The organism is Flavobacterium sufflavum (genome assembly GCF_004016525.1).
GTDB classification, from domain to species: Bacteria; Bacteroidota; Bacteroidia; order Flavobacteriales; family Flavobacteriaceae; genus Flavobacterium; species Flavobacterium sufflavum.
Map to the genome: position 1 here is coordinate 115,344 of NZ_SACJ01000007.1, position 57,671 is coordinate 173,014.

35 protein-coding genes (2 of these 35 cut by a window edge) are annotated in these 57,671 nt (G+C 33.9%); 24 read left to right on the top strand and 11 right to left on the bottom strand.

Going from position 1 to position 57,671, the window contains the following annotated elements:
• On the top strand, positions 1 to 1,669 hold the 3' portion of the coding sequence (gene ccsA, locus EOD40_RS12185; RefSeq protein WP_128195906.1) for a cytochrome c biogenesis protein CcsA. 1,532 nt of this gene lie to the left of the window's left edge; only the last 1,669 of its 3,201 coding nucleotides appear in the window; the start codon falls outside the window, past its left edge; it ends in the stop codon at positions 1,667 to 1,669.
• Positions 1,670 to 1,720: 51 nt separating this feature from the next.
• Here the strand turns inward: ccsA and EOD40_RS12190 are convergent, their stop codons facing one another.
• Positions 1,721 to 2,818, bottom strand: coding sequence for a helix-turn-helix domain-containing protein (locus EOD40_RS12190; protein WP_164905478.1), 1,098 nt, complete (start codon positions 2,816 to 2,818; stop codon positions 1,721 to 1,723).
• 446 nt (positions 2,819 to 3,264) lie between these two features.
• Between EOD40_RS12190 and EOD40_RS12195 the strand changes: the two genes are divergently transcribed.
• From EOD40_RS12195 to EOD40_RS12205, 3 genes are read left to right on the top strand one after another with little or no spacing between them, the layout of a single operon-like run.
• Positions 3,265 to 3,735: a T9SS type A sorting domain-containing protein gene (locus EOD40_RS12195; RefSeq protein ID WP_128195910.1), complete on the top strand. Its 471-nt coding sequence runs from the start codon at positions 3,265 to 3,267 to the stop codon at positions 3,733 to 3,735.
• Positions 3,732 to 4,361 (top strand): hypothetical protein, encoded by a 630-nt coding sequence (locus EOD40_RS12200; RefSeq protein ID WP_128195912.1) that lies wholly within the window; start codon positions 3,732 to 3,734, stop codon positions 4,359 to 4,361. Before EOD40_RS12195 ends, EOD40_RS12200 begins: the two co-directional genes overlap by 4 nt.
• A gap of 7 nt (positions 4,362 to 4,368) precedes the next feature.
• On the top strand, positions 4,369 to 8,970 hold the full coding sequence (locus tag EOD40_RS12205) for a beta strand repeat-containing protein (protein ID WP_128195914.1): 4,602 nt from the start codon (positions 4,369 to 4,371) through the stop codon (positions 8,968 to 8,970).
• Positions 8,971 to 9,126: 156 nt separating this feature from the next.
• On the opposite strand, the gene EOD40_RS12210 is transcribed toward EOD40_RS12205, so the two are convergent.
• The 3 genes from EOD40_RS12210 to EOD40_RS12220 all read right to left on the bottom strand — a co-directional run bounded on the left by EOD40_RS12210 (position 9,127) and on the right by EOD40_RS12220 (position 11,496).
• Positions 9,127 to 10,071, bottom strand: coding sequence for a tRNA dihydrouridine synthase (locus tag EOD40_RS12210; RefSeq protein ID WP_128195916.1), 945 nt, complete (start codon positions 10,069 to 10,071; stop codon positions 9,127 to 9,129).
• 104 nt (positions 10,072 to 10,175) lie between these two features.
• The gene (locus EOD40_RS12215) at positions 10,176 to 10,961 is read right to left on the bottom strand and encodes an anti-sigma factor (protein WP_128195918.1); all 786 of its coding nucleotides are present in this window, start codon (positions 10,959 to 10,961) and stop codon (positions 10,176 to 10,178) included.
• 4 nt (positions 10,962 to 10,965) lie between these two features.
• Positions 10,966 to 11,496 (bottom strand): RNA polymerase sigma factor, encoded by a 531-nt coding sequence (locus tag EOD40_RS12220; RefSeq protein WP_128195920.1) that lies wholly within the window; start codon positions 11,494 to 11,496, stop codon positions 10,966 to 10,968.
• Positions 11,497 to 11,715: 219 nt separating this feature from the next.
• Between EOD40_RS12220 and EOD40_RS12225 the strand changes: the two genes are divergently transcribed.
• The 10 genes from EOD40_RS12225 to EOD40_RS12270 all read left to right on the top strand — a co-directional run bounded on the left by EOD40_RS12225 (position 11,716) and on the right by EOD40_RS12270 (position 31,081).
• Complete coding sequence (locus EOD40_RS12225; RefSeq protein WP_128195922.1) at positions 11,716 to 13,929, top strand: TonB-dependent receptor; 2,214 nt, start codon at positions 11,716 to 11,718, stop codon at positions 13,927 to 13,929.
• Between the two features lie 114 nt (positions 13,930 to 14,043).
• On the top strand, positions 14,044 to 14,631 hold the full coding sequence (locus tag EOD40_RS12230) for a glutathione peroxidase (protein WP_128195924.1): 588 nt from the start codon (positions 14,044 to 14,046) through the stop codon (positions 14,629 to 14,631).
• A 201-nt stretch (positions 14,632 to 14,832) separates the two neighbouring features.
• Positions 14,833 to 16,494 carry a 2-succinyl-5-enolpyruvyl-6-hydroxy-3-cyclohexene-1-carboxylic-acid synthase gene (gene menD, locus EOD40_RS12235; protein ID WP_128195926.1) on the top strand — a complete coding sequence of 554 codons (1,662 nt, stop codon included), beginning with the start codon at positions 14,833 to 14,835 and terminating at the stop codon, positions 16,492 to 16,494.
• Positions 16,495 to 16,815: 321 nt separating this feature from the next.
• Positions 16,816 to 19,260 carry a TonB-dependent receptor plug domain-containing protein gene (locus EOD40_RS12240; RefSeq protein WP_128195928.1) on the top strand — a complete coding sequence of 815 codons (2,445 nt, stop codon included), beginning with the start codon at positions 16,816 to 16,818 and terminating at the stop codon, positions 19,258 to 19,260.
• 366 nt (positions 19,261 to 19,626) lie between these two features.
• Entirely contained in the window at positions 19,627 to 22,032 is a 2,406-nt protein-coding gene (locus tag EOD40_RS12245; protein ID WP_128195930.1) for a hypothetical protein, read from the top strand.
• An 81-nt stretch (positions 22,033 to 22,113) separates the two neighbouring features.
• Positions 22,114 to 24,504, top strand: a complete 2,391-nt coding sequence (locus tag EOD40_RS12250; RefSeq protein WP_128195932.1) for a TonB-dependent receptor — start codon at positions 22,114 to 22,116, stop codon at positions 24,502 to 24,504.
• Between the two features lie 12 nt (positions 24,505 to 24,516).
• Positions 24,517 to 26,994 carry a Plug domain-containing protein gene (locus EOD40_RS12255; RefSeq protein ID WP_128195934.1) on the top strand — a complete coding sequence of 826 codons (2,478 nt, stop codon included), beginning with the start codon at positions 24,517 to 24,519 and terminating at the stop codon, positions 26,992 to 26,994.
• Between the two features lie 52 nt (positions 26,995 to 27,046).
• Entirely contained in the window at positions 27,047 to 28,234 is a 1,188-nt protein-coding gene (locus EOD40_RS12260) for a carboxypeptidase-like regulatory domain-containing protein (protein WP_128195936.1), read from the top strand.
• Between the two features lie 161 nt (positions 28,235 to 28,395).
• Entirely contained in the window at positions 28,396 to 30,000 is a 1,605-nt protein-coding gene (locus EOD40_RS12265; RefSeq protein WP_128195938.1) for a family 43 glycosylhydrolase, read from the top strand.
• A gap of 226 nt (positions 30,001 to 30,226) precedes the next feature.
• Positions 30,227 to 31,081, top strand: a complete 855-nt coding sequence (locus tag EOD40_RS12270) for a CvfB family protein (protein WP_128195940.1) — start codon at positions 30,227 to 30,229, stop codon at positions 31,079 to 31,081.
• Between the two features lie 636 nt (positions 31,082 to 31,717).
• On the opposite strand, the gene EOD40_RS12275 is transcribed toward EOD40_RS12270, so the two are convergent.
• On the bottom strand, positions 31,718 to 32,560 hold the full coding sequence (locus EOD40_RS12275; protein WP_128195942.1) for a hypothetical protein: 843 nt from the start codon (positions 32,558 to 32,560) through the stop codon (positions 31,718 to 31,720).
• 216 nt (positions 32,561 to 32,776) lie between these two features.
• On the opposite strand from EOD40_RS12275, the gene EOD40_RS12280 reads away from it, so the two are divergent.
• The 5 genes from EOD40_RS12280 to EOD40_RS12300 all read left to right on the top strand — a co-directional run bounded on the left by EOD40_RS12280 (position 32,777) and on the right by EOD40_RS12300 (position 37,988).
• Positions 32,777 to 33,607: a 1,4-dihydroxy-2-naphthoyl-CoA synthase gene (locus tag EOD40_RS12280; RefSeq protein ID WP_128195944.1), complete on the top strand. Its 831-nt coding sequence runs from the start codon at positions 32,777 to 32,779 to the stop codon at positions 33,605 to 33,607.
• 80 nt (positions 33,608 to 33,687) lie between these two features.
• Positions 33,688 to 34,650, top strand: coding sequence for a 1,4-dihydroxy-2-naphthoate octaprenyltransferase (menA, locus tag EOD40_RS12285; RefSeq protein ID WP_128195946.1), 963 nt, complete (start codon positions 33,688 to 33,690; stop codon positions 34,648 to 34,650).
• A 147-nt stretch (positions 34,651 to 34,797) separates the two neighbouring features.
• On the top strand, positions 34,798 to 35,475 hold the full coding sequence (locus EOD40_RS12290) for a metal-dependent hydrolase (protein WP_128195948.1): 678 nt from the start codon (positions 34,798 to 34,800) through the stop codon (positions 35,473 to 35,475).
• A gap of 129 nt (positions 35,476 to 35,604) precedes the next feature.
• Positions 35,605 to 36,804, top strand: coding sequence for a tetratricopeptide repeat protein (locus EOD40_RS12295; RefSeq protein WP_128195950.1), 1,200 nt, complete (start codon positions 35,605 to 35,607; stop codon positions 36,802 to 36,804).
• A gap of 140 nt (positions 36,805 to 36,944) precedes the next feature.
• The gene (locus EOD40_RS12300) at positions 36,945 to 37,988 is read left to right on the top strand and encodes an o-succinylbenzoate synthase (protein WP_128195952.1); all 1,044 of its coding nucleotides are present in this window, start codon (positions 36,945 to 36,947) and stop codon (positions 37,986 to 37,988) included.
• Positions 37,989 to 38,210: 222 nt separating this feature from the next.
• Here EOD40_RS12300 and EOD40_RS12305 read toward each other — a convergent pair whose 3' ends face one another.
• The 4 genes from EOD40_RS12305 to recG form a co-directional block, all read right to left on the bottom strand.
• Entirely contained in the window at positions 38,211 to 39,521 is a 1,311-nt protein-coding gene (locus EOD40_RS12305) for a TolC family protein (protein ID WP_128195954.1), read from the bottom strand.
• A gap of 73 nt (positions 39,522 to 39,594) precedes the next feature.
• Positions 39,595 to 42,693, bottom strand: a complete 3,099-nt coding sequence (locus EOD40_RS12310; protein ID WP_128195956.1) for an efflux RND transporter permease subunit — start codon at positions 42,691 to 42,693, stop codon at positions 39,595 to 39,597.
• Positions 42,694 to 42,807: 114 nt separating this feature from the next.
• Entirely contained in the window at positions 42,808 to 43,866 is a 1,059-nt protein-coding gene (locus EOD40_RS12315) for an efflux RND transporter periplasmic adaptor subunit (RefSeq protein ID WP_128195958.1), read from the bottom strand.
• 254 nt (positions 43,867 to 44,120) lie between these two features.
• Entirely contained in the window at positions 44,121 to 46,232 is a 2,112-nt protein-coding gene (recG, locus tag EOD40_RS12320) for an ATP-dependent DNA helicase RecG (protein WP_128195960.1), read from the bottom strand.
• A 179-nt stretch (positions 46,233 to 46,411) separates the two neighbouring features.
• Here recG and EOD40_RS12325 point away from each other — a divergent pair, with 179 nt between their 5' ends.
• Positions 46,412 to 47,017 (top strand): transcriptional regulator, encoded by a 606-nt coding sequence (locus EOD40_RS12325; RefSeq protein ID WP_128195962.1) that lies wholly within the window; start codon positions 46,412 to 46,414, stop codon positions 47,015 to 47,017.
• On the top strand, positions 47,011 to 47,718 hold the full coding sequence (locus EOD40_RS12330) for a DUF3307 domain-containing protein (RefSeq protein WP_128195963.1): 708 nt from the start codon (positions 47,011 to 47,013) through the stop codon (positions 47,716 to 47,718). Before EOD40_RS12325 ends, EOD40_RS12330 begins: the two co-directional genes overlap by 7 nt.
• Positions 47,719 to 47,968: 250 nt before the next feature.
• On the opposite strand, the gene EOD40_RS12335 is transcribed toward EOD40_RS12330, so the two are convergent.
• The gene (locus EOD40_RS12335) at positions 47,969 to 49,009 is read right to left on the bottom strand and encodes an agmatine deiminase family protein (protein ID WP_128195965.1); all 1,041 of its coding nucleotides are present in this window, start codon (positions 49,007 to 49,009) and stop codon (positions 47,969 to 47,971) included.
• 512 nt (positions 49,010 to 49,521) lie between these two features.
• Here EOD40_RS12335 and EOD40_RS12340 point away from each other — a divergent pair.
• Both EOD40_RS12340 and EOD40_RS12345 read left to right on the top strand, forming a co-directional pair.
• Positions 49,522 to 50,781 (top strand): OmpA family protein, encoded by a 1,260-nt coding sequence (locus tag EOD40_RS12340; protein WP_128195968.1) that lies wholly within the window; start codon positions 49,522 to 49,524, stop codon positions 50,779 to 50,781.
• A gap of 211 nt (positions 50,782 to 50,992) precedes the next feature.
• Positions 50,993 to 52,513 (top strand): choice-of-anchor I family protein, encoded by a 1,521-nt coding sequence (locus EOD40_RS12345; RefSeq protein ID WP_128195970.1) that lies wholly within the window; start codon positions 50,993 to 50,995, stop codon positions 52,511 to 52,513.
• Positions 52,514 to 52,695: 182 nt separating this feature from the next.
• On the opposite strand, the gene EOD40_RS12350 is transcribed toward EOD40_RS12345, so the two are convergent.
• Complete coding sequence (locus EOD40_RS12350; protein WP_128195972.1) at positions 52,696 to 53,583, bottom strand: carbon-nitrogen hydrolase; 888 nt, start codon at positions 53,581 to 53,583, stop codon at positions 52,696 to 52,698.
• Between the two features lie 200 nt (positions 53,584 to 53,783).
• Between EOD40_RS12350 and EOD40_RS12355 the strand changes: the two genes are divergently transcribed.
• On the top strand, positions 53,784 to 57,671 hold the 5' portion of the coding sequence (locus EOD40_RS12355; RefSeq protein ID WP_128195973.1) for a PKD domain-containing protein. It continues 471 nt past the right edge of the window; 3,888 of the gene's 4,359 nt are visible here — the first part of the coding sequence; it begins with the start codon at positions 53,784 to 53,786; the stop codon falls past the right edge of the window.

Here is a 57,671-nt window from a genome sequence, read left to right on the forward strand (position 1 = left end):
TGTAAGAGTGGCACCAACAGAAAAGCAACTGGATTCTTTAATTACAAAATACAAGGTTTCAGAGAAACACGCTGCTGATTTTGGACGATTGATTATTCAGGATGCAGGCGGAAGAATGAAGCCTATTAATACTTTCTCATCTGAATTGTTGCGAAAAGTAAGTCATGCTAATGAATACAAAGGTTTGAATTCGGATCAGGTATTCTTGTCGATGTCGCAATATGCTAAATTATGGATTGAAGTTCCGTTAATTTACATTAAAAGCGGAAATGACAGCATCAGAAAAATTATTGGTATTGATGCTAAAGCAAAATATGCTCCTTTTATCGCCTTTTTTGACGAACAGGGGAATTATAAATTATCACCTTATTTAGATGTGGCTTATAAGGCAGCTAATCCGAATCAGTTTGAAAAAGATTTTGTAGAAACGGATAAGAAAGTCAACCTAATGGAATCGGCATTGAGCGGAACCATTATGAAGATTTTCCCAATTCCGCATGATGCTAACAACAAATGGATTTCTTTTAATGAGTTAGAAACTGCCGGCTTGAAAGGCATGGATTCTACTTATACTAAAAGTGTTTTGCCATTGTACTTTGGTTCGTTGACTAATGCTTCTGTTTCCGGTGATTATAAAAATGCCGATGAATTATTAGAAAGTTTACACGGTTTCCAAAAGAGATTTGGCGCTAAAGTATTGCCATCAGAAGACAAAGTTTCTTTAGAAATTTTATATAACAAATATGATGTTTTCCAAAAATTACCATATTGGTATTTAACGGCGGCTATTTTGATGCTTTTGTTTACGATTTTAAAAATATTCAAAGAAACAAAAGCTCTGAATTATTTGGTTAACGGAATGCACATCGTTATCGGATTGTTATTTGCATTGCACACTGCAGGATTAATTGCACGTTGGTACATTTCAGGTCACGCTCCCTGGAGTAATGCTTATGAGTCGATTGTGTATGTGTCCTGGGCAACGATGTTCTTTGGTCTGGCTTTCGATATTAAATCGAAACTGACTGTGGCTTCATCAGCCTTTGTAACCGCTATGATTTTGATGGCGGCTTACATGAACTGGATTGATCCGGAAATTGCTAATCTGCAACCTGTTCTTAATTCGTATTGGTTAATGATTCACGTTGCCGTAATTGTAGCAAGCTATGGACCATTTGCACTGGGAATGATTTTAGGTTTTGTATCGCTGTTGTTAATCTTTTTTACCAACGATAAGAACAGAGCCAAAATGGATTTGAATATTCAGGAGATTACTTATATCAACGAAATGGCCTTAACCATCGGATTGATTATGTTGACTATTGGTAACTTCCTTGGCGGACAATGGGCTAATGAAAGTTGGGGACGCTACTGGGGTTGGGATCCAAAAGAAACCTGGGCATTAATTAGTATTATGATATATGCTTTTGTAATTCACGCTCGTTTTGTGCCTCATTTAAGAGGGAAATGGGTTTTCAACCTGATGAGTATGTTTGCTTTCGTTTCGATTCTGTTTACCTATTACGGAGTAAATTTCCATTTGGTAGGATTGCATTCTTATGCCAGTGGTGAAGCACATTCCCTAAACTGGATTTACTATTCGTTAGGTGGAATTGCTTTAATTGGGGCGATTACTTACCCTAAATACAGAAAGTATTATAAGAAGTAAGGTTTATTTTTTCTAAAAAAAGGTTCAACTTGTAAAAGTTGAACCTTTTTTTTATGCTTCTAATTCCATTTTTATATTCTTGCAATATTCTATTGGAGAAACACCTGAGACTTCTTTAAAACTGGTGAAAAAGGGATTATAAGATGTGAAACCGACTTGTTTAGATAAAGAATCCAATGTGTTGTTTTTTAAGTAATCCTGTTCAATATGTTTAATGGCATCGTGAATTCGGATTGTTTTTTTGTATTCTGAAAAAGAAATTTTACAATGGTATTTAAAAAGATAGGAGATATGGCTTTTAGGAATATTCAGTTTGTTGGCCAGATCAGTAAGCTTCATATTGGGATCTCTGAAGAGTTCATATTCAAAAGATATTTTCTCTATTTGTTCTATATAGGATAATATGTTTTTCTCTATTTTTTCTTTTAAAGCAAGATGTTGGCTGTTATTTAATTCATTATTTGGTGATGCGCTCCAAAGTTCATTCAGTACTAAATCATTATTCCTGCTTTCATTTATTTTTTGATAAAGTACATCGTATCCGTACAGGATTTCAGGAGAAATCAATATTTTGATTAGGATGAATAGCCAAAGAAGCGAGGATACCCATTGATAGCTGAGTCCTTTAATGTGTTCATCGTTAATGCTTTTTAAAACAATAGACACTAGAAGCCTAAAGGTTATTAAGGTAATTGTGATGAACAAAAACAGAGTCCATTTTTTTATTAATTCATTTTGCTTTTTGATTACTTTACTTTCTATTTTTCTAGTCCAAATAGTACTTTTTAATAATCGGTAACATAGAACATTATAATACAACGCATAAGCAAAAAAGATTGTGTAGAGGAGTATTTCTAATTGTATAGATATAAGCAAGAATTTATTGCATACTACTATAGTAATAAAGAAGCCTATCGGGAAAATAAATTGTAGTAGTTCTTTGTAATTGAAATCTTTATTATTGTTGGCTAAATTTTTAAAATATAAATAGAAAAGCGGAATTACTACTGCTGCAAAATTAGAATAGACATAGGTGTAGTTATAAAAAGAGTCTATAGAGGCAACATCTGAAATAAAATAAGTTACACCAATCAATAAATGACGCGAAGAAATAATGAGTATTAATAAAATCATATACAAATTCATCATCCTGTTTGATTTGTAACTACCAAATATTAGAAATGTAGTTATCAAACCGAGTAAACCAGTAATAATGCAAAGTAAATTTGTAATCATTTGATTTTATATTAGTTTTTTGCCATAAGCAATCAGAATATTTTTTTATAGGTCTAAAGGGCTTTTTTTGTCCGATTTGAGTTGTTCTCAAATGTAGCTGTTTTTTTTAAGTTATATTATAGACTTACTAAAAACTGAAAAAATCTTTCAAACAGCTTTAAATTATTATTAACTGCGGATTTTTTTTTCTTTGTAAAACACTGTAATCTAACCGTTTTGTAGGGTTTTTGTTCTTGTTGTAGTTTTTTGGCTTACTAAAAACTGAAAAGTTGTTACTGATTAACCTTTTTTTAAGAAATTTTAAAAATTATCGACGAAATGTATTAAAAGAACGATTAAGTTTGTTTAAAATTATTTTTATGAGGTATTTATTTATATTTCTTACAGTTCCCTTTTACGGGCAAATTTTACATCACCAGATGATTTCTTCGCAAGGATTGACTACAAAAACCGCTGATGGCTACATTATAAGCCAAACAATAGGTCAGCAAAGTGTCATTGGTAATTCAAATGGTAGTACTGTCGTTATTCAGGGGTTTCAGCAAAGTCTTTGGGGAAGTTATATTGCTTCCAATGAGAAAACGGAAATTAGTACTCAGACTTATCCTAATCCGTTTACGGAAACGGTTAATTTTCAATTTTCACAATTAATGCCAAATCAAATAACGGTGTATGTGTTTGACATTAGTGGGCGTTTGGTTTTTGAAAAAAAAGAGACAATAGACAATTCTATTTTGACAATTAATTTAGCCAACTTACCCCAATCAGAATATTTAGTCCGACTACAAGCCACAAATTTCAATTATTACACTAAAATTATTAAACTATGATAAAAAACTACTTACTACTTATTTTTCTATTGTCATCTGCAAGCATTTTTTCTCAAGAACTTTATTTTACTACAGGTAAAAATTACACAAAGTACCTTTATAAAGATGCTAATCTTCAGGTAAATCCAAATATCCAGAGTGGAACTGGAAGTTTTTATGAAATTGGTTTTACAAAACCTTTGATAAACAAAAAAATATTGTATTCATTAGGACTTTCCTTAAATGATTATAACGCAATAGGGGGAAACTCAGCGAATTCTTATCGATGGGATACGCAGTATCTTGGTTTGCAAGGTGGTTTGATGTATCAGTTTTATTCTTATAAAACCAATTCAAAAAATAGTATTGATTTTTTGGTTAAAACAGCTTTAAATGCTTCTTCTCTAATTTATGGGAAACAAGAATTAAATGGTATTTATTATGATTTAATGCATCAAAAAGAATTTTCGGGAATTATCTTAGAATCTTCGGCTGGATTAATGGTAAAATATAATATTCCTTCATTTGGAGGTTTAAGTCTTGGATATGATTTTTGTCAGAGTATAAATATTACCAATTCTTTAAAGGAAAAATTATCATTCAGGACGAATCAATTAGAATTAGGAGTTCATTTCAACATTAATTAAAAGCGATATGAAAAAAATATTTATACTTTTTATACTTTTTGTAGCAACTAAGACTTTTGCTCAAACGAATGGGATAAGCTATCAGGCTATAATTATGAATCCTAAAGGCGAACAATTACCGGGGATAAATAATGCCAGTAGCCCTGTTGTCAATAAAGATATCTGTATGGTATTTAAATTTATTGATGAATTTTCGAATATAGAATACCAGGAAACGGCACAAGTCAAAACAGATGGTTTTGGGATGGTCAACTTAGTTATTGGTAAAGGGACACAAACTGCAGGGTATGCTGCTTCTTTTCAGTCTATTGTTTGGAGTTCTTCAAAGAAAAGTTTAATTGTTGGAATTAACACTAGTGGAAATTGTGCTACATATACTGAGATAAGCAATCAGGAATTTAGTTATGCTCCACTGGCTTTTTCGGCAATAAGTGCTGAAAATGTGACTGGTGTTGTCGCTATAGAAAATGGAGGGACAAATGCTACTACCGTTTTAGGGGCTAGAACTAATTTACAAATAAACAATGTAGATAATACAACAGATTTAAATAAGCCAATTAGTACTGCAACTCAAACAGCCTTAAATCTAAAAGAAAATCTGGCAAACAAAAGTACTAATGTTACAACAGATGGAACTTCAGATACTAAATATCCAAGTGTAAAATCGGTAAAAACCTATGTTGATGCTAGTACTGCATCTGCCACAACAGCTTTGGCTAATGAAGTAACTCGTGCTACAACTGCGGAAAATACGATTGCCGCTAATTTGGTTACGGAAACCAATAATCGCACTGCTGCAAATAATACTTTGACAACCAATTTAGCTACTGAAGTAACCAACAGAACAGCTGCAAATAACACGTTAACTACAAACTTAACTGCTGAAACTACTGCAAGAACTTCAGCTGATGCTACTTTGACAACCAACTTAGCTACCGAGGTAACTAACAGAACAGCTGCTGACTTATTGAAAGAAGATGTGGCAAACAAAAGTACTAATGTTACCACTGATGGAACTTCAGATACTAAATACCCAAGTGTAAAATCGGTGAAAACCTATGTTGATGCTAGTACTGCATCTGCTTCAACTGCTTTGACAAATGAAATAAATCGAGCTACAGCTGCAGAAAATACAATTGCTGCTAATTTAGCTACTGAAACTACTGCAAGAACTTCAGCTGACGCTACTTTAACGACCAATCTTTCGAATGAAGTAAGCCGAGCTACAGCTGCTGAAAACACAATTGCTGCTAATTTAGCTACTGAAACTGCTGCAAGAACTTCAGCTGATGCTACTTTGACAACCAACTTAGCTACTGAAGTAACTAACAGAACAGCAGCTGATTTATTGAAAGAAGACGTGGCAAACAAAAGTACTAATGTTACCACTGACGGAGCTTTGGATACCAAATATCCAAGTGTAAAATCGGTGAAAACTTATGTAGATGCAAGTGCTACCACAGCTTCAACAGCTTTGGCTAATGAAGTAAGTCGCGCTACAGCTGCAGAAAATACAATTGCTGCTAATTTAACTACTGAAACTTCAACAAGAACTTCCGCTGATGTTACTTTGACAACCAACTTAGCTACTGAAGTAACTAACAGAACAGCTGCAGACTTATTGAAAGAAGATTTGGCAAACAAAAGTACTAATGTTACAACTGACGGAACTTCAGATACTAAATATCCAAGTGTAAAATCGGTGAAAACCTATGTTGATGCTAGTACTGCATCTGCCACAACAGCTTTAGCTAATGAAGTAACTCGTGCTACAGCTGCAGAAAATACAATTGCTGCTAATTTAACTACAGAAACTTCGGCAAGAACTTCAGCTGATGCTACTTTACAAACAAATATTGATGCTGTTCAGGCTGATGTAGATGCGAATGAAGCTACTGCTAATACAGCCTTGAATTTAAAAGCTCCTTTAGCATCACCAACTTTTACAGGAACGGTTTCAGGAATAACTAAATCAATGGTTGGTTTAGCGAACGTTGATAACACCAGCGATGCAAACAAACCAGTTTCTACATATACGCAAGATGCGTTAGATTTGAAAGCCAATATTGATTCACCAACCTTTACCGGAACGGTAAGTGGAATTGATAAAACGATGGTTGGATTGGCAAATGTAGACAATACTTCAGATACCAATAAGCCTGTTTCAACAGCAACTCAAACAGCTTTGGATTTAAAAGCACCATTAGCATCTCCAACCTTTACAGGTACAGTTACTGCAAGTGGGACATTAACAGCTAATACAATAGTTAAATCAGGAGGTACTTCTTCTCAATTTTTAAAAGCAGATGGTAGCGTTGATTCTAGTACTTATTTAACAAGTGCAGTAACAACTTTAGACGGACTTACCGATTCTAAAAGTGGAGGTGCTAACTTTTCAAACAGTTTATTACTTGGTCATCAAACTACAGGTGTACTGAGTAGTGCCGATAGAAATATAGGTATTGGTATAGGAGCACTTAGCTCAATTACACAAGGTGATGATAATATTGCTGTTGGATATCAGGCATTAACTAGCAATTCAACGGGTATGCAAAACATTGCTATTGGACGACAATCTATGTTGGGTAATGTAACTGGATCTAGTAATACCGCAGTTGGATTGGAAACATTAGAATCCAATTCTACTGGTCATCACAATGCTGCCTTTGGTCATCTTACTATGATAAGTAACAGTACTGGTTATCAAAATGCCGCTTATGGGCAGGAAGCCTTACAAGGGAACGATACAGGAAATAAAAATACTGCTCTTGGTGCAGAATCATTATACAACAACAGCCAGGGTAATTTTAACATTGCAGTTGGATTTGGAGCTATGGGTTCTAATACAACGGGAAGTAATAATACTGCTGTTGGTTACAATGCTGATGTTTCAAGTTCTGCTTTAACCAATGCTACAGCGATTGGTAATGGTGCCATAGTTACAGCGAGTAATAAAATACAATTGGGTAATGGAAGTGTAACTTCAGTAAATACAAGTGCTGCAATTACGGCTGCTTCCTATATCAAATCAGGAGGTACTTCTTCTCAATTTTTAAAAGCGGATGGTAGTGTAGATGCAAATACCTATTTGACAAGTGCAAGTGGAGCAAGTACTTATTTACCATTGGCAGGTGGAGCACTGACAGGAGGGTTAACTGGCACAACAGCTACTTTATCCGGTAATACAGCAATTGGTGGAACATTGAATGTAACGGGTAATCTTACTGCATCGGGAACTGCAAATACTGTTGGTACTATTACCAGTGGTATATGGAATGCTGGAGCCGTTACTTCAAGTGGGGCAATAACGGGTACTTCCATTGTTAAATCCGGAGGTACTTCTTCGCAATTTTTAAAAGCGGACGGTAGTATTGATTCAAGTACTTATTTAACAACTGCAGTAACAACTTTAGACGGACTTACCGATTCTAAAAGTGGAGGAGCTAACTTTTCAAACAGTTTGCTGATTGGTCACCAAACTACAGGTGTACTGAGTAGTGCCGATAGAAATATTGGTATTGGTATAGGAGCACTTAGCTCAATTACACAAGGAGATGATAATATTGCTGTTGGATATCAGGCATTAACTAGTAATGCAACAGGTATGCAAAACACTGCTATTGGGCGACAATCTATGTTGGGTAATGTAACTGGATCTAGTAATACTGCAGTTGGATTGGAAACATTAGAATCAAATTCTACTGGACACCATAATGCCGCCTTTGGTCATCTAACCATGATAAGTAATAGTACTGGTTATCAAAATGCTGCTTATGGGCAGGAAGCCTTGCAAGGGAATGATACCGGAAATAAGAATACTGCTCTTGGTGCTGAATCATTATACAACAACAGCCAGGGTAATTTTAATATCGCTGTTGGATTTGGTGCTATGGGATCTAATACCACGGGAAGTAATAATACAGCTGTTGGTTACAATGCAGATGTTTCAAGTTCTGCTTTAACCAATGCTACTGCGATTGGTAATGGTGCTATAGTTACTGCGAGTAATAAAATACAGTTGGGTAATGGAAGTGTAACTTCAGTAAATACCAGTGCAGCAATCACAGCCTCTTCTTATATCAAATCTGGAGGGACCTCTTCTCAATTTTTAAAAGCGGATGGTAGTGTTGATTCAAACACTTATGTAAGTAGTGCGAGTGCAGCATCAACTTACTTGCCATTAACAGGTGGTACATTAACAGGTGGTTTAACCGGGACTACATTTACTACCAGTGGAAATGTTACATCTTCTGGGACTGTAAGTGGTACTAACGGCTCGTTTGGAAGACTTATTTTAAATACAGCAACACAATCTTCATCTTCTGTAAGTAATTATGATGTTTCCGGGATTGGAATCTTATTTATTGTTCCGAGTGGTGGTTGGGAAAATATAGCAGGATTTTCCGGAGGAGTTACAGGTCAGGTTATTCAAATTATAAATGCAAATAATGATGCAATAAGTTGCTGTACCGGGGTAGTTTTTCAAAATGACAATGCAGGCGGAACTCAAAAAATTAAATGTTCATCTGATATGCCATTAGGAAGTAACCAAGGAGTTTCCCTTGTTTTTGATGGAACATATTGGAGAGTTATGAGACCACCAAATTAATGTCTGCAATAGTTATTAAAAAGGAAAAAAATAACTAAAATTATTATAGTATAGAGTTAAAAAAAGGTTCAACTTGTAAAAGTTGAACCTTTTTTTATGTATAGTAATAGAATTTAAATTAGCTTAAAATAATTTGCAGAATTTAAGCTAAAAAGATTACCCTTCCTTAATAATTTCTCTAACCGCTTGTTCATAATTGCGTATACTTTTAGCCTTTTTTATCTTTTTATGGATTTTGTGTGGATTGGAAAAAATCACCGAAAAGTACTCCCATAAATGGTGCATTTTCAATAAAATATGGGTTGCTCCAGATAGTGATTCACTATAACCGGCGTATAAAGTATCGTGGAAATCGCTGAATAATTCCATTTTATTGGATGGATATTCGGAGCTGTTGTTTTTAATCATGCTTGGTAAAAACGGATCGGCTATCAAACCGCGACCAATCATCCAATGGTCTATAGTAGGAAAGCGTTCCTGCATTTTTTGAAATTGGGCTACCGAGGTAATATCGCCATTGTAGTATAGTTTGAGTTTGGTATTGTCAACACATTGTTGAAAACCGTCTAAATTCACTCCACCATTGTACAATTGTTTTCCAATGCGGGCATGAATGGCTATATTTTTAATGGGATATTGTTCTAACAGCGGTAAAACATCCAGAATTTCTTCAGCGTTGTCATAGCCTAAGCGCATTTTCATCGATACAATAATGTCTGATTCCGAATGTACTCTTTTGAGAATATCATCAATTTTTTGGGTTTGGCAAATCAATCCTGAACCCATTCCTGATTTAGTTACCATTGGATATGGACAACCTAAATTCCAATTCAATTCTTTATAGCCTAATTCCTGAACATATTGGGATACAAATAAAAACTCTTCAGCATCATTGGTGATGATTTGCGGAATGACTTCCAATCCTTCGTTATTTTCAGGAAGTAAGTCACGTTGATAAGACGATTTTACAACCAGTTTTCCATTTAAACGAATGTAAGGGGAATAAAAAGTATCAATTCCTCCAAAGTATTTATTTTGGGCATTTCTAAAACGATAATCGGTAAATCCTTGAAGAGGTGAGGAAAGAAGGGTGTAGCTCATGTAAAAAATAATTGTGCAAATATAATCAATGCAAACTACAACTGTACAAAACAAAAAAAGACTTTCTTCCGAAAGCCTTTTTACTATTTAATTTTTGAATTGAATTATACTTTTCCAAGCGTATACAATTGTTCCATTGTAGGTGTTATACTTCCGCCGGCTGGTTCCAAGGTGATACCAAATGCCTGAGCGTCTCCAGTATTATTGACTGCAAAAAAGCGTTGGTCATTTTTATTAAAGTTATCCAGCAATCCGATACTTGTAGGAGTCAATGGATTTAATGTTAAAGCCCAAACCTGATATACCATTCCCTTAGGTGGTTCCGGTAATCCGGAAGCATCAACATATACTTTTTGAGTTTCTTTGTTCCAATATATTTTTGCTGAAGATTCAGGAGCTACAGTTTGACCAGCAAGAGCAACTACAGTATTTTGTTCGTCTTTTATAACGGCTAAATTAGTTTCAATAACCGCTTTTTTCGCTGTTAACTCTTTTAGCTCTTTTTCAACCTTAGCTTTTTCGTTTGTAGCATTTACTATTTGATTGTTGTTTTGTTCTAATTGGCTGTATTGAAAACCAATTCCAATTAACAATAGTATTGCCGCAGCCCAGCCAATAAATGCGGCCCAATTTTTCTTAGGAGCCATTGGAATTACTTCTGCAGCTTTTAAATCTAGTTTTTCTTTTATTTTTGCGTAGTTTTCTGCTGATTGGAATGGCGAAAAACTGGAAGATAATGCCAGAACTGATTTTTCAATTGCTATGATTTCAGCATTAATTTCGGGGTATTTTTTAGCCATTGCTGCTACTTCTTCGCTTTCGGATTCAGTTAATGAGCCGTAAACGTAAAGTTCTAATATGCCTGATTCTATATATTCTCTTGTGTCCATTGTACTATACTTTCAAATAGTTTCTTAAATCATTAATACAGTTTCGGTTGTGCGTTTTTACTGTTCCCAATGGGATTTCCAGTTCTTCCGCAGCTTCTTGTTGGGTATAGCCTTTAAAAAACAGTAAATCTATTATTTGGATACATTTAGGTTTTAACCTTTTAATAAATTCTTGCATTCCTATGCCATCAACCTTGTTTGTCAGTTTGTTACTGTCTTCTAATAGATTTACGAAATTATCTGTAGAAAGGTTTTTTTGACTGTTGTTAAAGTTTTTAGAACGCAATCGGTCAATCGAAGTATTTCGGGCAATATTGAGTATCCAGGTGTAAAAACGACCTTTGTTTTCGTTATAACTGTCTAAGTTTTTCCAGATTTTCACAAATACTTCTTGAAGAACGTCTTCGGCTTCTTCGGTATTTTTAATGAGTACGCTAATGACAGAAAATAAACTTTTAGCATACATATCATAAAGATGCGTAAAGGCTTTTTCGTCCTTTCTGTAGATTAAAACTAATAATTCGTCCTGGCTCATAGTTTTTATTTTTGCAATACAAACTTAATACAAACTTATTTAGAAATAGATACCTTTTATTAGATTAAGAAATAAAAATCTTATTTTTCTTTTATTACAATGGAAATCAATTTTATTGTTAGATGCAGGATAGCACTTAAATCATACAGGATACTATTTATAACTCGCTATTTTATTTTTGGCTTTAGCCAATTAACCAACCAAAAAGCATAATTTTTTATGAAACACATTTTTACAGTAATCACTGTTCTTATAGGTTTTTGTTCTTTTTCGCAAACGCAAAAAGGGATTGTAATAGATGGTTATGGAAACGCAGTTGAGAATGCTTTTATCATTAATCCTGCTACTGAATCTCATTCGCATACCGATGATTCAGGGGCTTTTACAATTGAAAAAACGAATGTAGGTGATGTTTTGAGAATTACGGCTCTGGGGTTTAAAATAAAAAGTTATAAAGTTAGTAGTGAGGAAAATAAGATTGTTCTGGAAGATGGTGTGTTAAAATTAAATGATGTTGTAATCCAGCACAAAGTTTCGGCAATGAATTTAATTTCAAAAATAGATTTGCAAACTTCGCCAGTGAATACTTCTCAGGAAATTTTGCAAAAAGTACCGGGATTATTCATAGGGCAACATGCCGGTGGGGGAAAGGGAGAGCAGATGTTTTTAAGAGGTTTTGATATTGATCATGGTACCGATGTTGCTATTTCGGTTGATGGAATGCCTGTCAATTTGGTTTCCCACGCACATGGTCAGGGTTATGCCGATTTGCATTTTGTGATTCCTGAAACGGTCGATAAAATTGATTATGGTAAAGGGACTTATTATGCCAATAAAGGAGATTTTGCTACTGCTGGATACGTAGGCTTTCAAACCAAAGAAAAACTGGATAATAGCAGCATTAGCGTTGAAGCCGGACAATTTAATATGAAGCGAACCGTAGGTTTGTTTAATCTTTTGGACAATGCTAAAAATCAAAGAGCTTATATTGCCACAGAGTATTTCTTGACCGATGGTCCTTTTGAATCGCCTCAAAATTTTAACCGTCTTAATTTGTTAGGAAAATATACGTATCTGTTAGGGCTGAATAGTAAATTTTCAATTTCTGCTTCTCATTTTTCAAGTAAATGGGATGCTTCAGGACAAATTCCTCAGCGATTAGTGGATAATGGGACGCTTTCCAGATTTGGAGCAGTTGATGATACCGAAGGAGGAAATACTTCGAGAACTAATATCATTGCTTCTCTGAATAAGCCTATAGACAAAAACACCTTTGTGAAAATCAATACTTTTTTTAGTAAGTATGCCCTTGAGTTGTATTCTAATTTTACTTTTTTCTTAAAAGATCCTGTTAATGGAGACCAAATCAGGCAAAAAGAAAATCGGACACTTTATGGAATGAGTGCCGAAATAAACAAAAAAATAAAAAATGACGGTTGGGATATCAATTATCAGGTGGGAATTGGTTTCAGAGTTGATGCAACCAAAGACAGTGAATTGTCACATACTTTGAATCGAAAAACTACATTGGAAAATATAAAATTAGGGGATATTGATGAAAATAATAATTATGGCTATTTGAATTCTGAATTTATATTTGGGAAATTAATGATTAATCCGGGACTGCGTTTCGATTATTTTAAATTCAATTATCAGGATAAATTAAGTGCAACTTACACGAATCAATCTAAAGATGAGATTAAAGTTTCTCCAAAATTGAATTTTATCTATTCTCAAAACAACAATTTGCAATTTTTTGTAAAATCAGGAATGGGATTTCACTCTAATGATGCCCGTGTTGTGGTTCAGGATAATACCAAGAAAACCTTACCAACGGCTATTGGAACTGATGTAGGTACAATTTGGAAACCTTCTCATAACCTGATTATTAATTCGGCTTTGTGGTACATGTACTTGCAGCAGGAGTTTGTGTATTCGGGCGATGGGGGAATTATGGAGACTAGTGGAAGAACAAAGCGTATGGGAGCCGATTTTGGAATTCGCTATCATTTAAATGAGATTTTATATATTTATTCGGATGCCAATTATACTTTTGCCAGAAGTATGGATGTAGTAAAAGGTCAAGATTATATTCCTTTAGCTCCCGATTTTACTACTACAGGAGGAATCAGTTTTCAAAATTGGCATCAATTTTCAGGAGGAATACGTTATCGTTATTTAAAAAGCCGTCCTGCCAATGAAGATAATTCTATTGTTGCCGAAGGTTATTTTGTGACCGATATGAATTTAAACTACAATTTTAAAAATCTTACTTTTGGCGTAGCCATCCAAAATTTATTTAATACCCAATGGAACGAAACACAGTTTGCCACCGAATCCAGATTGAAAGACGAATCGAATCCTGTTGATGAGATTCATTTTACTCCTGGAACACCTTTTAATTTAAAAGCTAAAATCACCTATCGATTTTAAAAAACAAAGTACTTTTTTGTTGGGTTTTATTTAACTTTTGTTGAATTGAAATTAGTTGTTTAAAAGAATGGCACAAAAATTGAATTTGATTATTTTTAGAAAAAATATAGATATATGAAAAAATTATTGTTTACGGCCTGCGCCGCCTTGTTGTTTTTTAGTGGATTTACTCAGGCACAAAGTAAAAAAAGTGATAAAATCAAAAAAGAAAAAGTAGTGGATACCCAAAGTATTTATCAATTTAAAGTAGAAGATTTATCAGGAGAAACCTTTGATTTTTCTAAACTGAAAGGAAAAAAAGTGTTGATTGTAAACACGGCTTCCAAATGTGGTTATACTCCACAATATGAGCAACTGGAGGCAATTTATAAAGAATACAAAGACAAAGGTTTTACAATTATTGGTTTTCCGGCGAATAATTTTAACGGACAAGAACCTGGAACCAATAAAGACATTGAGACTTTTTGTAAATTAAATTACGGGGTAACTTTCCCAATGATGTCTAAAATATCTGTAAAAGGAGCTGATATGAGTCCTCTTTATCAATTTTTAACTCAAAAAGAGAAAAACGGGGTTAAAGATTCGGAAGTGAAATGGAATTTCCAAAAGTATCTGATTGACGAAAAAGGACATTTGGTAGAAGTATATTTTTCTAAAACCAAACCTGATGCTCCGGAAATTGTAAACTGGATCAAACAATAAACAGTTTTGTTTTTATAGAAAAAGCGGTTTTTAACGTAGTTTAGAAATCGCTTTTTTTTTATGTTTAAATTGATAAAACAATTTGAACCACATAAGTCACATAAGTTTTGAACTTATATGACTTATGTGGTAAAAAAAACGAAGCTTAAGTCTTAAAGTAAAGGCAACTTTGTATCTTTGTTTTCTTTTGAAATAAAAACAATGATTTACCCCAAAATACCTTTAGCGCAAAGCCTTATTCAGATTTGTCAAGCCAAAGGAATCACCGATATCGTAATTTCTCCAGGTTCCAGAAATGCCCCATTAACAATTGGTTTTGCCAATAATCCTAATTTTAAATGCTATAGCATTGCTGACGAACGATGTGCCGCTTTTTTTGCTTTGGGAATAGCCCAACAAATCAAGCGTCCCGTTGCCGTAGTTTGTACTTCAGGTTCGGCATTGTTGAATTATTATCCGGCCATTGCCGAAGCTTTTTACAGTCAAATTCCTTTGATTGTAATTTCGGCTGACAGGCCACAAAGCAAGATTGATATTGGCGATGGACAAACCATTCGTCAGGAAAATGTTTTTGCCAATCATTCTTTGTACAATGCTAATTTAACCGAAGAAGCTTCAAAAGAAAATGATCATAAAATCAACGAAGCTATAGATGCCGCTTTCCATAAAAAAGGACCGGTACATATTAACGCTCCATTTGAAGAACCTTTGTACGAAACGGTTACGGAGCTTTCTGTAGATACGATGGTTCATAATTTTGCCAGTTTAAATCCAATACTTCCGTTAGAAAATTTGACTGCTTTTGCTGATATTTGGAATAAATCCACTAAGAAATTAGTATTGGTTGGGGTGAATGATCCTAATGCTATTTCGAATGCAACTATTGAAGCTTTAGCCAAAGACGAATCGGTTGTGGTGATGACGGAGACTACTTCCAACTTGTATCATCCAAGTTTTATTTCGAATATAGACACTATAATTACGCCATTTGATAATGGTGATTTTGAAGATTTCTGCCCGGAAATTTTGGTCACTTTTGGCGGAATGATTGTTTCTAAACGCATCAAGGCATTTTTACGAAAACACAAGCCTAAACAACATTGGCATATTGACTCTTTGCGTGCTTATGATACTTTTGGAATTTTGACCAAACATTTTGAAGTCAGTCCGAATACTTTTTTTGAGGGCTTTTTACCTTTAACCATTACTGTAAAAAGTGATTATTTCGAAAAAACAAATCGTATTAAGGAAATTCGAAAAGAGAAACAGGAAGTTTATTTAGCTAAAACACCTTTTTCTGATTTTGCAGTTTTTGATACCGTAATTAAAAGTTTAGCTTTAAATAGTCTATTGCAAATCAGTAATAGTGCGGCCATTCGCTATGCACAGTTAATACATATAAATCCCTCTATTGAGGTTTATTGTAATCGCGGAACCAGCGGAATTGACGGCAGTACTTCAACGGCTATCGGGGCGGCATTAGCCAGCAAAAAACAAACTGTTTTTATTACAGGCGATGTGAGTTTTCTGTATGATAGCAATGCGTTGTGGAATAATTATATCCCAAATAATTTTAAAATTATTATCATAAATAATGGTGGTGGTGGCATCTTTAGAATTTTGCCAGGACATGAAGAAAATGCTGTTTTTAATACTTTTTTCGAAACTTCACATGGTTTAACAGCCGAACATTTGGCTAAAATGTATGGTTTGGATTATTTTACAGCCACTAATGAAGCCAGTTTGGAAAGTGGTTTGAAGCAATTCTACGCACAAAATTCTAAGGCGGTTATTTTAGAGATTTTTACACCCACAGTAGAGAATGATGCTGTTTTAAAGCAATTTTTTAGGGAGTTAAGCTAAAAATATTACTAGATTTTATCCTTTAAATTTGGTATTAAGTGTCAAATGTTTGAAAAATATAAGAACTCCTCTGAAAGTCTTCGGGGGAGTTTTTTTATTTTAAATAAGGAAGACTGATTTGATTGATGAAGATTCTGATTTTTATTTTTTGTTTGAAATACAGGACAGTACAGGTTAGTTAATTAGTTTTATGTATATATTTTAGTAAAATTTAACCTACCTGTATTTTTGGTTCAGGATTATTTTACAATGTTTATACATCATTGAGAAGTAATCAAAGTAAAGTTTTATAAAGTGGTTTTATATAAATTCAAATTTTGTATGGTTACAGATTTTCTTGTAAATAAAAAGTTTAGCTTAGTTTGCTTATTTTGGTTTGTGGTATCAATTGGTTTTTTACAGGCTCAAGACAAAAAAACGCTTCCTGATGTTGAAAAAGTATATCTTCATACTGACAAATCAATTTATTTTATAGGCGAAGATTTATGGTACAAGGCCTATAATGTGCGTGCCTACAACAATTTGCTTTTTGATAATAGCAATATTTTATATGTAGAATTAATTTCGCCCGATTCTAAAATAATTAGCCGAAACAAGACCAATATAGAAATGGGTTTAGGCTCTGGCGATTTTCAATTGACGGATTCCATTGGTGTAAAACCTGGAGTTTATCAATTACGGGCTTATACCAATTGGAATAGAAATTTTGGTGATGATTTTGTATTCAAAAGGAATATTGAAATTATCGATGCTTTTGAGTCTCATTCTAAAACCAATAAAACAGAAAATTATACCGTAGAAATGAAAACTACTGGAAGCGGATTGACTAAACAAAATGAGTTTACGGTAGATTTCTTTCCTGAAGGTGGTTCGCTTTTAGAAAACGTTGCGAGTATTGTAGGTTTCAAGGCTGTTGACAGTAGCGGAAAACCGATAAATGTCAAGGGCGATATTTTTGATTCCGATAACGAATTGATTACCTCTTTTTTAAGTCCTCATGATGGTATGGGAAAATTTCAAATTATGCCAATTGAGGGAAAAAAATATTACGCAAAAATTAAGACGCTATCTGGGGAAGAATTACGTGTCGAACTTCCAGATGTTACTAAGCAAGGTTATTTATTAAATTTTAGGGTTTTTAAAGGTAAAAATATTGTAACCATTAATACTAACGAAAAAACCTTGTTGCAAAATCCTAATGCGGTACTAACGGTTGTTTGCAAAGCAAAAGGGATTTCCTATTTAGAGAGTACACTTACACTAACACAAACAGCCTTATCTTTTGAATTGGCAAAAGATAAAGCTCCCGAAGGCATAAGCCAAATAACATTATACGACAGCAATTCCAGGCCACAAAGTGAGCGATTGGTTTATATCGAAAAAGAACAGGATTTAGATGTACAGCTATCGGCTGACAAAGCAAGTTATAAGCCAAATGAAAAAGCGACTATAAACGTGAGTTCAAAATCAAAGGCCGGTGCTGTTAAATCGGCAAGTTTTTCATTGAGTGTAACCGATATGAATGGAGTTTTAGACGATAAGGATTATGGTACAACAATCAGTTCTTATTTTCTGATGGAATCGGATATTAGAGGTAAGGTGCATAATCCTTCCTATTATTTTGATGCTACTAATCAAAAACGTTTAGAACACTTAGATGACCTGCTTTTAACCCAAGGATGGCGTGACTTTTTATGGAAAACAATGCCAAAATTTAACGATACCATTAGCTATAAAACAGAAAAAGGGATTACAGTTTCGGGTAGGGTGAAGCAACTTCTTGGCGAAAAGGCATTAATCGGCAATAATATGACATTGGCTTTAATAAATAAAAAGCACATGAATATTTTTAACGCTACTACAGATTCTGATGGAGGTTTTAAATTTGAAAACATAATGTTTTCAGGAAAAACCAATATGTTTTTAAATTCCAGAAATTTAAAAGGAAAGTTTAGAGGCGAAATAGTATTAGATCCTATTGAACAAAATCCACCTGCTGTTTCTTTTCAAAATGAACCAATTAATTGGACAGCAACCACAAAGACAATAGTTCAAAATGTATTTAAGAAATTTACAGCTTTTGGAATAAAGCCTGAAAATGTTTTAAACGAAGTTAAAATTGTTGCTAAAAAGAAAAACCAAGCACCCATTTTCTATGGAATTCCGGACAATAGCTATGCTCCAGATGAAAGCGTTACTACATTTATCGATATTTTTGATATGATTGTCCAAAAGCTTCCAGGCGTCATTTCTGATGGTGATTCAGTTCGTTTTCAGCGTTTTGATGGAGAACCACTTTTTTTATTAAATGGTAATACCGCGTTTAAGACCGAAATTGACTTTATTCAACCAAGTGATGTTGAAAAAATAGATGCAGTAAAAGGAGCATCAGCAACATTGTATTATGGATCATCAGCGGCTAATGGTATTATTGCGGTTTATACAAAACCAGGAACAAAACCAGCTGAAAAAGGAGGTTTTCATGCTATTAAAAAAGAAATAGACGGTTTTTATACAGCACGTGTTTTTTATACGCTAAATCCTGAAAAACCTAATTTGGAGTTGGATGATAAAGGAGCAGTAAGAAATACACTTTATTGGAATCCTTATGTGCATCCCGATAAAACTGGTAATGCAACTGTAAATTATTACAATACCAAGGTGGAAACCAAAGTAAAAGTAGCCTTGGAAGGGATTACCGCAACTGGAATTCCCGTAGTTAAAAACACCTATTATACTATTAAAAAGCAAGATAATTTGAAATAAGAATTAAGCTTTGTTATGATGCTAAATAGCTGTATTTAAGAACACTTATTATATCATTAAAAAGCTAATAAAATAGAATTATCAAGCCGCTGGAAAGTGCAAAAGTCTTTTGATTTTGCTTTTTTAGCGGTTTTTTTTATGTGATCCTAAACACAAATTCAATTTAGTTCAATCATTATGCTAATGCACAATATTTTTTTATGATTTACTACAGTTGGTATGTAATGTTGTCAAAATAAATTATTTACTCTGTTTTAAATTAACATTTTTTTTGTAATGTTTGGCTTAATAATTGCGATATGATTTATTAGGAATTTTACATAGCTTGATTGTTTTTTAATTGTGAAATATAAATTTAGATTCTATATGGTTAAAGTTTTTATAAGGAGTAAAAATTGCAGTTTAGTTTGTGTTTTTTGGTCTATATTATCATCTGTTTTTTTACAGGCACAAGACAAAAAAAATATTTCTGATATAGAGAAAGTCTATCTTCATACCGATCGATCAACTTATTTTGTTGGTGAAGATTTATGGTATAAAGCCTATAATGTCAGTGCTTCTAATAACTTGCTTTTCGATAATAGCAATATTTTATACGTAGAATTAATTTCACCCGATTCTAAAATAATTGTCCGAAATAAGACCAATTTAGAAATGGGATTGGGTCATGGCGATTTTCAATTACAGGATTCTCTTGGAGTAAAATCTGGAGTTTACCAATTACGAGCTTATACCAATTGGAACAGGAATTTTGGTGATGATTTTGTATTCAAAAAAGATATTGAAATTATAGATGTTTTTGAATCGAATATTAAACCCAATCTAAATCAAAGTAAAGTTTCGGAAAGTAAAATCATAAAAAAGACTACTCCAATACAAAACACATTTCGCGTTGATTTTTTCCCTGAAGGCGGTTCGCTTCTAGAGAATGTGGCCAGTGTTGTAGGTTTTAAAGCGGTTGATATTAACGGAAAACCTATCGAAGTCAAGGGTGAAATTTACGATTCTGATAACGAATTGGTTACAACTTTTGAAAGTGTTCACGATGGTATGGGAAAATTTCAAATTCTACTAATTGAAGGAAAAAAATATTATGCAAAAATTAAAATTTTATCAGGGGAAGAATTACGAGTAGAACTCCCCAGAATAGTTAAACAAGGTTATTTATTAAGTTTTAGAACATTTAAAGGTAAAAACATTGTAAGTATTAATACAAACGAAGCCACTTTAGCACAAAATCCTAATGCAGTATTAACAGTTGTATGTAAAGTCAGAGGGATTCCCTATTTAGAAAGTTCACAAATGCTTACTGAAACCACATTGTCTTTCGAATTGCCAAAAGACAAAACTCCCGAAGGAATAAGCCAAATCACATTATTTGATAACAACAATAAACCGCAAAGTGAGCGATTAATTTATATCGAAAAGGAACACGATTTAGAGGTTGAACTTGTAACGGATAAATTAAATTATCAGCCAAATGAAAAGACTATTATTGATATTAGGTCTAAATCAAAGGCTGGTGATCCAAAATCAGCCAGTTTTTCACTAAGTGTAACGGATATAAATGGTGTAGAAGATGAGAATTTAGATTCAAATATTTGTTCTTATTTCCTGATGGAATCTGATATTCGTGGAAAAGTCTATCATCCGGGCTATTATTTTAATAAAAACAATCTAAAGCGATTAGAGCATTTAGATAATTTATTATTGACTCAAGGTTGGCGTGATTTTGTGTGGAAAACTTTACTAACTCCTAAAACCGAATTTAAAGTAGAAAAAGACATCACCATTTCTGGAAAAGTTAAGCAAGTATTTGCTGATAAACCATTGGTGAATAATAATCTGACATTGGCATTAATGAGTAAAAAGAATCGTAATTTTTTCAGTACAACAACAGATTCTATAGGTAGATTCGAATTTAAAAATTTAGTTTTTTCTGGAAAAACGAATATGTACTTAAATAGTGTAAATGAAAAAGGAAAATTTAGAGGCGAAATTGTTTTGGATTCTATTGAGCTAGCTCCAATGTTGGTTTCTTTTAAAAAAGAATCAATCGTCTTACAACAAGTAAATAATTCGTTTATTGAAAATGTATTAAAGAAATTTACAGCTTTTGGAGTAAAACCCGAAAATGTTTTGAATGAAGTTGTAGTTAAAGCTAAGAATAAGTATTGGCAACCAGTCTATTATAAGAATCCTTTTAGTACTTATACCCCTGATATAGTAACAAAAACATTAGTTTCTATTTGGGATGTATTGGAGATAGTTCCAGGTATCTGGGTTAAGGATAGGTTTGATAGGGATTTACGCGTAGTGGGTGAAAAGGATGTTCCAGTTATATTAATAAATGGTTATGGAGTTGAAAATCATGACTTAGATTATATTATGCCTAATGAAATTGTAAAAATAGAGGTAGTAAGAGAACTAGGTGTACCTATAATTTCAATTTTTATAAATAGAAATTTGAATTATAAACCTAAAAAAGTTCCTGTTTATACTGTTAAACAAGAAATAGAAGGTTTTTATTCCGCTCGAACTTTTTACTCTCCAGATCCGCAAAAGCCTAATTTAAAGTTAGATAATATAGCTGAGGTAAGAAATACTATTTATTGGAATCCTTATGTGCATCCTGATAAAACCGGAAATACGAGCGTGAATTATTATAATACTAAGGTTGAAACTAAAGTAAAAGTTAGTTTAGAAGGGATTACAGGCAGTGGTATTCCTGTGGTTAAGAACACTTATTATACTATTAAAAATAATCAATAATTCAGCTTTTATATGATTGTAACTTTTTATAAAAATTGTTCTATTCTTTGTTTTTTATGCATTCTTTTAACGTTTGGTTTTTTGCAGGCACAAGATAAAAAATCAATTTCTGATATAGAAAAAGTCTATCTTCATACCGATCGATCAACTTATTTTGTTGGAGAAGATTTATGGTACAAAGCTTATAATGTAAGAGCTTCAAATAATTTACTTTTTGATAATAGTAACATATTATATGTAGAATTAATTTCACCCGATTCTAAAATAATTGCCAGAAACAAAACCAAATTAGAAATGGGTTTGGGGCATGGTGATTTTCAATTACAGGATTCTTTGGGAGTAAAACCAGGAGTTTACCAATTAAGAGCTTATACCAATTGGAACAGGAATTTTGGAGAAGACTTTGTATTTAAAAAGAATATCGAAATTATAGATGTTTTTGAATCACATGACAAAACGAAAACACCTCAAAATATTTCTTTAGAAACTAAAACCACTAAAAAAGGAGAAACTACGCAAAACACATTTCACATTGATTTTTTTCCTGAAGGAGGTTCTCTTTTAGAAAATGTGGCTAGTGTTGTGGGCTTCAAAGCTGTTGATATTAACGGAAATCCAATTGATATTAAAGGTGAAATTTACGATTCGGATAACGAATTAGTAACTGCTTTTGAAAGTGTACACGACGGTATGGGAAAATTACAAATGTTGCCAACAGAAGCTAAGAAGTATTATGCCAAAATTAAAAGTTCAATCGGGGAAGAAATAAAAGTCGAGCTGCCAAATGTTCTCAAACAAGGTTATTTGTTAAGTTTTAGAACAATGAAAGGCAGGAATATTATTAGTATTAGTACCAACGAAGCCATTTTGGTACAAAATCCTAATCCATTGCTTACGGTAGTTTGCAAAGCCAAAGGAATTTCCTATTTGGAAACTGCACAAACACTTACTGAAACAACTTTGTCTTTTGAATTGCCAAAAGACAAAACTCCCGAAGGAATAAGCCAAATCACATTATTTGATTGCAACAATAAACCGCAAAGTGAACGCTTGATTTTTATTGAAAAAGAACAGGATTTAGACATTCAACTCTTAACAGATAAACCAAGTTATCAGCCTAATGAAAAAGCAATAGTAAGTGTTTCTTCCAAATCGAAAACTGGAGCAGCAAAATCTGCTAGTTTTTCGTTGAGTGTAACTGATATGAATAGGCAAGTGGAAGAGAAAGATTTTAACTCGAACATTTGTTCCTATTTCCTGATGGAATCAGACATTCGTGGCAAAGTATATCATCCGGGCTATTATTTTGATAAAACTAATCCAAAAAGATTAGAGCATTTAGACAATTTACTTTTAACCCAAGGTTGGCGTGATTTTGTATGGAAAACAATGTCAAAAGTTGAGGAAACTAATCCTTACAAAGTAGAAAAAGGCATCACCATATCAGGCAGAGTGAAACAACTTTTTGCTGATAAGCCATTGGTGAATAATAATATTACATTGGCCTTGATGAGTAAAAAGAAACATAATATTTTTAATGCCACTACCGATTCTATTGGTCGATTTCAATTTGAAAACTTGCTGTTTTCCGGAAAAACGAATATGTATTTGAATACCAGAGATGAGAAAGGAAAATTCAGAGGCGAAATTGTTTTGGATTCGATTGAACTAGCTCCAATTCCTGTTAAATTAAAAAAAGAACTAATTGTTTTGCCTGAAACAAATGAGGTTGCAGAAAATGTGTTCAAGAAATTTATCGCTTTTGGTGTAAAACCGGAGAATATTTTGAAAGAAGTTCTTGTTACGGCTACTACTAAAAAGAAAGATGATATAGTTGCAAACTATGGGAATTATGGATTTGCAGACAAAAGTTATATTGCAGATGAAGATACACATTTATTTATTAATATTTATGAACTCATTCAACAAAAGATTCCAGGTACTATTAGCGATGGCGGTAGTTCAGTTCGTTTTACACGTTATGAAGAGGGACCTATTTTTATAGTAGATGGTCGTCGGATTTATCCAGATGAACAATCATCTTGGGTAGACGTTATTAATCCTTCTGATGTCGTAAAAATAGATGTAATTACTGGAGCACAAGCAACATTATTTTTTGGAGAAGAAGGAGAAAAAGGTATTATTGCAATTTACACCAAACCAAATACAGGAAACAAACCCAAAAAAGATCCTTTTCAATCCATTAAACAGGAAATAGAAGGTTTTTATACTGCACGAGTTTTTTACTCTCCAGATCCAGAAAAACCTGATGTAGAATTAGATAAAAAAGCCGCAGTTAGAAACACTATTTATTGGAATCCGTATGTTCATCCCGATAAAACAGGAAATACTAGTTTAAATTATTACAACACCAAGGTGGAAACCAAAGTAAAAGTAGCCTTGGAAGGAATTACCGCTACTGGAATTCCTGTAGTTAAAAACACTTATTATACCATTAAACATAATCAATAAATAAGTTTCTATATGGTTCCAACTTTTGATAAATATTGTAGTTTGACTTGTTTTTTATTCTTGTACTTATCATCTGTTTTTTTACAGGCACAAGACAAAAAAAATATTTCTGATATTGAGAAAGTCTATCTTCATACCGACCGATCAACTTATTTTATTGGTGAAGATTTATGGTACAAAGCCTATAATGTACGAGCTTCTAATAATCTGCTTTTTGATAATAGTAATATTTTATATGTAGAATTAATCTCTGCCGATTCTAAAATAATTGCCCGAAATAAAACCAATTTAGAAATGGGCTTAGGTTATGGTGATTTTCAATTAAAGGATTCTCTTGGCGTAAAACCCGGGACTTATCAATTAAGAGCTTACACCAATTGGAACCGGAATTTTGGAGAAGACTTTGTCTTCAAAAAGAATATTGAAATTATTGATGTTTTTGAATTACATGATAAGCTAAAAACATTACAAAAGACTCCTTTAGAAACTAAAATCGCTAAAAAAGAAGCCACTATATCAAATACATTTCGTGTTGATTTCTTTCCAGAAGGAGGTTCACTTATAGAAAATGTGGCTAGTATAGTTGGTTTTAAAGCGATTGATAACAACGGAAAACCAATTGATTGTAAAGGCGAAATTTACGATTCTGATAACGAATTAGTCACTGCTTTTGAAAGTGTTCACGACGGCATGGGGAAATTGCAAATGTTACCAATGGAAGGGAAAAAATATTATGCCAAAATTAAAGCTTCAACAGGAGATGAACTTCGTCAAGATCTTCCCAATGTTCTCAAGCAAGGTTATTTATTAAGTTTTAGAACAATAAAAGGGCGCAATATTGTAAGTATCAATACCAATCAGGCTACTTTACAATTAAATCCTAATCCATTGCTTACGGTAGTTTGCAAAGCCAAAGGAATTTCCTACTTGGAAACTACACAAACATTTTCCGAAACAACTTTGTCTTTTGAATTGCCAAAAGACAAAACTCCCGATGGAATAAGCCAAATCACATTATTTGATAACAACAATAAACCGCAAAGTGAACGCTTGATTTTTATTGAAAAAGAACAGGATTTAGACATTCAACTCTTAACAGATAAACCAAGTTATCAGCCTAATGAAAAAGCAATAGTAAGTGTTTCTTCCAAATCGAAAACTGGAGCAGCAAAATCTGCTAGTTTTTCGTTGAGTGTAACTGATATGAATGGGCAAGTGGAAGAGAAAGATTTTAACTCGAACATTTGTTCCTATTTCCTGATGGAATCAGACATTCGTGGCAAAGTATATCATCCGGGCTATTATTTTGATAAAACTAATCCAAAAAGATTAGAGCATTTAGACAATTTACTTTTAACCCAAGGTTGGCGTGATTTTCTATGGAAGACAATACCAAAATCAGATGTTAAGGTTAGTTATAAAACAGAAAAAGGAATTACAATATCGGGTAGGGTAAAACAAGTTTTTGCAGATAAACCATTGATAAATAATAATATCACATTGGCTTTGATGAGTAAAAAAAATCGAAATATTTTTAGTACTGTTACCGATTCCATTGGTCGATTTCAATTTGAAAACTTGATGTTTTCAGGAAAAACGAATATGTATTTGAATACCAGAGACGAAAAAGGAAAGTTTAGAGGTGAAATAGTTTTGGATTCTATTGAACTAGCTCCAATGGCTGTATTGTTAAAAAAAGAATGGGTAGATTTGGTTGGAACAACTAATTCACTTGCCGATAATGTGTTGAAGAAATTTACCGCTTTTGGAGTAAAGCCAGAGAATGTTTTGAAAGAAGTTTTAATTAAATCCAAAAATAAATTTGTCCGACCAGTATTTTATGGAGTTGTTGACTATAGTTATATAGCTGATAAAAACACTAAAACATTAGCTACTATTTATGATGTTTTAGATAAAGTTCCAGGTGTTTTAGTTGTTGATAGAGCGGTTAGTGTTTTAGGTGCTCGTGCTATGGGTGTACGTGACGAAACACCGCAAGGTGAACCTATACCTGACAAAAGACCGCTAATTTTAATAGATGGTAGTCCAATGATAGATCCTAGTCAATTAGCTTGGATTTTGCCTACTGAAGTCGAAAAAATAGATGTAATACAAAGTTCAATTGTTAAAGATTTATTTATATTAGAAAAAGAATCAGATGGTAGTGTTATTTCTATTTTTACAAATGGAAACATAAAAAAACCGCCAAGAACTAACTTACAATCAATTAAACAAGAAATAGAAGGTTTTTATACTGTCCGTATTTTTTATTCGCCAGATCCTGAAAAGCCAGATGTAGAATTAGATAAAAAAGCTGCAGTAAGAAACACGATTTATTGGAATCCTTATGTGCATCCAGACAAAACGAGTAATGCAACTTTGAATTATTACAACACCAAGGTGGAAACCAAAGTAAAAGTAGCTTTAGAAGGAATTACAGGGAATGGTATTCCTGTGGTTAGGAATGTTTATTATGACATTAAGAAATAATAGAAAGGAAAATATTTATAGGAGATTCATTATGTAAAAAGAATTTATAAAAATGAAGAAAATAAAAAATTACATCCCGGCTTTTATACTGCTTGTAAATATCATTTCATATTCACAAAACAAAGAAATTCTTGTATTTGACAGCTCAACAAAATTACCAATTGAGAGTGTAAATATATATTATCCAGGTATTCAGGAAGGTACTTTTACTAACTCTGATGGGAAAGCAATAATAAATATATTGGATTATGATTTAAAAATTTCGCATATTGCTTATGAAGAAATAATCATTAATTATAAAGAGTTGAAGAATTTGAATACTTTTTTTTTAACTCCTAAATCAATAAATCTTAACGAAGTAGTTGTGCGCTCCTTTAATTTAACCAAAGCATTAAATTATGTACTTGAAAATTATGAAAACTTATATGAAAATAAGGCTTTTGAAAAAGAATGTAATTTCAAAGAGACACTATCTATAGATAATAAACTTAAACGATTGATAGTAACAAAAGTTAACTGGTGGAGCAAAAGCTACAAAATAAAGCATTTGAGTGATCTTAAACTGCGTTTAGGTTCTATAGATTTTAATAAAAACAATCCTATGGATATTTTTACTGATATTCCTAAAGGAAACATTCCATCGAATAGTGGATTTATAGATACAAAAAGTATAATTGGTTCTATTTATTTAAATAGTTTTTTAATTAATTTCTTGAAATATAATCCTAATCTTAATGCTTTTATAGAAAACTCTACTGCAAATGAAACGATAGTTTCTTTTACTTCTGAATGGAAAAGGACTTATAGTTATTCTTATCGAAGCAGAGGGAAAATTATTTTTGATAAAGCAACTAAAGCAATAATTTCATTTACATATGAAGTAGAAAATAAAGATAGAATAACCCAAAGCGTTATCTATAAATGGTATAAAGAGTTTTCATATGAAAATATTAATTCTATTTCAACATTGAATTTTAGAAAAAATACAAATAACAAATGGGCTTTAAATTCATTTGAAACTAGTGCAGACTTTAGTATAACTTATAACGACATAAAACATCAAGGAAATATAAAAAACAATTTATATGTGCTCAAAGATGCTCAAATTGATAAAGTTAAGAATGTTGGTCTTATCAGTTTATCCAAACCAATTTATCAAAATCTTCCCAAAGATATTGTTACCAATTCAAATTCTATTTTATTATCAAATGAAGAGAACAATTTTATAGAAGGAAAATAGTATGCTCGGAATATTCCGGCAGTTAAAAAGATTTGTTATTCGATTAAAAAACAAGAGAATTTAAAATAGTATTTAAGTCTTTATTCAGCACAGTGCAGGATAATTTTCTGTTGCTTAGCTTATATTTTAGCCATTTAAATTCTGATTAATTCCCTCAAATTATGATAAAGAAAAGTTCTGTTAAGTTAAATTGCCAATTTTTGTGGATTGGAATACTGCTTTTATGTTTTACGATAAATACATTGGCACAAAATCAAAACATTAAAAATGATGTTTTTTGGGATACCAAAGACGGACAGCCTATTTACAGTCAGGGTGGTGGAATTTTTAAGTTTAAAAATTTTCAAACCGGGATTGAAAAATACTATTGGTATGGTGTGCATTATGAAGAAGCCGAGAAATACCGCAAAGAACCAACGGTAACTTATCCCCATTGTACTTTTAAATCGATAACATGTTATAGTTCTACTGATTTGGTGAATTGGACTTTTGAAAGGGATGTTTTTACTGATGTAAAAGCTTTTCCTGATGGAAAAAAAACTTGGGTTGGTCGTTTGGGAGTGGCTTATGTAAAGCAAATGAATAAATACGCCCTATTTGTTCAGCATGGAAGTCAGGTTTTGGTAGCATTAGACGATTCTCCAACAGCAGATTTTATCTGGCATCAAAAAATAAACATGCAACCCTGGATTGGCACAACAAATACTGGAGATCAAACTGTTTTTACGGATGATGACGGAAAATCCTATTTGATTTATTCCTACGGAAAAGGACGTAATAAAATATACGTTTCTGAAATAGGTGTGAAAGACGGAAAAGTAACTATTCTAGATTGTACCAAAGTTTTTCAGGGAGAAAGCAGGGAAGGGAATTGTATGTTTAAATACAAAAATAAGTACTACATGGCCGCTTCTAATATCTATGGCTGGGATGCTTCTTTTGCCTATTATTTGGTTTCTGATAATATACGAGGGCCATATTTGCCTACAAACGATATGCAAATTATGAAAGGCTCTGCCGAAGATTATGCGCATGTAACACAAACCGGATTTTTTTACACAATCAAAAGAAACGACAAAGAAACAGTGGTGTATTGTGGCGACCGTTGGGCTGATTTTGCGGGTAATGGTTTAGGATACAATCAATGGGTGCCGCTTTCTTTTGATGGTGTAAAGCCCTATTTTAATTCGTTAAGTTCATGGAATTTGGATGAAAAGACTGGAGATTGGACTGTTGGTGAAGATAACAATTATGTGAAAAACGGCAGTTTTGAAGCCGATAGAAATAAAATCCCGAGTAGTTTTAAACCCGTTCAGGAACAATTATTAGGCTGGAAAACCAAAGTAATCAAAGGGAATACAATTCAGGTGAAAAGCGAAATTTCGCCACAATTGAATTATTTTAATACCGAAAGCGACCGAAAAGAAGTAATAGGTGAAAAAAGCTTGAATATTACCGATAAAGTTGATTTTACAAGAGAAATTACTCAACAAATTAGTTCTTCTCCTTATGTAATTTTAGAAGATGGGGTGTATAATTTGACTGCTAAAGTTAAAAACAGCAAAGGTTTCACCGAACTTAAAATGTTTGCGAATAGTGGAGGCGTCGATTATAAATTTAGCATTGAGAATGAAAATCCTTCCTGGACTAGCATTCGCATTTCAGACATTGTGGTAAAAGATGGTAAAATAACAATTGGATTTTTTGCTAATGGAACAGCTAATTCATTTTGTTTAGTGGATGATGTGACTTTGGTGAAAAAATAAACACAGATTACACAGATTAGCACAGATTTTTTTGAAAATACACTTTGTATTCTTTGTGAAAAACTTTGTGTCTTTTGTGGTAAAAATATTAGCTGTAGTTTATATAGATTATCATAGATTTTTTTGAATTTTCCAAACTTGGTGTGCTTTGCGAAAAACTTTGCGAACTTTGCGGTTAAAATCATCCCGTAACGTTGTACCTTTGCGGCTTAGAAAAAAGAAGAAAATGCTTAAAATAGGAAAATACAACAGCTTAACGATATTACGTGATACCAAAGTAGGATTGTTTTTGGGAAATCCCGAACAAGACCCAGAAGGAATTCACGATGTCCTTTTGCCTAATAAATATGTCCCTAACGAATTTGAAATAGGCGAGGAGCTTATTGTTTTTGTTTATTTAGATCACGAACAACGTCCGGTGGCCACCACATTGGAACCTTATATTTTATTGAACGAATTTGCGCTTTTGCGTGTTAATTACATCAATCAGGTTGGTGCTTTCATGGATTGGGGAATGGAAAAAGACATTCTGGTTCCATTTAAGGAACAAGCCCGACCGATGGAAAAAGGAAAACGCTATTTGGTTTACCTTTATATGGACGAAAAAACCAATAGATTAGTTGCTTCAAGTAAAACGAATCAATTTCTTAATAACGAAACGCTTACCGTTGAAAAAGGTGAAGAAGTAGAATTGATTGTTTCTCATATTACCGAAATTGGAATTAACGTAATTATTAATGAGAAACACAAGGGACTTTTGTACAAAGACGAGGTATATGACGACAGTATCCGTACAGGAGACAGAATGCGCGGTTTTATTAAAAACATTCGCCCTGATAATAAAATAGATGTTTCGTTACAAAAACAAGGTTACGAAAGCATTGAACCTAATGCTGAGAAAATTTTGAACGAATTAAGAGCGAGCCGGGGATTTTTAAGGTTAAACGATAATTCGCATCCCGAAGATATCAAAACGGTACTTAAGATGAGTAAAAAGACTTTTAAGAAAGCCATTGGTGCTTTGTATAAAGAAAAACTGATTGAAATTAAGGAAGACGGAATTTATCTCGTGAATGAATAAAAAAAAGAAAGACTAATCCTTGCGGTTAGTCTTTCTCTTTTTATAGCTCTTTCTTATTTTTGGACAAGCTATAATATATTTGACAATTGGAAATCCTAATTATAGGTTTCTCGTTAACGTTTCTTTTCTTTATCTTTTTTTACCTCTAAATGCTATTTGGAATCCCATTTTGCAATAAGAACCTTTGGTTGGAATAGCTTCTTTGGATTTTACGCATTCTTTTTGATGATTGTTTCATCTCGTATAGTAATCCAAATGTTTACCGTTGGTGCTACTTTGAGTAAATTCTAATAAAATTTAGTGTCTCCCTCTTGGGCTCTTTTCTTCCGAAGTTTAAATTTAGTAACGTACAAAAAAGAGTGATAAAGCTTGTTGTTTGTTTCAATAATCTTTTTTTAGGTTAATAAATCAGTGAGCGACTCCTGAGTTAGCTTGTATTGTAAATATTTAACCAATTCCTGAACTAACTATGTCTAAAATTAATAAAAAAAATGTTTCAGCTTTCAAAAAAAAGTCTTTATTCGACAAATTTTAACACTTTTAAAGGATTAACGGGAGAAGGATTACTGTAAACTCAATTTAAGTCAAAATTGAAAAAAGGAGTCGTTTAAAAGAACTATTAGACATTTCCTATAATTAGTTTTCAGTAGAACGTATGCTTTCTGATTTGGTGACAATTTCTTTAATCACTTCGTCTAATTCGTTACTTGATACGATAATATTGTCTATTAAAAATGTTTTTTCTTCTTCGGTATTGTCGTTTTCTTTTAAAAGATTAGTTATAGCCATTAGACGAGATAATGGAGTTCTTACCACATGAGATTGAATCCAGGTAATTTCTTTTAAAACCTCATTTTGTTTTTCTATTTTTTTGGTGTGTTTGATATTGTTTTTAAAACTTTCGTCAAGACCATTGAATAATTTTGGAACTAAGGAACAAATTAAAAAACTCAGGAAAATAAGATTTGAAAAAACGGCAAAAAGTTCACTTGATTTAAAATCGATATTGTGTGTGGGAGTTAAGTCGAGATAATACAGGGAAATGTAAAAAATCGAAATATATACGTTAAACAGAGCAGGAGCATATTGGTTTTTAAAAGTATATATAAATGTTGCTAAAAAACAAGCTGCAAGTAGATACAGGGTGCTGTTTAGACCCACAAAATAAATAAGGAAGGAGCTTAAAGTATATACCATGCCTATAAACAATAGTTTGCGTTTCTTTATTTTAATTCCTTTTTTTAATCCCGTGAACATAGCTAATGAAACTGATAAGATGTCAACAAAAAACATAATGAAGTATTCTGATTCGAAGGCCCAAATTAGAGAAGGAATCAAAGCGATGAGACTTAATGGGATGATGTATATTATGGTATTCGAAAACATATCATCACGCCAATACTTTAAATCTTTATTTTCTCCGGAAGAAACTAAGATGTTTTGCCTGATTCTTGAAGTGTATTTATTCCATATTTCCATAATCAAAGAGTGTTTTTGTATGTTAGGAATTACTGTAAATATAAGAAAATAAAGTAATAAAATACTTATTTTAAAATTGTAATTTGTAGGCTAATACTTTATTGGATGGATTTTGTTATTGAGTTAACGATTCTTTTTGAGGCTAAATAAAGGATAGCATAGATAAAGTGTAAAAAATGATTTAATTTTACGCTAAAATAATTTAAACCCCTTAGGATGGATTGGATCACAGCAAAAGAATACGAAGATATCACTTATAAAAAATGCAACGGTGTTGCCAGAATAGCATTTAACAGACCTAATGTTCGAAATGCTTTTAGACCTAAAACAACTTCTGAATTATACGACGCTTTTTATGATGCGCAAGAGGATACTTCTATAGGTGTCGTTTTGTTATCGGCAGAAGGGCCATCAACTAAGGATGGAATTTACTCTTTTTGCAGCGGTGGCGATCAAAATGCACGCGGTCATCAAGGATATGTAGGTGATGATGGATATCATAGATTGAATATTCTTGAAGTACAACGTTTAATCCGTTTTATGCCAAAAGTGGTTATTGCAGTAGTTCCTGGTTGGGCTGTGGGCGGCGGACATAGTTTGCACGTAGTTTGCGATATGACTTTGGCAAGTAAAGAACACGCTATTTTTAAACAAACAGATGCTGATGTAACCAGTTTTGACGGAGGTTACGGTTCGGCTTATCTGGCTAAAATGGTGGGACAGAAAAAAGCACGCGAAATTTTCTTTTTAGGACGTAATTATTCGGCTCAGGAAGCGTTTGAAATGGGAATGGTAAATGCTGTAATTCCGCATGACGAATTAGAAGCTACGGCTTACGAATGGGCACAGGAAATTTTAGCTAAGTCGCCAACATCAATCAAAATGCTGAAATTCGCGATGAATCTTACTGATGACGGTATGGTTGGTCAACAGGTTTTTGCCGGTGAAGCTACCAGATTAGCGTATATGACCGAAGAGGCTAAGGAAGGTAGAAATGCATTCCTTGAAAAAAGAAAACCTAATTTTGAAAAGAAATGGTTGCCATAATTTAGTAAGCAGTATTCAGTTTTTAGTATTCAGTTAGAACCAGAAACTAAAAACCGCAAACCATAAACAATAAAATTATAATGAAACACTGGATTGAAGCCGCAAGATTGCGCACCTTACCTTTGTCTGTATCAGGAATTATTGTAGGAAGCATGTATGCTCTGGCGCATCCTACGGATGAGATATTAACGCCTACCGAAGTTTTTAACTGGAGACTTTTTGGCTTTGCCATTCTAACCACATTAGGATTGCAAATCCTTTCTAATTTTGCCAATGATTATGGTGATGGAATGAAAGGAACCGATAATGAAGACCGAATAGGGCCTAAACGTGCCATTCAGAGTGGTGTGATTACGCCTGCTGCTATGAAGCGTGCTATTATTATCACTTCTTTTTTGACCTTGCTTTCGGCAATGGCATTGATTTATTATGCTTTTAGAGATACTAATTTATTCTATTCGCTATTCTATCTTGTTTTAGGGATTTTGGCAATTTTATCTGCAATTAGATATACCGTTGGAAATACCGCTTACGGTTACCGTGGTTATGGCGATTTGTTTGTCTTTGTCTTTTTCGGATTGGTAAGTACTTTAGGTGTGAACTTTTTATATTCAAAGCAACTTGATTTCGAACTTATTTTACCGGCTATGGCTATTGGTTTTTTAAGTGTAGGGGTTTTGAATTTGAACAATATGCGTGACGAAGCTTCGGATAAAAAATCAGGAAAAAATACGATTGTTGTAAAAATAGGTGGAGCAAAAGCTAAAAAATACCACTACTTTTTAATTGTTGGAGCGATGGTTTTGACCTTGGTATTTGCTATTATAAGCGAATTCAAATTTGATCAATACTTGTTTTTATTGGTTTATATTCCTTTAACAAAACACTTAATTACAGTATATAAAAACAAAGAACCTAAAGCATTAGATCCAGAGTTGAAAAAGTTAGCCTTAAGCACTGTTGCGCTTTCGGTTTTATTGTCTTTATGTATGATTTACTTTTTTTCAGATATAATTGTTAATGCCTTTTTAGGCGGAAGATAAATTCTTGGTTTGCAGTTTTTAGTTTATGGTTTACAGTTAAATTCATTCATTGTAACAATCTTATTTATCTTTAATAAGAAATAATGAATTTTTTAAAATCTGCATAAATCGGCTAAATCTGCGTGCTAATATTAAAACATAATAAAAATGAAAATAACTTATTACGGACATGCGGCTTTAGGAATTAAAGTAGGAGGAAAACACATTGTTGTGGATCCTTTTATTTCGGCAAATCCATTGGCTGAACATATCGCTATCGAAGATTTAAAAGCCGATTATATTTTGCTAACCCATGCACATGGAGATCATATTCTGGACGTTGAAGCAATTGCAAAACGCACCGGTGCAGTTATTGTTTCTAATGCTGAAATTGCGGGGTATTATGCTGCCAAAGGTTTTCAGGCGCATCCCATGAATCACGGCGGAAGCTGGAATTTTGATTTTGGAAAAGTAAAATATGTAAATGCTATTCATTCGAGTTCGTTTCCTGATGGTTCAAACGGAGGAAATCCGGGTGGTTTTGTTATTGAAGGCGAGCATAAAAATATCTATATCGCTGGCGATACCGCTTTAACAATGGATATGAAGTTGATTCCGATGCGAACCAAATTAGATTTAGCGATTTTTCCAATTGGCGATAATTTCACTATGGATGTAGAAGATGCAATTCTGGCTTCTGATTTTGTGGAATGCGATAAAATTTTAGGCTATCATTACGATACTTTTGGTTATATTAAAATCGACCATAAAGAAGCTATTCAAAAGTTTTTCGACAAAGGAAAAGACTTAATGTTGCTTGAAATAGGAGACAGCATCGAATTGTAAATTTTTTAGAAGCTATCCCGATAGCTATCGGGACCTGCTATCCGCTGCAATCTTGCCTGCCGAACACCGGCAGTCAAGGATTTCCGTTGCTATCAGGGCTAGTTTCGTATCGTTAACATAAACACATCCGTGAAAAAAATAATTACACTGCTATTCATTAGCATTTTTTACCAGTCCGTTTTTGCTCAAAAATCAGGTTATTGGGACAAAGAAAGAGCTACTTCTAAAGAAATTGTTGTTTCGGCAAGAGATAGGATAATTATAGAAACCGATGATTTTCCGGCAGGAACAACCGAATTGATTTATAGAATTACCCTTTTGGATGATAACCAACAAATGGCAAGCAGTTTGGTTTCGGTTTTGAAATCGATTCCGGATCCTACAGGAATAAGTCAGGGTTCGGCAGGAGCGGTTTTTTTATTGTCCAAAATTTCGGGAGACGACAAATGCAAATACGTTATTTTTTCGACTAAAGAATTAGCTGATGCCTATAGTTCAAAGGGAGAAACTGCTAATGCTTGTTTGGTTCAAAACACTCCCGTGAGCAAAGATGCCAAGCGTCTTTCTATCGATAAATCTACTTGCATTAAATCGAATACGAGTAAATTGTATTTTGGTTTCGAGAGTTCCAATTGGATTATGAAACAGAAAATCGTTCTCGAAGTCGTGCCTTGGGTGGATGCAAAATTAAGTAGAGGCTGGACGCTGGAAAACCGAAAAAACATCATCAGTCAATGCAAAACTTCGGCTTTAGCCAGAAAAATGGCGAATTCGGACGATTTCTGCGTTTGTATTGGCGATAAAATCCAAAAACAATATACTTTCCAGGAATTCCAAAAACTTCTGCCTATGGAGCAAACCAAGGCTTGTAAGGATTTTGGGGCGAGTTGTTTTGAAGAAACCGGAATTGCAAAAACTGTTTTTAATGATTTGAGGACAAAAGCTTCGAATAATATCAAAAAAGGTGATTATGGTACTGCAATAAAAAACTACAACGAAATTGTCAATCAACAAAAAGCAACTGCTTTAGATTATAGTAATTTGGGCTATTCTTATCTTTTGACTAAACAATTTGGAAAAGCCATTAAGTCCTTGAAAGAAGGCGAAAAACTGGATGATACAGAGTTGTTAGTCAAATTGAATTTGGCACACGCTTATTTATTGAATGGCGAATATTCGAAAGCAAAAACAATCTATAAAGAATACCAAAATCAAAATGTTACTGATAGTGTAAGCTGGACTCAAAAAATTAAAGACGATTATCAAACTTTTACAAAATCTGGAATTCAAAATCAGGATTTTGAAAGGGTTTTGAAGTTGTTGAATTAGAGAAAAGAAAATAGAATAAAGAGAAAAGAGTTGATTTTTGAAATAAGTTTGTCAGTTCGAGCGAAGTCGAGAACTTTTCAAAAATCTTAGCGAAACCTTAGTGAATCTTTGCGGTAAAATGCCCTTTGTGGTTAAAAACAATGAAAGCAACCTATCATAAATACATTCTTAATTTCAAACGACCATCAGGAACTTCCCGTGGTGTGATGACCGAAAAGGAAACTTGGTTTCTTGTTCTGGAAAAGGACGGAAAAAAGGGAATAGGAGAGTGTGGAATCCTAAGAGGTTTAAGCGCTGATGACCGACCTGATTATGAAGCCAAATTGCAATGGACTTGCACTAATATTCATTTGGGTAAAGATGCACTTTGGGAGGTTTTAATGGAGTTTCCTTCGATACAGTTTGGAGTCGAAATGGCTTTTCAATCCTTAGCGAGTGAAACACCTTTTTTACTCTTTCCTTCTGAGTTTACTGAAGGCGAAAAATCGATTGAAATTAACGGTTTGATTTGGATGGGTGAAGCAGCTTTTATGAAGCAGCAAATAGAAGAAAAACTGGCGCAAGGTTTTCGTTGTGTAAAACTCAAAATTGGCGCTATAGATTTCGAAAAAGAATTAGAATTATTGCGCTTTATTCGGGAACATTTCACCCCTGAACAAGTAGAAATTCGTGTGGATGCTAATGGTGCTTTTGCCTTAAATGAAGCTTTAAGTAAATTAAATCAATTGTCTGAATTTGAATTACATAGTATTGAGCAGCCTATTCAAAAAAATAATACTGACATGATGACAGGGCTGTGTAAAACGACTCCTTTTTCCATTGCCTTGGATGAAGAGTTAATAGGTGTGTTTTCATTGGCTGAAAAAGAGGAATTACTACAAAAAATCAAGCCTCAATATATCATTTTAAAACCGAGTTTCATAGGTGGTTTTCGAGGGACACAAGAGTGGATTTTATTAGCCGAAAAATACCAAATTGGTTGGTGGATTACCTCGGCTTTAGAGAGTAATATTGGCTTAAATGCAATCGCTCAATGGACTTTTTTACAACATAATGTAATGCCTCAGGGACTGGGAACAGGAGCACTTTATACCAATAACTTTGATTGTCCGCTTGAAGTTTCTGCAGGACAATTGTGGTATAAAAAAGAGTTGGATTGGAACTTTAATTTTGAAAAATTATAGCTGTTTACCGTTAATAAAAAAAAAATATTGTAAGATTTTTATTTTTTTTGTATTCAAAAACTAATTTGAGTTAAGAGGAAGTGTAGACTTGATTTTTTTGTTTCTTTTTAATCAAGAAAAAAGAAAATTAATTAATTTTTACTTAATAAAAGCGTCATCAGTAGCCTGTCGAATATTTAGAAAAATAAACACTTCGACAAGCTCAGTGTGATAATTATTGAATTAATAATCCAGTTTTCCGGCCAATTCTTTTAAGGCAATTTCAGATAATTTGGCTTGATACTGGGCATTGCTGTAACGTACTGTTGCGTTGATATAATTTAATTGGGCAGTTCTGAATTCTAAAGTCGTAATGGTCCCAATACGGAATTTATCCAGGGTGATTTCCAGATTTTTTTTGGCAATTGCTTCGTTCTTTTCTTCTAATGAAATCAATTCCAAATTAGTTAAATAGGTTTGGAAGGCAGTCGCTAATTGAGTTTCCAGTGCCTGACTTTGTTGTTTAATTTGTATTTCGGCATTTTCAATGGCTAAATGTGCAATTTTTTCGTTCCGATGTTGTGCCATACCATCAAATAGATTTAACGAAGCACTGAATCCATAATTCAATCCTCTTGCCGAAGACTGGGTAGTAAATCCTAAACTGGACTCATTTTCAGAAAAATTATAACCTGTATTTACTTTTAATGTTGGATATCGAGTTGCTTTTACTTGTTTTAATTGTAATTCGGCGACTCTTTTATTGATAATTTGGGCTTCTAACTGTGGATTTTGCTTTTGTGCCAAATCACTCAATACATCTAATTTTAAACCGGCATCTACCCGAATAAAATCCATTACTTTGAAATCAATTTTAGCCTCTCTGGCCAGAATTTGGTTCAACAAAATTTTAGTATTGTTGTATAATTCTTTTTGTTTCAACAAAGTCACTTTATCGGTGTTTAAATCTACCTGAGCATTTAAAACCTCCAGTTTAGAAGCTTTCCCAATGTTAAATCGGTTTTGTGCCAATGTTAGCCTTTGATTCGAAATAATAAGTGTAGAATCCAGGGCTTTTAATTGTTGCTGCTGTTGTACCAGGTCATAATAAGTGGCATAAACATCACCAATTTTAGTTAAAACATTCAGTCTTAAAGTAGATTCTCCTAATTTTTGAAGTTCTTCCAGTTGGTCTCTTTTAGCAAACATTTTCATGCCGTCAAAAATGGTCCAGTCTAAGCCTACACCATAAGTCAAACTATTGCTTTTTCCGTTGTTCACGCTGTTAACCGTACCGTCCGAACGAGTTTGAGATAAATTTTGAATATTATTATTGTCAACTATAGTTGCAGTTAGTTTAGGCAGCATTCCTGCATTTCCAATCGTATTATTGGTTTCGTTTACTTTTAAATTATTGGATGCAATCTTAATTTCATAATTATTTTCCAATGCAATTTTCAGGGCATCTTCAATAGTCAGGACTTCCTGAGCATTTGTTTTTGCAATGCAAATCAAGAATAAAATGAGACTTTTTAATATATTTTTAGTTTTCATAGGATAAATGTTGTCTACGAATTATTTTTTGAAACTAATAGCTTTAAAGCTGTCAGTTTTATTAAATTAAAATCTATGATTTACTTTGATTTTCGTATTCTTCAATATGTTCAAATTCCGGATAATGTTTTTTGGCTCTTGACCACATAAAGTAAAGAGCAGGAATGACAAATAAAGTCAGAATTAAAGAGAAAATAGTTCCTCCTACGATAACCACTCCCATACCAATTCTACTAGTAGCAGCAGCACCTAATGATAAGGCAATAGGCAATGCTCCTAACGAAATGGCTAAACTGGTCATTAAAATAGGGCGCAATCGCGCTTCGGAAGCTTCCATAATCGCGTCAATTTTTGATTTTCCCTGTTCTCTGAGCTGATTGGCAAATTCCACAATTAAAATACCATTTTTAGTTACCAGTCCAATAAGCATTACAGTCCCAATTTGGCTAAAAATATTCCAGGTTTGGTCAAATAACCAAAGAGAAAATAAAGCCCCTGCAACCGCCATTGGAACCGTTAAAATTATAATAAAAGGGTCGATGAAACTTTCAAATTGAGCTGATAAAATCAAGAATATCAACAACAAAGCCAGTCCAAAAGCAAAAGCAGTATTGGAGCTACTTTCAACAAAATCACGGGATTCTCCCCCTAAATCTGTAGTGAAAGTATCATCAAGAACTTTAGCTTTTATTTCATTCATGGCTTCAATTCCGTCGCTTATACTTTTGCCCGGAGCCAGGTTTGCAGCAACTGTGGCTGACATGAAACGGTTGTTGTGGTACAATTGAGGAGGATTACTTTGCTCATCTACATGAACAATATTATCCATTTGAATTAATTCTCCTTTGTCGTTTTTGACATACATTGAGGTTAAATCCAATGGTTTGGAACGGTCTTTTTGATCAAATTGTCCAATAACCTGATATTGTTTTCCTTGTTTCATAAAATAACCAAAACGCTGTCCGCTTAACGAAAGTTGTAAGGTTTGAGCAATATCAATTACCGAAACTCCCAGACTCTCGGCTTTTTCACGATCTATGGAAACATTGATTTCGGGTTTGTTGAATTTTAAATTTACATCACTCATAGAAAAAGTTGGATTGTCAGCAACAGCTTCCATAAACTGAGGAATTTTAGCTCTTAATTTATCAAAATTTTGATTTTGAATAATGTATTGAATAGGCAATCCGGCACGTCTGTTTACAGCAATTGTAGGCTGTTCAGTAACCGAAATTTTAGCATCAGGATATTGTTTTGTCCATTTACCTAATTTATCGGCAATATCATGTTGCGATACTTTTCGATCTTCGGCCTCTTTTAATGAAAGTCGGATAAAACCACTGTTTACTGCTGATGCAGCCGAATTAGGCGCAATAAGGGTTAAGGCTACTTTTTTCTCCGGAATAGAATCATCGACTAATTTTGAAATTTCCTGCATGAATCGGTCCATGTACTCAAAGCTGGAGCCTTCAGGAGTAGTCATTCTAATCATGATAGAGCTTCGGTCGTCATAAGGAGCCGTTTCTTTTTTTAATAAATTATAGAATGTAAATATGAGTCCGAAACAAGTTATCAAAATAGGGAAACTAATCCATTTTTTTACCATAAAACGCTCCAGGGCATCAGCATATCCTTTGTTTAGTTTTTCAAAATACGGTTCGGTTAACTCGTAAAATTTAGATTTCTTTTGCTCGCCTCCTTTCATTAAATAGGCATTCAACATTGGTGTAAGCGTAAGTGATACAAAGGCCGAAATTAATACCGCAGCACCAATAACAACTCCAAATTCCCTAAACAAGCGACCTACAAATCCTTCCAGGAAAATTACAGGTAAAAATACCGCTGCCAGGGTGATAGAAATAGAAATTACGGCAAAGAATATTTCGTTAGAACCCTTGATGGCGGCTTCTATAGGACTCATTCCTTCTTCGACTTTCTTGAATATGTTTTCGGTAACTACAATTCCGTCATCAACCACTAATCCTGTTGCCAGTACAATTGCCAAAAGAGTTAACACGTTTATCGAAAAACCAAAGAGATACATGATAAAAAAGGTAGCAATCAAAGAAACGGGGATGTCAATTAATGGTCGGAAAGCAATCGCCCAATCCCTAAAAAACAGATAAATAATTAAGATTACCAATAAAATAGAAATTCCTAAAGTTTCAGCAACTTCAAGTACCGATTTCTTGACAAAAATGGTGTTGTCTAAGGCAATGTTTAAATGGATATCTTTAGGTAAGTCTTTCTTTAAAGCGGTGAATTGTTTGTAAAATTCTTTAGAAATATCCAGATAATTAGCTCCCGGACGAGGAATAACAGCAAGTCCTATCAGTGGAAGACCTGATTGTGTAAGTTTAGTTTCTATGTTTTCGGCATCCAAAGTGGCATAACCAATATCGCTTAAACGTATATTTTTTTCACCATCCGAACGGATAATGATATTATTGAATTCTTCGGCTGTGGATAAGTTTCCAACTGTTTTTACCGTAAGTTCAGTATTTTTTCCAGTTAATTTTCCCGAAGGCAATTCGACATTCTGTTTTTCTAAGGCTGTTTTAACTTCTGCAACCGTACATCCATAAGAAGCCAGTTTTACAGGATCAATCCACAAACGCATCGCGTAGCGTTTTTGTCCCCAAATTTGTACGCCACTTACACCGGGAATGGTTTCCAGTCTTTGCGAAATCACATTTTCGGCATAGTCACTCAATTCGAGTTGGGTTCTCGAATCACTTTGAACCGTCATCGAAATAATGGCATCGCTATCGGCATCAGCTTTAGTAACTACAGGAGGAGCATCAATATCTTGCGGTAGTGATCTTAGTGCTTGAGATACTTTATCACGAACATCATTAGCGGCTTCTTCCAGATTTTTATTTAAATTAAACTCTACTGTAATAATGCTGCTCCCTTGATTACTGGAAGAGCTGATATTTCTAATCCCATCTATGGAGTTGATGGCTTTTTCCAAAGGTTCAGTAATTTGGGATTCAATAATATCGGCATTGGCACCGGTATAATTGGTTCTGATTGAAACCTGGGCGGGATCGATAGATGGAAATTCCCGAACTCCTAAATAGGTATATCCGATGATTCCGAATATGATAATTGCCAGATTCATGACTATGGTCAATACTGGTCTTTTGATACTTAAGGTGGATAGACTCATTTTAATTGGGTTGTGAGTTATGAGTTATGGGTTAGAAGCAAGAAGTTTGAGGTTAGGAGTTAGAGGATGGAAGTGTATTTGTTACAGACAACGCACAACTCATAACGCACAACTTTACTTCACTTTCACTTTCACTGGAGCTTCATCTTTTAAAGCCATTACACCACTGGTAATAACAGTATCTCCGGCTTTCAAGCCTGATAGTATTAAAAGGGAAGCATCAGTACGGGTGGCTGTTTCAACCATGACTTCCTTGGCTTTTCCAAAATCAGAAATAAATACTTTTTTTCCGTTTTGAACAGGAACAACAGCCTGAGTTGGTACTATAATGGCATCATTGATAATAGCCAAAGGCAATTCGACATCGGCAAAAGTTCCTGCTAATAATTTTCCGTCTTTGTTTTCGGCAATGGCACGAACTTGCAGGGTGCGTGTTGCTACTGCCACTGAAGGTTCTATGGCGTATATTTTTGCTTTGTATTTTTCTTTAGAACCACTTACCGAAAAGCTCAATTCGGTATTGTTTTTTATTTGGGTTGCATACTTTTCAGGAATTGAAAAGGTGATTTTTAGATTACCAAGGTTTACCAAATTACTAACTAAAATAGCAGGAGTGATATAGGTTCCAACAGAAATAGAACGCAAACCAATTCTTCCGGAAAATGGAGCTCTTACCGAAGTTTTGGCTATTTGAGCTTTAATTAATTGGCTTTGTGCTTTAGTCGAAGCGTGTTCGGCTCTGGCAATATCGTATTCTTCCTGGCTGATGGCTTCTTTTTGCAGTAAAAGTTTAGCTCTTCTTTCATTTTCAGCGGCTAAACTTTCTTTGGTGTTGGCTTGACTTAGTTGTGCTCTTAATTCCGAATCATTTACTTTAAATAGTAATTGTCCTTTGGTTACATTGCTACCTTCTTTAAAGTTGATGCTTTCTACGATTCCTGAAACTTCCGAACGGATTTCGACTTGTTCATTGGCTTCGATAGAACCTGATAAAGAAAGATTGTTATCAAAATTTTGGTATTGTACTACAATTCCGTTGACTTTAATTGGTTTCTTTTTATCTGATTTGTCTTTAGAATTTTCCGAATCGTCTTTGTTTTCAATGATTCTATAAGTAATAAACGAACCAAATCCGATGATGATTAAAGCGTAAACTAAGTTTTTTATTTTCATAATATGAGGGTGAAAAGAATTTAAAAAGGATAATTTATTTTTAGAAATGGGTTTTTAATATTTACAAAATTGATTTTGTTTAATTCTTGTGTATACAAGTATTAAAATTTAAGGCAATTTAAAATTATAATTTTCCTTGCTGTGCTTAGCTTTGACGAAATTTTTACAGAAAGGTTTATTTCTTTAAGAAATATATAACAAAAAAATGAAAGACAATATTTTTTGTTGAAACTAATTGCTTTTAAAAGAGGTTTTTAGCTAATGTAGTTCCAGATATTTTTTTTCTTGGTTAATTCCATATATACCGCTCTTAAAATGCTATGCTCCGGTTTTTGTAGAGGAGCATCGTCTGAAAGGATTTTCAAAGCATGTGCTCTGGCCAGAGATAATATTTCCCTGTCTTTCACGATATCGGCAATTTGAAGGTTTAATACACCACTTTGTTGGGTTCCCATCAGGTTTCCGGGACCGCGTAATTTCAAATCGACTTCGGCAATTTCAAAACCATCGTTTGTACGAACCATCGTTTCCATTCGGGTTTTGCTGTCAGAACTCAGTTTATGGCTGGTAATCAGGATGCAATAACTTTGTTCAGCTCCACGGCCTACACGACCCCGTAATTGGTGTAGTTGCGAAAGGCCAAAACGTTCCGCACTTTCAATAATCATCACCGAGGCATTGGGAACATTTACGCCTACTTCAATTACAGTTGTAGCCACCATAATATTGGTTTTTCCTTCGGAAAAGCGTTTCATTTCGGCATCTTTATCGGCAGGTTTCATCTTGCCATGCACAATGGAAACGGCGTAATCAGGCAACGGAAAATCTCTGGAAATACTTTCGTAACCGTCCATCAAATCTTTGTAATCCATTTTTTCTGATTCCTGAATCAGGGGATACACAATATAGATTTGGCGGCCTAAAGCAATTTCGTCTCTAAGAAATTTCCAAATTTTCAAGCGGTTGCTGTCATAACGATGCACGGTTTGAATGGGTTTTCGACCCGGAGGCAATTCGTCAATAACCGAAATATCTAAATCGCCATACAAGCTCATGGCCAAAGTTCGCGGAATAGGAGTGGCGGTCATCACCAAAATGTGTGGCGGAATATCGTTTTTTTTCCACAATCGGGAACGTTGTTCTACTCCAAAACGGTGTTGTTCGTCAATAATGGCTAAACCCAAACTATGGAATTTTACTTTGTCTTCCAGCAGAGCGTGTGTGCCAATAAGGATTTGTAAACTACCATTTTCCAGTTCTTCATGGATGATTTTTCTATCTGAAGTTTTAGTTGAACCAGTGAGTATTTTTATATTTAAATTCAGTTTTTTAGATAATTCTGAAAGCCCAATAAAATGCTGATTTGCCAGGATTTCTGTTGGCGCCATCAAGCAAGCCTGAAAACCGTTATCCATTGCCAGCAACATACTCATAAAAGCCACAATGGTTTTTCCGGAACCTACGTCACCTTGTAATAAACGATTCATCTGGGCATTGGTTCCCATATCGGTTCGGATTTCTTTAATCACTCTTTTTTGCGCATTAGTCAGCTCAAAAGGCAGGTGATTTTGATAAAATTCATTAAAAAAATCGCCTACTTTGGTAAATGGATGTCCTTTTATTTTGTGTTTCTGAATCAGGTTTTTCATAATCAGTTGGATTTGGATGAAAAACAATTCTTCAAATTTTAATCGAAATTGGGCTTTCGCCAAGGCATCGGCACTTTTAGGAAAATGGATATTGAATAAGGCGGCATTCTTCGGAATCAATTTCAACTCTTGCGTTAAGTAATCAGGCAAAGTTTCTGTAAACAAGGCTTGTGTTTCCAAAAATAATTGTTGCATCATTTTGTTTATTACCCTGTTTGAAATTCCCCGGTTAGTCAGGGTTTCGGTCGAAGGATAAACGGGTTGCATAGCCGAACGCAAACTTTGTTCGTGCTCGCTCCACAATTCGATTTCGGGATGCGCCATGTTGTACATTCCGTTAAACGAAGTACATTTTCCAAAAATTACTATGATTTGATTTAGTTTCAAGGATTCCCTAATCCATTTGTGTCCTTGAAACCATACCAATTCCATTTGCCCTGTATCATCTATAAAAGTTGCTACAAGACGTTTTCTGCCTTTGGCAAATTCTACGGTTTTTATATTGATAATCTTCCCGATAATCTGGACCTCAGCAACGTTGTTTTGTAACTCGTTGATTTTGTAATACCGCGTGCGATCCATGTAGCGGTTGGGGTAAAAATTGAGTAAATCGGCATATTTATGAATTCCCAATTCCTTACGCAGTAATTCGCCCCTGCTGGGACCAACACCTTTTAAGTATTCGATAGGAGTAAGTAGGAGATTATTGGAAGACATTTACGGATTTTCAATTTAAAAACGAAGATAGTTTATAATAGGGGATTTTGAAAATGTAAATTTTGATTTTATTATCGTTTTATTTGGCGATATTTTTAATTATCGCTTAATTTGACGATAATCGTTATTATCGCTTAATTTGACGATAATTTTTGTATCTTGCATTAAAATTCAAATTTATGAAAGCAGTAATTACAGCTGATATTATGCGTTCCAGAAAAGTGCCTTCGGTATTATGGTTGGCTGATATAAAGGCGGTTTTAAATAGCTATGGTAATGAGCCTAAAGATTGGGAAATCTATCGAGGAGACAGTTTTCAGTTGCTTGTTCCTGCTGAAGATGCACTCGAAATAGCATTGTTGATTAAAGCTACTATCAAACAGCACAAAGAGCTCGATGTGCGCATGGCAATAGGTGTGGGGAATATTGATTATAATGCCGATAAAATAACGGAATCCAATGGTGCTGCTTTTATCAATTCAGGAGAATGTTTTGAAAGATTGAAAAAACAGACATTAGGCATACAAACGCCTTGGGCTGAATTTAATTCAACTTTTGAAGTTATTCTTTCTTTTATGCTTATGGTTGCTGATAACTGGACGAGTACTTCTGCGGAGGTTATTAAAAAAGCATTTGAAAATCCGGAGATTAATCAAAATCAATTGGCTACAGTGTTGAATAGAAAAAGCCAAAGTTCGATAAGTGCTTCGCTAAAAAGAGCGGGTTATGAAGAATTGAAAAATATGATTGCATTTTATAAACAAGAAATCAAAAAACAATGGTAGCATTTTTTTTAAGTTTGCTTTTAGCGCATTTAATAGGCGATTTTTTGTTACAGCCTACCGCCTGGGTGAAAGACAAAAAGAAGAAAAAAATTAAATCGAAGTATTTGTATTATCATGTAGGTGTGCATTTATTGCTGTTGTTGATTACAACACAATTCAATAGCTATTATTTACCGGGGATTCTTTTCATTGCTTTGAGTCATCTTGGGATTGATTGTGCCAAATTGTATTTTGAAAAAAAGAAAACTGCAAAATTCTGGTTTTTTGCCGATCAGTTGATGCATTTGACGGTGATTGCGGCAGTGGTTTATTGTTATTTCCCATACCAAATACCTATTTCAAATTTGTATTCACAGCAAAATCTAGCTTTGATTACCGCTTTGGTTTTGGTGACTTATGTGAGTGCAATCATTTTAAAAGTGCTGTTGTCAAAATGGAGTGAACAAATTATAAAAACGGATAATACCAATAATGCCGGGAAATACATTGGGATTTTAGAGCGTTTGTTTATTTTCTTTTTTGTGTTGATTAATTTTTGGGAAGGAATCGGTTTTTTATTAGCTGCAAAATCTATTTTCAGGTTTGGTGATTTGAAAGAATCCAAAGATGTTCGATTGACCGAATATATTTTGATAGGAACTTTATTGAGTTTTGGATTGGGAATTCTTTGTGCGATGCTTTATAAGAACTTTATAGTTTAACCGAAGCGCAGATTTTTTTACCACAAAGTTTCGCAAAGTTTTACGCGAAGCTTCGCGAAGAATTAAAAAAATCAGTGTGAATCTGTTTTATATATCCGTGGTCTAGTTTTTAACGAAAAGTTTCGCAAAGTATTTTTTTAATATTAGCTAGAATCTGCTAAATCTGCGTGCTTATATATTTTTACGCAGATTTAGAAGATTCTGGCTGATTGTAAATATCGATGAGATTAAAATCTTTTGATTATAAAAATCAGGCAGGAATTTGCTGGCTTAAGCAGTGCAAAGTCCCGAATCCCCAAATCAAATCTATAGCACTAATACCAATAATTTCTCTGTCCGGGAAACATTCCGCCAGGATATTCAATGCTTTTCTGTCGTTTACATCGTTAAAAGTTGGAACTAAAACACAGTTATTTAAAATCAGGAAATTGGCATAACTCGCAGGTAATCTTAAGTCTTCAAAATCCAGACGTTTTGGCATCGGTAAAGTCACAATTACAGGCGATTTTCCGTCTTCCAGTTTAGCATTTTGCAAACGTTTTAAATTGTCTTGTAAAGGTTTGTAATTGGCGTCGTTAGGGTCGGTTTCAACGATGGTCACAATAGTGTCTTCGTTTACAAATCTCGCCAAATCATCAATGTGACCGTGAGTATCGTCGCCTTCAATTCCGTCACCTAGCCAAATTACATTGGTTACACCTAAATATTCTTTAAAAACGGCTTCGTAATCTTCTTTAGTAAAACCAGCATTACGCACTTGAATACTTGGGTGCATCAGGCATTCTTCGGATGTTAATAAAGTACCACGACCGTTTACATCAATGGCACCACCTTCTACAATTACTGGTTTACCTTTATAAATAACCTGAGTTAAAGGCATTTTTAAGAAATCAGAAACTTTGGCAGGAACGTGTTTGTCCAGTTGGTAATTTTTATATTTCGCCCAACCGTTGAAGTTGAAGTTTAAAGCTTCTCTTTTACCGTCCTTATAAACTACAATAGAACCAGAGTCACGCATCCAACTACGATTGGTTTTCTGGATGATAAATGAAATTTGATTCAAGTTTACGCGGGCTCTTTCGAGCATATCGCTTACTTTAGTTTTTAGTTTTTCGTCGATAACTACCAAAAAGACTTTTTCATAAGTAGCCACTTTTTTAATAAACTCCACAAATGCCCATTGAATCGCTTCGTATTTTCCTGGCCAATCGTTTCCATTATGTGGAAAACAAAGTAAAATTCCTTCTTGTTTTTCCCATTCAGCAGGAAAACGTCTGTTTGTAGTTGTCATAAAAAATGGCTAAAAATTATAAGACCGCAAATATAAACATTCGCAAGGATTATAAAAATGGAGGTTTGAAAACAATATTTATTTTTTCAGGCTTAAACTTGTGCAAAAAATCTTCCTTTATAAATAACTCAAAAGGTAAATTTATGTATTATGTTTGATTGAGTTTTTTCGAGAAGAACGCTGTTTCGTGTTTTTTCAGGAAGTATTTATGATTTTTTTATTAGATAAAGTGATCCTTAATTTTAAGAAAACAAAGACAAATTATTCAAAAAGTGCTAAAAAAGTAGAGTAAGCTTGGCTTTAAAATTGAAAAATAATATTTTTTTTAGAAAGTATAAATAATAAAATTTTGATTTTAACTTTTTGATAGTCAAAATAGTACTGGTTTTTCTAGTCGTCTTGTAAGTAAAAATGCCAATAAAAGTGTGAATTATATAACTTCAATATAACAATTATCAGAATTATATGATTTATATTTGCCCTGATTTTAAAAATTAAAAAAATAAATAATCATGAAAAAGAAATTTGCCTCTTTATCCTTGTTATTACTATCATTTGCTGCAAGTGCTCAGGATATGTCAACACCTACTAAAAAAACTCTTGAAAAAGATCAGTTTGATAAGTGGTCTATTGAATTAAATGGTGGTGTGAACAAACCATTGAGAGCTATGACAGCAGGTTATTCTACTGCTACACTAAATCCTTTTCACGCTGATTTAGGAGCAAGATATATGTTTAGTCCTAAATTTGGTTTGAAACTTGATTTTGGATATGATAAATTTCAAGAGCGTGATAATACTGCACCATTTGAAAGCAAACTAATCAGAACAAGTTTACAAGGGGTTATCAATGTAGGTAGAGCTTTAAACTTTGAAACATGGACTAATACTATTGGATTATTAGCACATGGTGGATTTGGAGTTTCTCAATTATCAGCAGATAACGGTTTTAAAGGAAAAGATTACATGGGACATGGAATTCTTGGTTTAACTGGACAAATTAAATTGAGCAATAGTGTTGCTTTGACTGGTGATTTATCAGGTCTTGTTTACGGAAGACAAAACTATAACTTCGATGGTAAAGGGATAGCTCATACTGGTTCTTTAGATGGAGTAACGCTTAATGCATCTGTTGGTTTGACTTTTTACTTAGGTAAAAAAGAAAAACATGCTGACTGGGTTGGAGATGCTGACAAATACGATGCTTTAGAGCAAAGAGTTGGATTAATCGAAACAGGTCTTATCGATTCTGATAAAGATGGTGTAGCTGATTTATACGATTTGGAACCAAATTCTATTGCTGGTGTAGCTGTTAATACAAAAGGACAATCTATTGATAATAATAAAAATGGAGTTCCAGATGAATTAGAAAGCTATTTAGATAAAAAGTATGGACAAAATACTAATACTACTGTAACTAATAGTACAGTTGAAGAGTTAATTAACGGAGGATATGTAAATGTATATTTCGATTTTAATTCGTCTAAACCAATAAATTCATCTTTATCAGGAGTTGACTTTTTAGTTAAATACTTGAAAAATAATCCATCTAAAAAGGCAGATATCATTGGATATGCTGATGAAGTAGGAAGTTCAAGTTATAACCAACAATTATCTCAAAAAAGAGCTGAAGCAGTTAAAAGTATTGTAATCAATGCTGGAATTGACGCTTCAAGATTAACTGTAAAAGGTAATGGTGAAGATGCTTCTGTAAATAAAAATTCTCAACAAGCACGTCAAATCGTGAGAAGAGTTACTTTTCAAGTGAAGTAATTTTTACAAATAAATAATTTAGAAAGCTGTTTCGACTAAGGTTGAAACAGCTTTTTTTTTGTGCCTTATTTTTCGGATTGTTTTTGATGCGTTAATCTAAGAATAATTATGTGTACTATTTTTCCTGTGAAATTAAAGATTTCATAATAATGACTTAATCCAAAAGCTTTATCCGAAATCTATTTTTGTCCGAAACAAAAAAATAGGAAATATGAAAAATTTTGGGATTTCATTATTAGCGGCTCTTTTTATTTTATGCAGTTGTGAAAATGATAAAGGAAATGGCGATAATCAAGAGATTGAAGTAAACGAAGATGTTGCCAGTTTCAAAGAAATAGGAACCATCACTGTTGGTGGACTAGCTGCAGCTGAAATCAGTGCCTATGACGAAACGACTAAAAGACTTTTTACGGTAAACAATAGTGCCACCAACCAAATTGATGTAATCGATTTATCAGATCCAATTAATCCTAAAAAATTAGCTGTAATTGATTTGTCTGTTTACAGTGGTGCTTCAAATAGTGTGGCTGTTTATGACGGGAAATTGGCAGTAGCTTTAGAGTCGACTACCAACAAGCAAGGAAATGGAAAAGTAGTGGTTTTTAAAACTTCTGATTATAGTTTGATTAAAGAAATTACCGTGGTTGCTTTGCCTGATATGGTAACTTTTTCGCCAGACGGAAAATACATTATTTCGGCTAACGAAGGCGAACCAAATGCAGATTATTCTGTAGATCCTGATGGAACAGTTTCTATCATTGATGTGACTAATAATTATGCTGTAACAACATTGAATTTTGCCGCTTTCGAAAGTCAGTTGGCTACATTGAGAACCAAAGGATTCAGGGTTTCTAAAACGGCTAAAAGTTTTGCTGCCGATATTGAACCGGAATACATCACTATCTCAGCCGATTCTAAAACAGCCTGGGTTACTTTGCAAGAAAACAATGGAGTGGCTAAAGTAGATTTGGCAACAAAAACAATTACGTCTATTTTCGGATTGGGTTACAAAGATTTTAATTCTGCCGAAAACGGAATTGATGTTAGCGATAAAGACTTAGTTGTTTCATTTACTCCCTGGAAACTAAAAGGATTGTTTATGCCTGATGCTATTGCAAGTTATGTTGTAAATGGAACTCCTTATTTTATTACAGCCAATGAAGGTGATGCCAGAGAATATGGAACTTATGCGGATGTTGCCCGTTTAAAATCATTAAACTTAGACGCAACTGTTTTTCCTGATGCTGCCACTTTAAAAGCAGATGCTAAAATGGGACGTTTGAATTTGGTTTCAACAGAAGGTGATACAGATAACGATGGGGATTTAGATGAATTAATTAGTTTTGGAGCACGTTCGTTCACCATTTGGAACGGAAATACAGGAAGTCTGGTTTTTGACAGTAAAAACGATTTAGACAAACGTTCGAATGATTTTGGTACTTATGATGATACCCGTAGTGATGACAAAGGTTCAGAACCGGAAGCTGTGGTGGTAGCCAAAATGGGAAATAAAAACATTCTGTTTGTAGGTCTTGAAAGAACTGATACGGTTATGGTTTATGATATCACTAATCCATCGGCTCCACAATATTTGCAAAGTATAAAAACAGGTGATGCTCCTGAAGGCTTATTGTTTATTCCTGCTTCTAAAAGTCCTAATAAAAGAAGTTTGTTAGTGGTAAGTAGTGAAGGGGATGGGGTTGTTAAGTTTTTCCAGCCTAATCTACAATAAATTTATTTACATGTCTTTTAAAACAAAATGGACTAAGGCAATGTGCTTTAGTCCATTTTTTATTCTTTAAAGTTTTACCACAAAGATTCGCGAAGGAGACACGAAGACTCACAAAGCTTTTATTATATCTAACCGTAAGGTACATAGTTTTAATAAAGAGAAATATGTGTGTCAATAAAAACTTAATCAATCGCTCTTTTAGTAATATCTCCAAAAGCATCAATTCTTCTGTCTCTGAAGAACGGCCAGTTTTGACGAACATTTTCCTGTAAGTCTAAATCCACCTCAGCAATTAAGATTTCTTCTTTATCGTGAGAAGCCTGTGCTAAAATCTCTCCTTGTGGACCACAGATAAAGGAAGCTCCCCAAAATTCAATTCCGGCAGTATCCGGTAAATATTGCTCTAGACCAATTCTGTTGGCAGCAGCTACATAAATACCATTGGCTACGGCATGTCCTTTCATCACGTTCATCCAGGCTCCATATTGGTTTTCGCCGTATTGCTCTTTTTCTTGTGGATGCCATCCAATAGCTGTTGGGTAAAATAAAACCTCAGCACCTTTTAAAGCTGTCAAACGGGCAGCTTCCGGATACCATTGATCCCAACAAATTAAGGTTCCAATATTTCCTTTTTGAGTTCTATTGTTTTTAAATCCTAAATCACCAGGTGTGAAATAGAATTTTTCGTAAAATGCAGGATCGTCCGGAATGTGCATTTTGCGGTATAATCCAGCTTCAGTTCCATCGGTATCAATAATGTAAGCACTGTTGTGGTAGATTCCAGCCATTCTTTTTTCGAAGAAAGGAACAATAATAACTACTCCTAATTCTTTGGCTAATTCGCTAAAAGCAATAAAAGAAGTGCTGTATAAAGGTTCTGCTAAGGCAAAATTGTCTACATCTTCACTTTGACAGAAATAATGACTGCTGTATAATTCAGGTAACGAAATAACTTCTGCACCTTGACTCGCCGCATCACGAACCCAACTGATACATTTTTTCAGGTTGTTTTCGGCAATGTCATTCAGATTTAGTTGGATAACAGCAATTTTGTATTTTTTATTGGGCATGGTAGTATTTTTTAGATTGCAAAAATAGGTATTTTTATGAAGAGTAGAAATATTGCTATTTAGAAAAGTTTCGACGTTAATGATGGGATTTGCTGAATTTGAACTTGGAATAAACGGTTGATTTTACATTTATAATTTAAAAATGTGCTGTAATTCAAATTTATATATATTTTTGTCAGAAAATTATAGAGCTTGTTTTTATGATAAAAATTCCTCGGATTGCGCATTTTTTTATTGTATTCATTGCTGTTATGGGAGTCAGTTCTCTAGTAGCTAATAATCTGGATACGAATACCGGAATTGAGGTTTTAGCACCTACTGTAGATTTTACTTTTAATAATAACAACAGTTGTTCGGATACGCCTATAACATTTGTTCCCATTATAAGTGGTGATTCGCCCTATACTTATAATTGGGATTTTGGAGATGGAACCAGTTCTACCAATAGTAATCCAACCCATACTTTTACGGCTTTAGGCTGTGGTATTCAAAATTTCAGTGTTAAACTAACAGTTACAGATAGAAACGGATTGAGTAATTCAGTTATTAAAACGGTTTCAGTACAACAAAAACCCGATTTAAAGTTTGTAAATTTAAATGCGGGTTCGAGTTCTGTTTTTGAAAGATGTGGCGATAATAACTCGAGTCTTAGTTATTCGATTAATGTTGGTAATAGTTCCGCTTCGACCACTTGTATTACTTCTTATAATATCGATTGGGGTGATGGCAGTACAGAAACCAATGTTAGTTTTCCAAAACAACATACCTATGCACGATTGGGCTCTTTCAATATGATTATTACTGCTGTTGGAGGAAGTGGATGTAATAACAGTATTTCGTATATCGTCAAGAATTCCAATAATCCCGTTGGAGCTTTGATTGCTCCGGGAAATACAACCAATTTTTGTGTTCCTTTGGCTCCTATGAATTTTGCTATTGGTTCCTGGGCGTTGAATCCAACCGATACGAGATATCAGGTGAATTATGGTGATGGTTCTTCTGCCAGTTATACCCAAACTCAATTAGAAAGTTCTACTTATTATAATGCTGCTAATCCGGCCGCTTCACAAAATTTTCCTATTCCGCATACTTTTACGCGATTCAATTGTCCAAGCGGAAATACAGTTATTTTAACCATAACTAATTCTTGTGGAAGAACCGATTTATCGGCAGGCCCAATTATTATTTTAGATAAACCTATTGTGAGTTTTAGTTCGACAAGTATTGCCTGTGTGAATTCGGCAGTATCATTCAGTAATACCACTGTGGCTGGATATACAAATAACTGTAGTACAGTAGGGGTTTACACCTGGGATTTTGGTGATGGAACTGCTGTTTCAAATAGCGTAAATCCTAGCCACGTTTATACTTCTCCGGGGTCTTATACTGTAAAATTAAATGCTGTAACTCCTTGTGGTGTTGGAGTAGAATATAGAAGAACCATTTGTGTGGAACCGATTTTACAGCCTGATTTTACTTATGTTAAAGCTTGTATCAATTCTAATACACAGATTACCAATACTACAGATACCCGTTTAGCCTGTGGAGCTCAAAGCTATTATTGGGATATAACTTATTATACAGATCCTTATTGTGAAAATAAAACCCCAAGTTGGTATTTTACTGCTGGAACAGGCTATACTTCAAAAGATCCGGTAATTAACTTTACTGTATCAGGAACATATTATCTTAGATTGAGAACAATAAACTCCTGCGGTATTGAGCGTGAAATAACAAAAACAATTGAGGTCAAGAAACCACCAATTATCTCTTTAGATCCTATTTCTGATTTTTGTAATTCGGCAACCATACATCCTGTGGGGAAAGTAATTGAAAATTGTGCTCCAAGTTCGGAACTGACATATTCATGGAGTTTTCCGGGAGGAACGCCATCGAGTTCTACTTCTTTTGATCCGGGTTCAATTAATTATTCTGTCAGTGGAAATTATACGGCTACTTTTAGTGTTACCAATAGTTGCGGAACAGTTTCAAAAACGGAAAACTTCTCAGTAAACACAGTTTTATCACCTATCATTTCGGCTAAATCTGCTGAAATATGCAGTGGTAGTAGTTTTACGATTACTCCAAGAAGTGGAGGAGGCGATAATGTGCCTTCTGGGACTACTTATATTTGGTCAACTCCTGTTGTTTCTCCTTCAGGAGCGGTAAGTGGTGCATTTGCACAATCGAATCAAACAACTAGCATTAGTCAAAGTTTAACAAATAATACTGCTAATCCAGCAACTGTTACCTATACAGTTTCACCTACAGCAGGTAGTTGTCCTGGACCTGATTTTAAAGTTACTGTAAAAGTGAATCCTTTAATAAATGCCAGTCCTGTAATTAGAAATTCGAGTTGTTTTGATGCAAATGATGGGGCGATTAATCTAACGGTGAGTGGTGGAATTCCATTTCCTACAGGATCTCCCTATCAATTTTCCTGGACAGGGCCTAATCAATTTACAAGTACGGCTGAGGATATTTCGAATCTGGCACCGGGAAATTATAACCTGAGAATTACTGATAATGGAAGTTGTCCTTTCTCAGCGACATATACGGTAAATCAACCAGCTAAATTTAGTTTTTCAGGAGTTAAAAATGATATTTCCTGCAACAATTTAAATGACGGACAAATTAATTTGAATGTAAGCGGAGGAACAGCGCCTTATACTTATGTTTGGACAAAAGACGGAAATCCTTTTTCTACATCGGAAGATATTCGAAATTTGGCTGCTGGCGTTTATCATGTGAAAATTACCGAGACCAGAAATTGTGGAATTTTGGAAGAGACTTATACCATCATCAATCCGCCTGTTCTTGTTGTTACTTTGGCCAGTCAAAAAAACATTCTTTGTTATGGCTATTCTACAGGAGAAATTGATGTAAATGTTACAGGAGGTAGAGCTGTAGAAACTAGTCCGGGAGTTTTTAATTATACTTATTTATGGACTGGACCTAACAGTTTTACAAGTACCTCAAAGAATTTGCGAAATGTGCCTGCGGGGACTTATAATTTAAGAGTGACCGATAATTCAGGCTGTAGGGACAATTTAACGGTTGTTTTGACTCAAAATAGCGAAATCAAACTGCAATACACTAAAACGGAGATTGCCTGTTATAATGATGCCAATGCCTCTATTACCATTACTGATATTACAGGAGGAGTTCCGTTTGCTAGTGGAGATCCTTATATTATCAAATGGAGTAATTTAGGAACGGGAAGAGTACAAAATAATTTATCGGCAGGAACTTATATTATTAGCATTGAAGATGCTTTAGGGTGCCCAAAGCAATTTCCAATTACCATTGATAACGTTCCTGTGTTCTCGATAAATCCTGATGTAAAACAAATTTCTTGTTTTGGAGGAAATGACGGTCACATTCGATTGAATCTGGTAGGAGGTGTTGCTCCAATAAAATTAGTTTGGAGTGATAATTCTACTGCCGGAACGGAACGAAATAATCTTGGCCCCGGAAGATATTCAGTAACCATTACCGACAAGAAGTTGTGTACCATACAGCAAACTTTTATTATAAAAGAACCATTGGCAATTGAGTTAAGAGCTGATGTATCCAATCCGTTGAGTTGTTTGAATGCCAATACCGGGGCAATTAATCTAATCGTTACCGGAGGAACACCACCGTTTACCTATGCCTGGTCTAATGGTGCTAAAACCGAAGATTTAATTAATTTACCACCTGATAATTATATTGTAAATGTTACGGATGCCAATGGTTGTAAGGCTACCAATTCCTGGAAAATTATCCGATTTGAGCAATTAACACCTAGCGTTGAAACCATAACCGATTATGATTGTGATACCAAATATGTCAAGCAAACCTTTGTAGGTCATGTAAAAGGTGGAATTCCGCCTTATAAACTGAGTTGGTCTGACGGTGTGGTTAGCGGAAGTAATAATCAAATCATGAATACCAATAACAATGGTTTGATTGTTTTTAGTGTTGAAGACAGTTTTGGTTGTAAACAAGATTTGCCTTTCAAGGTTAATACTCCCGTTTTAGGGAATCCTAATTTTTCGTATGCTTCTTATGGCCATGATGTTTACAATTTGTATTCTATTTTTGAT

Excerpts from the sequence above, each read along its gene's own strand:
- EOD40_RS12330 (WP_128195963.1), top strand. The coding sequence starts at position 47,011 with ATGGTAGCATTTTTTTTAAGTTTGCTTTTAGCGCATTTAATAGGCGAT.
- EOD40_RS12245 (WP_128195930.1), top strand. The coding sequence starts at position 19,627 with ATGGTTAAAGTTTTTATAAGGAGTAAAAATTGCAGTTTAGTTTGTGTT.
- EOD40_RS12325 (WP_128195962.1), top strand. The coding sequence starts at position 46,412 with ATGAAAGCAGTAATTACAGCTGATATTATGCGTTCCAGAAAAGTGCCT.
- menD (WP_128195926.1), top strand. The coding sequence starts at position 14,833 with ATGATTTACCCCAAAATACCTTTAGCGCAAAGCCTTATTCAGATTTGT.
- EOD40_RS12290 (WP_128195948.1), top strand. The coding sequence starts at position 34,798 with ATGAAAATAACTTATTACGGACATGCGGCTTTAGGAATTAAAGTAGGA.
- EOD40_RS12230 (WP_128195924.1), top strand. The coding sequence starts at position 14,044 with ATGAAAAAATTATTGTTTACGGCCTGCGCCGCCTTGTTGTTTTTTAGT.
- EOD40_RS12305 (WP_128195954.1), bottom strand. The coding sequence starts at position 39,521 with ATGAAAACTAAAAATATATTAAAAAGTCTCATTTTATTCTTGATTTGC.
- EOD40_RS12190 (WP_164905478.1), bottom strand. The coding sequence starts at position 2,818 with ATGATGAATTTGTATATGATTTTATTAATACTCATTATTTCTTCGCGT.
- EOD40_RS12210 (WP_128195916.1), bottom strand. The coding sequence starts at position 10,071 with ATGAGCTACACCCTTCTTTCCTCACCTCTTCAAGGATTTACCGATTAT.
- EOD40_RS12310 (WP_128195956.1), bottom strand. The coding sequence starts at position 42,693 with ATGAGTCTATCCACCTTAAGTATCAAAAGACCAGTATTGACCATAGTC.
- EOD40_RS12335 (WP_128195965.1), bottom strand. The coding sequence starts at position 49,009 with ATGACAACTACAAACAGACGTTTTCCTGCTGAATGGGAAAAACAAGAA.
- EOD40_RS12350 (WP_128195972.1), bottom strand. The coding sequence starts at position 53,583 with ATGCCCAATAAAAAATACAAAATTGCTGTTATCCAACTAAATCTGAAT.
- EOD40_RS12195 (WP_128195910.1), top strand. The coding sequence starts at position 3,265 with ATGAGGTATTTATTTATATTTCTTACAGTTCCCTTTTACGGGCAAATT.
- EOD40_RS12215 (WP_128195918.1), bottom strand. The coding sequence starts at position 10,961 with ATGGACACAAGAGAATATATAGAATCAGGCATATTAGAACTTTACGTT.
- EOD40_RS12240 (WP_128195928.1), top strand. The coding sequence starts at position 16,816 with ATGGTTACAGATTTTCTTGTAAATAAAAAGTTTAGCTTAGTTTGCTTA.
- EOD40_RS12340 (WP_128195968.1), top strand. The coding sequence starts at position 49,522 with ATGAAAAAGAAATTTGCCTCTTTATCCTTGTTATTACTATCATTTGCT.
- EOD40_RS12300 (WP_128195952.1), top strand. The coding sequence starts at position 36,945 with ATGAAAGCAACCTATCATAAATACATTCTTAATTTCAAACGACCATCA.
- EOD40_RS12275 (WP_128195942.1), bottom strand. The coding sequence starts at position 32,560 with ATGGAAATATGGAATAAATACACTTCAAGAATCAGGCAAAACATCTTA.
- EOD40_RS12315 (WP_128195958.1), bottom strand. The coding sequence starts at position 43,866 with ATGAAAATAAAAAACTTAGTTTACGCTTTAATCATCATCGGATTTGGT.
- menA (WP_128195946.1), top strand. The coding sequence starts at position 33,688 with ATGAAACACTGGATTGAAGCCGCAAGATTGCGCACCTTACCTTTGTCT.
- EOD40_RS12205 (WP_128195914.1), top strand. The coding sequence starts at position 4,369 with ATGAAAAAAATATTTATACTTTTTATACTTTTTGTAGCAACTAAGACT.
- EOD40_RS12270 (WP_128195940.1), top strand. The coding sequence starts at position 30,227 with ATGCTTAAAATAGGAAAATACAACAGCTTAACGATATTACGTGATACC.
- EOD40_RS12260 (WP_128195936.1), top strand. The coding sequence starts at position 27,047 with ATGAAGAAAATAAAAAATTACATCCCGGCTTTTATACTGCTTGTAAAT.
- recG (WP_128195960.1), bottom strand. The coding sequence starts at position 46,232 with ATGTCTTCCAATAATCTCCTACTTACTCCTATCGAATACTTAAAAGGT.
- EOD40_RS12200 (WP_128195912.1), top strand. The coding sequence starts at position 3,732 with ATGATAAAAAACTACTTACTACTTATTTTTCTATTGTCATCTGCAAGC.
- EOD40_RS12280 (WP_128195944.1), top strand. The coding sequence starts at position 32,777 with ATGGATTGGATCACAGCAAAAGAATACGAAGATATCACTTATAAAAAA.
- EOD40_RS12265 (WP_128195938.1), top strand. The coding sequence starts at position 28,396 with ATGATAAAGAAAAGTTCTGTTAAGTTAAATTGCCAATTTTTGTGGATT.
- EOD40_RS12220 (WP_128195920.1), bottom strand. The coding sequence starts at position 11,496 with ATGAGCCAGGACGAATTATTAGTTTTAATCTACAGAAAGGACGAAAAA.
- EOD40_RS12255 (WP_128195934.1), top strand. The coding sequence starts at position 24,517 with ATGGTTCCAACTTTTGATAAATATTGTAGTTTGACTTGTTTTTTATTC.
- EOD40_RS12225 (WP_128195922.1), top strand. The coding sequence starts at position 11,716 with ATGAAACACATTTTTACAGTAATCACTGTTCTTATAGGTTTTTGTTCT.
- EOD40_RS12345 (WP_128195970.1), top strand. The coding sequence starts at position 50,993 with ATGAAAAATTTTGGGATTTCATTATTAGCGGCTCTTTTTATTTTATGC.